The organism is Erysipelatoclostridium sp. DFI.2.3, from assembly GCF_019132535.1.
GTDB classification, from domain to species: Bacteria; Bacillota_I; Bacilli_A; order Erysipelotrichales; family Erysipelotrichaceae; genus Clostridium_AQ; species Clostridium_AQ innocuum.
The window spans coordinates 1-56,456 of the sequence record NZ_JAHOOJ010000023.1 but is presented as its reverse complement, the minus strand read 5'-3'; the positions used below and the strand labels follow the sequence as shown (position 1 = coordinate 56,456).

Here is a 56,456-nt window from a genome sequence, read left to right as displayed (position 1 = left end):
TGATTGCAGAGTAAAGCATGAGGAGCAGGTGCTTAGAAAGCACTTTAAGGATGTCAGTCGCGTGCAGGAGTACCATTATGCATATCCGAAAAAGGGTGTCATCGGCTTAACGCATCGTCCCGTAGTTGTCGGCTTTGGTCCTGCCGGTATGTTTGCGGCGCTGCTGCTGGCACAGATGGGCTACTATCCGCTTGTTATTGAACGCGGACAGTGTGTGGAGGATCGAGTCAGGAGTGTAGAGGATTTCTGGCAAAACGGTAAGCTGGACCCGCAGAGCAATGTGCAGTTTGGTGAGGGGGGAGCCGGTACGTTTTCCGATGGAAAGCTGACTACCCGCTCCAAGGATCTGCGTGTACATAAGGTTCTGGAGGAGCTTGTCCGCTTTGGTGCGCCACAGGATATACTGTATACGGCACATCCGCATATCGGAACAGATCTGCTGCGTGACATTGTGAAGCGCCTGCGCGAGGAAATCATAGCGCTGGGTGGAGAGGTGCGCTTTTCAAGCTGCCTGCAGGATTTGATAATTGAACAGGGGGAGCTGCGCGGGATTGTTGTCAACGATGAGGAAATACCGGTGGATCAGTTAATTTTATCCATTGGACACAGCGCTCGGGATACCTACCGGCTGCTGCATGCGCGCGGTGTGACCATGCAACCCAAGGCGTTTGCAATCGGTGCCAGAATTGAGCATCCACAGACGCTGATCAACGAAGCGCAGTATAAGACGCTTTGCGGACATCCGCGGCTTTCTGCGGCAGAATACAGATTAACACATACCGCATCCAACGGCCGTGGCGTCTATACCTTCTGCATGTGTCCGGGGGGAAGCGTCGTTCCATCCACTTCCATGGAAGGCGGTGTGGTCGTCAATGGAATGAGTGAACATGCCCGTGACCGGGAAAATGCCAACAGTGCGCTGCTTGTACAGATACGTCCGGAGGATTATGGGGAGCATGCACTGGATGGAATCGCCTATCAGGAGGCATTGGAAAAGAAAGCGTTTGTACTTGGCGGTGGAGCATATCGTGCACCTGCACAGCGGGTTGAAGATTTTCTGAAGCATCGTGCAAGCACAGCGATGGGCAGTGTTCAGCCAAGCTATGCACTGGGTGTAACTCCCTGTGATCTGCATGAGGTGCTTCCTGCTTATGTGACAAGCGCAATGGAAGAGGCAATCACTGCTATGGATCATAAACTGAAGGGCTTTGCGATGGGAGATGCTGTTTTGACCGGAGTGGAGACAAGAAGCAGCTCCCCCGTTCGCCTGGAACGAGGGAAAGAGGATTTGCAGAGTCTATCCGTTTCCGGACTGTATCCCTGCGGAGAAGGAGCGGGATATGCCGGTGGAATCGTTTCAGCGGCAATTGACGGTATCCGATGTGCAGAGCAGATTATTGCAATGTTTCATTATACAAATGAAGCTGCTTGTGATTGAATTTGTAGACATAAGTATGAAGGAAGTATTCTCATGATAGAGATTCATGATATAAGTAAAAAACGCAGTCTGCTCTCAGACTGCGTTTTTACGTGTTATTACAGATTATTTCTCTGTGTATAATTCCACCTGTTTGCCGCGATGGGCAAGCCTGATTCGTATCACATGATGCAAGCCATGATCATATTGCTTAGCAAGGATCTGTTCATATCCCTGCATGGCCAGTTTCTTAAGATTTACAGAATCATCCTTTGTATACTTCAATTCAAAAAGAAAGGATGGTTTGTCCTGCTTTCTGCTTTCTAAACAGATATCAAATCTGCCCTGCCCCTTTTCACGATTGCTGATGATCTTATAGCTGTTTTCTAAAGGCATAAGCATACCTAAAAGTAACGTACGCACTGCGGGCCAATGGGCCTGATAGGAGTTTTTATTCACAAGGTCATAATAGCTGGCAGTATCCTCCAATATGGCTTGATAGCGTAAGGCGAACTTCTCCAGATTTCCTTGTAACAGATCCTCCAGCAGCATAGTTACACTGCTTTCGTCTGTATGAAAATAATAGGCTGTCAGTGATTGGAATTCTCTTTTTATTTCCTTGTTTGGTATTCTTAACACATATCTGCCTTCTAACGCATCCAGCGTAGTTTTTGTTGTCAGGTAACCGGCGTTCAGGCACTGCCTGCCTGAGGCGCAAACAATCCCCAAAGGCTGCTGGTATTTTTGATTTCGTAGAACGAAGCTTCATAATTAACCAAAGCTGTGACTGTCCCACGTTCGATCAGCTCTTCATATCCTTCTTTGAAGGTTTTATCACACTCACGCATAGCAGCTTTTATCATTTTATTTGAACTGGTATTCACCCAGAAAGGAATTAACTGCTTTCTATCCAGGTAATTTATAACTGACCATGGATTAGGCTCTGCCCACTAGCAGTGTAGATGTCGATGCCTCCCATATTGTACCCGTCACGCCATGGGCGGGCAGGCGCCTATTCGTCTATGAACAGCATTACCCGTTTTCCGTAATATTGATGGCATTTTGTCATCAGAAAGCTGATAGCATTTACAACTGCCTGTAAAGAGCCATCCTGTAAATGGGACATACCATCCATAACTAAATCAAATCCGGGCTTTTCAAACCGATCGATATGTTCAAGTACCTGCTCATTTTTTTTATATTCCTTTAACAGTTGGAGCTTCATCTGCATGACGATATTATCCTTATCACCCTTTGCATCTGCGAAGGATAGAAAAATAGTCGGATATGAATTGATATCCCTTGTATATTCTGTTTGCATAATGGCAGTGTCTTTGAAAATGTTCCGTGAATCCTTTGTGACATCAAAAAATTCTGCCAGCACGCCATGGGAGGGCAGGCGCCTACTCATATTGATTGTTTTTCCCGCTACTAGCGTGCCTCTTGTCGGATACCAAAGGTATGGCAATATTTCGGTGAAAGCGCCTTGGCCGTGTGATTAAGGTGACTTCGCTGCCCCGATCCATAAATCATCAGACTCTTATCCACGACATAATAGTTCTCTTCCTTCAGCTTGCGGTAATCCTTCAACCCAATGGGGATTTTCTTCATGCTCATCACCTGCCATATGTTTTATTATTTCATGGTTATTTACAGAATACAGTATGCGGAGCGGATATTTTTCATCAGCTACAGGATGTAGTTTTAGATGCTTTCCTATATTGCATGTGTGTTTCCTTACAAATGTATGGGACTGGATTTGTCAAAGAAACAGCTGCTATAAGTATTGTTATCCAATACCTGTATACGGCATAAATCACGGCTGCATATCATATCGTTAGTGTAGAGGTGATGCATGTGAGCAGACGCTGCAAGAATATTATATATGGAATTATGGGATTGATTGGGGTCATGGTGGCGGCCCTGCTGATAAAGCTGCTGTTTTTCAGCGGACTGTTTACGCCGCTATTGGCATTAAACGGTGCAAAGACGATGGAGATGGAAGTGAATACCAGCTTTCAGGATCCGGGGGCCCGGGCAAGGTTTCGTTTCTCCGATTACAGTGATGAGGTAAAGGTAGAGGGGAATCTGAATACGAAGAAGCTGGGGACCTATACGCTGACCTATACCTTTGATAAATATCAGAAAACAGTGGAGCGCAAGGTCAATGTCATTGATACGACACCGCCGAAGATCAATTTGAAGGGCGGCTCGTCTATCCGAGTGTTTGAAAATGGAAGCTTTCAGGAGCCGGGCTATCAGGCGAGTGATAATTATGACGGGGATGTAAGCAAAAGCGTGGAACGAAAAGGCAGTGTAAATATGAAAAAACAGGGTACGTATACGCTGACCTATACGGCAAAGGATGCCAGCGGCAATACCACAAGTGTAAAGCGCAGTGTTCAGGTATGTGCTGATCCAACGAATACAAAGCTGTATTATGATCATGACAGCTATGACAACACCATGGAGGAATGGTGGTTTAATAAAAGCAAGGATCATCAGCGGACAACAGGTGCCAAGGATGAAAAGCTGTTAAAGAAATACGATTCCTATTATCAGGGACCGAAAGAAAAAGTAATTTATCTGACCTTTGATGAGGGTGGCAATGATATCACCTATATCAAGCAGATTGCGGAGGTCCTGAAAAAGAATGATGTGCAGGCAACCTATTTTTTGACCAGAAATTATATCAAAACAGAAGCAGATTTCATCCGGCAGCTTGTTCAGGATGGCAATGTAATCGGAAATCACAGCTGGCATCATTACGATATGACAACACTGGCGAATGCCTCCAGCATCGATAAATTTGTTGCAGAGATTACGGAGACAGAAAAAACGTATATGGAGGTTACCGGGCAGCCGATGAAAAAGGTTTTCCGTTTTCCGAAGGGCGGCAGCAGTGAGCGTGCGATGAAGCTGGTAAAGGACCTTGGCTACAGCAATTATTTCTGGAGTCATGCCTATTACGATTATGCGAGTGATGTTTCGGGCAGTGAGGCATTGAAGACGATGATGGAGCATTACCATGAGGGGGCGATTTATCTGCTGCATCCGAGCAATAAGGGGAATTATGAAGCGATGGATACCTTTATCAAAAATATGAAGGATCTTGGCTATGACTTTAAAACCGTGGATACCATACCATCGGATGCTCAGGAGAAATGATACGACTCTATCCATAAACATGATGCTGAGGTAAAAATATACTGGTATTTTTACCGATCTTATTCTATAATGATGCACAGGGTGATATGCATGAAAAAGAAACACTGCTATGCCATCCTGTGCATTATCTGGATGCTTGTAATTTTCTGGTTCTCCGCACAGGTTGCGGATGATTCTCAGGAAATGAGCGATTTCTTTGTGCACCTTCTGGATGCTGTATTCTCTCTGGATATCATGAGGAATGAAATCATTCGGGATATGACAAGCTTTCTGGTACGCAAGGCGGCACATATGAGTGAATATGCGGTACTGGCCATTTTATTTGGTCTTACGATACGGGAATACAAAAAGGAGCCATGGCTGCTTCTGGCACTGGCGGCTACGGCTGCCTATGCGGCAACGGATGAATTTCATCAGCTGTTTGTCCCTGGCAGAAGCGGACAGCTCAAGGATGTTTTGATTGATACGGCAGGTGGTGCCCTCGGGCTGGTTCTGCTTGCTCTTATTCTATATCTGAAGCGCAGACGGAAAATGAAAGAAACTGAAAAACTTTCATGAAATATTCAGGGGCCATTGACAAATGTCGGGATTTAAGCTAAAGTATATAAGACAGAAAAATCGTATAGAGGCAGCGATGCGTCAGAGTAAAAGCTGGAGTCGGCAGACCGGGATAGCTTTGAAAGGTAATCATCGCCGAAGAGGCTGCATTGGCGGATGCACTTCTGGGGTCATGGGAAATACTCATGGCACTCCTTCGTTAAGAAGAGGAGCTATTAACAACTCTGCTTTATGTGTGAGAGTCGTGTAATAGCACGGCTTTTTTGTTATTCCATGGTATTTCACCGATGGTGTATACACAGGCGGTATATGTGAAAAGAAAAAAAGAAAGAGGGACTATTTATGAAGAAAAAATTAGTAACGGCAGCTTTTGCCATGACACTGCTTTTGACTGGATGCGGCAGCAGTGATGACGACAAGAATGTTTCAAAGAATACAGGAAAGGAAACCTTTACGGTTGGTATGGAGTGCAATTATGCGCCGTTTAACTGGCAGACGAAGGAACAGACGAAAACGAGTGTTTCCATTGGCGGTGCCGGCTTCTGTGACGGTTATGATGTACGTGTTGCACGTCAGATTGCAAAGGATCTCGATCGTGAGATCGTCATCAAAAAGGTATCCTGGGACGGCCTGCAGCCGGCTTTGGAATCCGGTGAAATCGATGCGATTATTGCCGGTATGACAAAGGATGAAACACGTGAAAACGGAATTGACTTCACATCCCCGTACTATGAATCCGAAATGGTTATGATTGTACGCAAGGGGGACAAGGCTGCGAAATTCAATGATATCCAGCAGTTCAAGGGTAAGACCATCATCGGACAGAAGAGCACGAACTATGATACGATTATCGATCAGATCAAGGGTGTAAAGCATGCGACACCAAAGGCAACGTATCCGGAAATGATCCTCTCCCTGCAGAACAAGGAAGTGGATGGCATTACAGCAGAGCTTCCGGTTGCCGAGGGGGCCGTGGAAGCGAATAAGGATTTAACAATCGTTCACTTTGCGAAGGGCAAGGGCTTTGATATTGACACGTCCGTATCTGTCGGTCTGAAAGAGGGAAGCCGTGATTCCGAGCTGTTCAATGCTGTACAGAAATCACTGGATGGAATTTCCAAGGAAACAAGAGATCAGTGGATGAAGGAAGCAAGAGAGAGTCAGCCGAAAACAGAATAACAAAACAGAATAGGAGATTACCATGATGATAGTAGCATCCGCAAAACCGGATGGGATGTTTGCCCAGGCCTGGTGGATTTTTCAGGACAACATTCCGCTGTTCTGGTATGGGATTAAGATAACACTGCTTCTGGCGGTGTGCGGTACACTGATCGGATTACTGATCGGTTTGCTGCTGGGAGGTATCCGTGCTGTGCGTATAGAAGAGCGCGATGCACCGGTATCCCGCATAATTAAAAAGATACTGCACGGCTTTGTCGGTCTGTATGTATGGATTTTTCGTGGAACACCGATGATGGTACAGGCGCTGATCATCTATCACGGTCTTCGTCCGGTACTGAACTGGTCACCGGTAACTGCCGGTATTACGATTATTTCCATCAATACAGGGGCATATATGGCAGAAATCATCCGTGCCGGTATCCAGTCGATTGACAAGGGACAGAATGAGGCAGCCCGCAGTCTGGGGATGACCTCCACACAGACGATGATGAGCATTATCTTACCTCAGGCGATACGCAATTCCTTCCCTTCGATTGGAAATGAATTTATTGTCAATATCAAGGACAGCTCCATGCTGAATGTCATCGGTGTGATTGAACTGTATTTCCAGTCCAGCTCCGTTGCAGGAAGTCTGATGCTGTATGTACCGACCTTTATCGTAGCGGCTATTCTGTATCTACTGCTGACGACACTGGCAACCCAGCTTCTCTCCTTTGTTGAGGGGCGCATGAATATGCCGAGATCATCCGGGCCGTCTTCTCAGAGCGTACCGGTAGAAAGGGTGTGAAGTATATGAATAGCATCATAGAAATCAAGCATCTGAAAAAGCATTTTGGTTCGCTGGAGGTTTTGAATGACATTGATTTTCATTGTGACAAGGGTGAGGTTATTACCATTATCGGCTCCAGTGGAAGCGGCAAGTCCACGCTGCTTCGCTGCATCAATCTGCTGGAAACTCCGGATGCCGGAGAAATCCTGTATCATGACAAGGATATTCTGAAGGGTGAAATCAATATCAATGAACATCGAACGCATGTTGGTATGGTGTTTCAGTCCTTCAATCTGTTTAATAATAAAAGTGTGCTGGAAAACTGTATGCTCGGACAGATCAAGGTATTGAAGCGAAGCAAGGCGGATGCGAAGGAAAAGGCGATGCTGTTCCTGAAAAAGGTTGGTATGGAGTCCTTTGCGAATGCGAGTGCCATGCAGCTGTCCGGCGGACAGAAGCAGCGTGTAGCCATCGCCCGTGCCCTGTGCATGGAGCCGGAGGTTCTGCTGTTTGATGAGCCGACGAGTGCACTGGACCCTGAAATGGTTGGCGATGTTCTGGATGTGATGAAGGATCTGGCCAGAGAAGGTCTGACGATGATCGTCGTGACCCATGAGATGCAGTTTGCTCATGATATCAGCTCCCGTGTCGTATTTATGGACAAGGGTGTGATTGCAGAGGAGGGTACTCCACAGCAGCTGTTTGAGCATCCAAGGCAGGAGCGTACCAAAGAATTCTTAAAGCGTTACCGTATCAGCAGTCAGTCCTAGCGGCTGGCTTTTTTTATCTTATGATAAAGGACACTCTTTATCATATGTCTGCGGTTTTCAAAATCCTGTGCACCTAATGAAAAAGAATCGTCTGCTCTTTTCAAGTATGTATATTTTATTTTCTTATGTTTCGTAGGTTTTATGCTACACTGTAGATACAAAAAAGGAGAGGCTGGTATATGAGTAACTATATAAATACTACAACCCATTCACATGGTATCCATCCGCAAAGGCTCCGGCCTTTCAGTAGATCAACCGCTTGCTAGAAGCGTTTTTTCTTATGCTTTCATTCATTCTTTACGATGATTAAATAGCTTACAGCTGAACACCGCTTGTCGGCGGTAAGGACTGCCTTGTTTTTGTTGCATCCGTTCCTGCGTATGAAACGAAGCAGCAGGTACCTCTATATACTATTATAGATTTTGTTTATAAAAAATCTCGCAGTAGAGGATAAAAGGAACAATTACAAAGGACGTATGGTATACTGATGGAGAAGGAGATAGATCAGGAGGTTATGGATATGTGTAACTTTCGCGATTTCATTGAACAAAGAGGTATTGAACAGGGCTTATTACTAAAAGCTGAAGGCAAGGTAGAAGGGAACGTGGAAGCAACATTTCTACATGTAAAAAACTGGTACAGAGAATCAATGTCAGTGCAATGGACGCTATGAATATACTGGACGCTGAAGATGATATTCACCTGCGATTCTGCAATCCCTACATCTATCCTGAAAAGCTATAACAAGCATAATCAAAGGGGCTGTGCTGTCACAGCTCTTTTCTGTATGTAATTCATAACAGACAGAAGTTCACCACCTCTGCGATGATAAGCAGATGATGGGACGAATTGTAAATCAATCATTCGTGAGGACTTGTTTTTTACGATAAGCGATAGTATACTGAACTGCATACAGAATCATGAAAATATAGCTTTGAACGCTGAAGTATAAGATGATAAGTCATGGAGAAGGGAGAAAAAATGAACTATCAAAAATTGTATGAATGCCTGTTTTGTGCTGTACGAACTGCCGGCATTGTTGCGAACATGATGCAGGCAACCATTGTCAATGAGGGCAAACAGGTGGAAGTGGTGGAGGATGAGGATGAACGCCATCTGCGTATGCGGGAAGCCAAAACCAGAGCCGATGAAATTGTTCAGGAAATTCTGTTGCAGTCTCTGTTACCGGAATATCAGGCTGTACTGAGTCTGGATGTGGAGGAGGATACGGTAAGCCGCACCTGCTTTTTGAAACAGGACTATGATTATACGCTTGTACTGGATCCGATCGATGGAACTCTGGACTATTTGCACCAGAAGGATACCTGGTCAATCTGCAGCGCCATTCTTCATGAGCATGATGTCCGTCTGGCTATTGTCTATTTTCCAAAGCGTGATATCATGTACACGTATGTGGAAGGGGTTGGCTGCCGGGTATATCATCGGCTGAAGCAGTGTACGGCGGCTGATGGCGAAGTGCTGTCTGTACAATGCGACAATACACCCTCTGTCGTATACAAAAACAGCCGTCTGTCACAGGATATCATACAGCAGCTTTGGGAGCGCGGATTTCAGGTCGTCGATGACAGTGAACAGGAGCTGGGCTGTCCCGATGCCATTCTTGCCTGTATGAGAGGGGAAGGACTTGCTTATTTCTCCGATACCCGCAATATTCGCGATATTCTGCTCGGGGCAATCCTATCCAAGCTGGAAAATGGACACGCCTATGACTATGCTGGCAATGCAGCACGCTGGGCTTCCCATGGACGACAAAAGGAAATCGTCTTCAGTATTTTTGAAAAAAATCAAATATTTTAATAAAATTTAGGAATTCGGTACTTTTCATTCGTATATAAGAATATATAGGAGGTAAACGGATGAAGGAGACTGAATTTTTTTATGAGCCCTGTGTCGATGAAGCACAGACAATTCGCAATATGAAGCGCCAGCTTTTGTTTTTGAAGCAGTATACGGCCTCGCTGCGTCTGCACAGCGTGCTGTATGGAGAGGATTGTGTACAGCTGCAGGTGGAGGATGAACTAAGTGATTATCTGAACTATACCCGCAGCATTGTCCAGACATCGAGAAACGGCGGATATGTACATAGGGATCCCGTGCTGGACGCGATGGAGCGTCAGCGAAGAGCAAGGGAAAAGGTGATGGAGCAGGACCAGCGGGCCTATGTTCTCTTACAGGGAATTCTACAGCTGGAGGAGCAGGAAAAGGAGCTGCTGCTGGATGTATACGTGCGAGGCCTGAAACGGGAGCTGGTATTGCGCCATCAGGGAGACATTGTGGAAAGCACGCTGAATCGAAGGCTTCGCCGTGCCTGTCTGCACCTTGCTGCTCTGCTGCATCTGCAGGTTTTAAAGGAATGCTCTTAGTTACAAACTTGTAATACTTGCATTATGAGTTTCAACGTCTACAGGTTTATGGTATAATAATTTAAGGTGGTTATGAAAACCATGTGAACAGGAAGCGGAGGAATGGATTTGGATAAGAAAATCGTAATCAATATGCTGTCCAGTGCCGACAAGGTGGAAGGACAGGGTGTGGGGAGTGCCTATCTGGAGCAGGTGAATCTGGTAAAGGAAGGCGCGAGTGATCTGTTTACCGTTGAAATCAACAGCGGGAAGAAAGCTGATATCATACACTCTCACACCATTGATCCGCAGAATTATCTGAAGATGAAGAATAATAAAAATGCCAATGTATGCTATGTGCATTTTCTACCGGATACGCTGAATGGAAGTATACAGCTTCCGAAGGCACTGTTTTCGGTGTTTAAAAAATATGTGATCAGTTTCTATAAAACAGCGGATTATCTGATTGTTGTAAATCCGATTTTTATGAAGGAGCTGGAGAAATACGGAATTGCCAGGGAAAAGATGATCTATATTCCGAATTATGTATCCAAGGAGCAGTTTCATGTGAAGCCGGTGGAGCAGCGCAATGCCATCCGTGAGCAGTATGGGATCAAAGCGGATGAATTTGTTGTCATCGGTGTCGGACAGGTACAGACACGAAAAGGCGTGCTGGACTTTGTCGATGTCGCCAAAAAGCTGCCGGATGTGCGCTTTGTCTGGTGCGGAGGCTTTTCGTTTGGAAAAATTACAGACGGCTATGAGGAGCTGAAGAAGGTTGTGGAGAATCCGCCGGCAAACGTACAGTTTCCAGGCATTATCCCGAGAAGTGATATGAATGATATTTACAATATGGCGGATGTGCTGTTTATGCCATCCTATAATGAGCTGTTTCCAATGGCGATACTGGAGGCGGTCAATTTGCACAGACCGATGGTTCTGCGCTCTTTGGAGCTGTATGAGGATATCTTATTTAAGAAATATCAGATGGCCGATGATAATGACAGCTTTGCCGAATTGATTCGAAGGCTGCATGAGGATCCGGCCTATTATGCGCGCTGTGCAGCTGACAGTGCCTATATCAGCGAATATTATTCCAAGGAGAATGTGCTCAGCATCTGGAAGGAATTTTATACGCGTGTATATGAGGAGCTGCAGGAACGCAAACGGGGGTAGAGAAGCGCAGCGTTCGCGCTTTGGCAGGAAGGCAGTTGAGGGTTCATGAAAAGTTCATTACGGAGTTATATCTTAAATTTTGTAGTCATCATCGGACTGACCGCTGTTTCTCTGTGGTTTGCACTGAAGGATAACTATCACGAAATCATGCATCTCATCAGCAGTATCTCCTGGTACTGGCTGCTCATCATTTTCCTTTGGGGAATGATCTATGTCATGATTTTAGGGCAGATCATCATGATTTTTGCCCGGCGTTACAAAAAGGACTACACGTACCGGCAGGGGCTGAGCAATGCGCTTGTCGGAACGTTTTTCAGCGGGATTACACCAAGTGCCACGGGCGGACAGTTCGGTCAGGCGTACGTATTTAAAAAGCAGGGAATCAAATACAGTGACGGAGCGAGTATTCTGTGGGCGGATTTTATCGTTTATCAGACGACGATGATGGTCTATGTCACGATTCTGTTTCTTTTGCGCTATACGCATTACATGACGATTATTGGGCCGGCGTTTCTGGGGATTCTGATCGGCTATATCGTAAATGTATGTGTCATCAGTATCCTGTGGACGATGGCGCTGTTTCCACGTGTCTATGTAAAGCTGAGCGGGCATGCCGTGACGCTGCTGGCGAAGCTGCATATCGTGAAAAACAAGGAAAAGACACTTGCCGCCTGGACCATTCAGGTTGAAGGCTTTACCAAAGAAATCAAGGAAATGAAGCACGAAAAGAAAATCATATGCAAAACCGTGCTGTGGAATGTGATTCGTATGACGGTTCAGTTTTCCCTGCCGTTTTTCATCGCCTATGCGCTGAACCTGAATCTGGGGCTGGATAAGTTCGTGGATTGTCTGGCGCTGGCCAGCTTCGTGCTGATGACAAATGCATTTATTCCGATACCTGGGGCAAGTGGCGGTACCGAGCTGGTATTCGTACAGCTGTTCAAATATCTGGTCGGCGGACTCAAGGCCAGCGGTATTATGATCCTGTGGAGATTTTCCACGTATCACATTGTAATTCTGGTAGGGGCATTTGTGTTTCTGCATTTGAAACGAACCTACGATGATGAAAAATATGGAAGACGGAAGAAACCGAAAGACATCAGGGAGGTGGATTCATGAGAATCGGGCTTTTTACCGATACGTATACACCGGATATCAACGGTGTGGTTTCCAGTATTGTAACCCTGCAAAGGGAGCTGGAGAAAAACGGACATGACGTTTATGTCATCACCAATCACAAGGCAATGACGATGAAAAAGGAAGGCAATGTACTGCGGCTTCCCGGACTCGAGCTGAAATGGCTGTACGGCTATAAGCTGTCTACACCCTATCATTTCAGTGCCCGTGATGAAATCAGGAAAATGCAGCTGGATGTGATTCATGTGCATACGGAGTTCGGTGTGGGCATGTTTGGCCGTATCGTTGCAAAATATCTGAATATCCCAGTTGTGACAACCTATCATACAATGTATGAGGATTATACGCATTATGTAAACCGTTTTGAAATCGACGAGGTGGATAAGGTGACGAAGAAGGTGGTCTCCACCTTTTCCCGTTCAATATCCGACAGTGCGCAGGCAGTGATTTCACCAAGTGAAAAAACGAAGGAAACGCTGTTGAAGTACGGGGTGAAGACACCGATCTATGTCATACCGACCGGACTGAATTTTGAGAAATTTCATCCGGATAATATCGATCCTGCCCGGGTGCAGGAAATCCGCAGACAATACGGTATTCAGGAGGATGAACGCCTGATCGTGTTTGTCGGCCGGATTGCACAGGAAAAAAGCATTGAGATTCCCATCGAGGGCTTTCGCTATGTAAGTGATACGAAAATCAAGCTGATGATTGTCGGGGGAGGACCGCAGCTGGAGGAGCTGCAGAAGCTGGTGCAGCGCCATCATCTGGAGCGGCAGGTGATTTTTACAGATAAAAAGCTACCGGAGGAAATACCGGCCTATTATGCGTGTGCGGACTGCTTTGTATCTGCATCCCTGACGGAAACGCAGGGGATGACCTATATTGAAGCACTGGCGTGCGGATTACCGGTCTTCGCCCGCTATGATGATGTGTTAAAGGATCTCGTCATCGAGGAGGACAGCGGCTTTCTGTTTGAAACACCGCAGGAATTTGCAGAGAAGCTGACGGACTTCATGCACCGGAGTGCTAAGGAGCGAAAGGCCTTTTCCCGGCGTGCGCTGAGCAAAATCGTCAAATACGATTCCAGAGTGTTTTATTCCAAGGTGCTCAGTGTATATTATCAGGCAATCAATGACTTTGAGGATGCCTACGAGGTTATCAAAATCAAAACGCTGGATGATTATGTGCGCATCTATGTGCAGAACGACAAGGAGGATCAGCCGCAGAAGCTTCTGATAGATCTGGATGATTACTTCACCTATAAAATCCGTCTGCACACAATGCTTGACCGCTACACCGTTGCGCATTTTCAGCGGAAGGAAATTGTGCTGGAGGCCTATCGCGGAGCGATCCGCAAGCTTCGCATGCGCGACTATACCCGCAAGGAAATGGGCACCTGGCTGCATCGGCAGCCGGGCTTATCCGTTGAGGATGTGGAGGGCTTGTTAAGTGAGCTGGAGGAAAAGGGTTATATCAATGATAACCTGTATATGCAGCAGAAAATCGAAAAGATGCAGTTTTCTCTGAGCGGCAAGGGGAATATACGGCGGACCCTGATCAATAAAGGAATATCTGCGGAGGATGTCGATGAGGCATTGTCCGGTCTGGATGATGAGGAGGAGCGTCTGCGTGCCTTGAAAATGGCAGAAAAGCTGATGGCAACCATTAAGGATAAATCCAGAAAAATGAAAAAGCAGACCATCGTACAAAAGCTGGTATCGCTTGGCTTTGACAGTGATATCGCCAGAAGTACCTCGGAGCGCTTGAATTTTGAAGAAGAGGATGACAGTGAAGCGCTGAACAAGACGATTGCCAAGGCAATCCGTACATACAGCCGCAAGCTGAGCGGGCAGCCGCTGAAAAACAAGGTTCTGGTATACTGCATGCAGAAGGGCTTTCTGCATGAGGATATCATGAACCATCTAAATGAAATGGAGTGGCGTGATGAGCAATAAAATTAAAGATTTATACGACGGATACAAGGGAGAGCTGACAGCGCTGATTATCAGTATGAACCGCGGTGTAACAGCAAAGGGAGCACCGTACCTGTCCTTTGTGTTTCAGGATAAAAGCGGCAGCATTGATGCGAAATACTGGAATGTAAGCGAGGAGCTGCTGCATAAATTTCAACCCGGTATGCTGGTGGAAATGAGCGGGGATGTGCTGTGTCATCAAAAGCAGCTGCAGTTTCGTGTGCAGCAGATGAAGGAGCTGGAGGAAGCTGCGGATATTTCCGATTATGTAAAGGAAGGACCGTATTCCCAGCAGGCATTGCATGAAACCATCCAGCTTTATATCGATGAAATTGAAAATACGGTCATGAAGCAGCTGGTATGCGGAATATTGAAGGATCATGAAAAGGATTTCTTTGAATATCCTGCGGCGACACGAAATCACCATGATTTCTATGCCGGACTCGCAACGCATGTACTGGGGATGCTGCAGCTGGCAGAGCAGCTGTGTCATCTGTACCCGATGCTGGACAGAGATCTGCTGTACAGCGGTGTCATCCTGCACGATGTAGGAAAGACTGTGGAGCTGAGTGGTGCCATTGTCAGTGAATACACCACACAGGGAAAGCTGCTGGGACATATTTCCATTATGCAGGCTGAGGTACTGGCCAAAGCAGAGCAGCTGGGGCTGGAGGATTGTGAGGAAGCCATGCTGCTTCGCCATATGATTTTATCCCATCATGGGGTGTATGAATACGGTTCCCCTGTGCTGCCGATGATACCGGAGGCAGAAATGCTGCATATGATCGATAACATTGATGCACGCATGAATACGCTGCACAAGGCATTGGAGCCGGTACAGGCCGGAGAGTTCACACAACGAGTATTTGCATTGGAAAATCGTTCGTTTTATAAAAGCAGATACAAAAATTCAGACGGTAAATAGACGCAAAAGCGCTTATTTACCGCTTTTTTTCGGCACTTTTCCAGTTTGTGGATAAATTTTTCATGTTTCTTGTGAAATAGTTAATCTTTTTATTTTTAGAAACTTTCGATATACTAACCATGCAAGCTGATAACGCTTTCACATAAGCGCCAGCAATCCCAACCATAGGAAAGGAGGAAACAGCCAAATGAGAGAAAAACGAATACTGGAAGAGCTCATGCATGCAGATCAGTATTGCAGCCTGGAGCATTTCTCCAGACAGCTGCAGGTATCGACCAGAACCATCAGCAATGATATCAAATATCTGATGCAGGATGGTGAGCGAAACGGCTTTCGCATCCATCTGAAGCGGCGCTTCGGCTACTATCTGGAAATCACGGCACCGCAGAAATTCAAACAGTATATGCAAAGCGATGAAGACAGTATGGCCATCAGCAGCAAGGAGCGTGTTGACACCATCATCGCTCTGCTGCTTCTGCAAAGTGACTATATTACGCAGGAAACAATCGCCGACACACTGGCAGTCAGCAAATCCATCATTAAGGTTGATATGGCCAAGGTAGAAAAGGCATTGTTTGAGCACAGCATTTCCCTGATTAAAAAAGCCCATTACGGCATCAGCTTATCGTGTGAGGGCATGATGCGCAAGCTGTATCTGCTGGAGCTGCAGGAAAAAGACAATCTTTATATGAAGAAGACCATGGATCATTATCTGTCCCAGCAGCACATACAGCATTTGGAAAAGCGGCTGATTGCCCTGCTGAAGCAGTACCGGCTGAACACCAATTATATCGAGCTGAAAAAAATCGACCTGTTCCTGAAGGTCAGCGTGCTTCTGGCGGAAAAGGGCATTGAATCCGCTGGAGGGGTGATAGACAGCAGTGTCCATAAGCAGATGGCAGTCGAGCTGGCAGATGTGATTCAGGAAATCTATCAGGTGACGCTGAGCAGCGGTGATATCTGTGATATCGGCAATTATCTGAAGCAAAAGACAAAGCCGAGTGATGTCTATCTGTATGATGAGGGTCTGATTCAGGATATCGAGATCTTTCTGCAGGATGCAGATGAACAGTATCATACCCAGTTCAATGCCGATGTGGAATTTAAAAAGAGCCTTCTGGCGCATGTATCCCTGCTGCTGGACCGGCTGCATCAAAGCATTTCCTTCTCCAATCCGCTTGTTCACGAAATCAGTGTGAAGTATCCGGTGATTTTCAATATCTGTATCCGCTTTGCCGGTATGCTGGAGGAAAAATATCATGTGAAGACCACACAGGATGAAATCGGATTCATCGCAACACACTTTGCCGCCCATATGGAAAAGGAGCTGCATCACAAGCTGAATCTGTATCACCGCATTGCCATCATCTGTTCCAGCGGTGGTGGAAGTGCCTTTCTGATCAAGCTGAAGCTGGAAACGATCTTTTCCTCCAGCAATATTGAAACCTTCTCCTTGCTGGAGCTGGATGAGGTTCGCTCCTATGAGCCGGATATCATCTTCACCATTAAAAAGCTGGATGAAGTCTTTGATGTTCCCATTGTTCTCATCAAGGAGCTGCTGGATGATGCGGATATTCAGAAAATCAAGAATATGCTGGAAACAGATGCATCCCTTGTCCTGCAGGAGCGCTCCTTCACCTCCCTGTTTCGCAAAAATGCATTCCACATCTTTCAGGAAGGAAGCTATGCGGACATGGTTTCCTGTATGGCTGCAAAGCTGGAACAGGAGGGATATTGTGATCCGGGCTATGCGGCTTCCGTGAAACAGCGTGAGGAAGTATTGTCCACCGTGTATAACAATGGTATTGCGATTCCGCATCCCCTGGAGATGTGCGGCAGAGGAAATATTTTGTCGGTGGGCATTGTGAAGCAGGAAGCATCGGTACATAAGCTGCCGGTTCAGGTCATCTTTCTGGTCGATCTGGAGAAGGGGGATTTAAAGCTGCATCAGAATATAACTAGAGTATTGTTTGAGGTTATGAGCGATACGGCACTGATTGAAAAGCTGCGGCGTGCAGAATCGTATGAGGATTTCATGAAATGCATATCGCATCTGAAATTTTAAAGGAGGGACTCTATGAATATACAATTTTTAGAAAAGCTGTCAAATGCGGACGGCATCGCATCCAATGAGCAGGAGGTACGGGATGTTCTGGTTGCGGAGCTGAAGGAGTATGCCGATGAAGTTTCCACGGATCATCTTGGCAGTATTATCTTCAAAAAGGGGAACAGGGGGCCGAAGATCATGCTGTGCGCTCATATCGATGAGGTTGGCTTCATCGTGCGCAGTATATCCGATATGGGGCAGGTCATGCTGATGAGTGTGGGCGGTGTAAAGCCGCTGGCACAGTTTATGCAGAAGGTACGTATTACGACAGAGGATGGTAAGAAGATTCACGGTATCATCCAGGCAACCTATGAGAGCAACGCCGCCACCAAAGTCTATGTGGATCTGGGGGCACAGACTGCACAGGAGGTCTATGATCTGGGCATTCAGGTCGGGGATATGGTGACATATACGACAGAATTTGAGCACTTCGCCTTAGCGGATGTTGTGGCAGGAAAGGCGTTTGATGACCGTCTGGGCTGCTTCATTATGGGGGAGGTATTAAAACGGCTGCAAGGCATTGATCATCCCAATACCGTTTACATGGTGGGCACCTCCAGTGAGGAGGTCGGAATACGCGGGGCAAAAACCGCTGTATACAGGGTGAATCCGGATGTGGTATTTCCAATCGATGTTGCCTGCTTTAACGATGAATTTGTTCGCAATCATACCAATCAGCGCCAGATTGGCAAGGGGATGATGCTGACAAACTTCGATCGCACACTTGCTCCCAATCGTGCCCTGATTCGTCGTATCAAGGACACGGCAAATACATTGCATAAGCCACTGCAGCTGGATATGTTCAATGGAGGAGGAACCGATGGCGGCGAGGCTCACAAGAGTAGGGATGGTAAACCGACCGCTGTCAGCTGCCTGCCTGTGCGTTATGGACACTGTGCCTATTCGATTGCACATCTGCAGGATATTGCGGACGCCATCGACATCTTTACAGAGCTGATTGTCAATTTTGACGAAGCAGCGTATCGTGCATCAATAAATTTTTTGAAAGGAGTCTAGCATGACAGAATTAGAACAGCAGATCATCGGTATCATTTCCGCTGCCGGTGACAGTAAGGGGAAGGCGTTTGAAGCCCTTCGCAAGGTAAAGGAAAGCGATTATGAGGGAGCTCGCGCACTGCTTGAGGAAAGCAGAAAAATCGATCTGGAGGCACACAAAATCCAGACCAAGCTGATCCAGTCGGAAATGGATCCGGAGGCTGAAAAGCCGGAGCTGTCACTGCTCATGGTTCATGCGCAGGATCATTATATGACCAGCCAGCTGGCAAGAGACGTCATTGAGGCACTGGTAGATGTATTTGAAGCAAAAGAAGGAGGAAACTAACATGAGAATTTTATTATGCTGTGCAGGTGGCTTTTCCACCAATATGCTGATGCAGAACATGAAAAAGGTCGTAAAGGAAAGCGCGAAGCTGAATGAAGAGGATTTTAAATTTACGGCGATTCCCGCAGACTCTCTGGAGGAGGAAATCGATAACTGGGACGTGGTTCTGGTCGGACCGCAGGTATCGCACAAGATTGACTTCATCGAGGCTGTATGCAAACCGAAAAACGTGCCGTTTGCAGTCATTGACAAGGATGTATACGGACAGATGGACGGAGCCACCGTATTGAAGCTCGCTCTGGTTACACGCAAGAAACACGAAATGGGAAAGTAATCCCTGATTTGGAATTATAAAAGACTATGCTTCATTTGCGGTCAGTCTTGTATTGTTCAATCAGGCTGTGAGATGAATGAGCAGGGGGTATACTTTCAGGAATGCCCGCTCACGTGTCCTGTAAAGACAGCATAAATAAATAGAAAGGAACCTAGTATGTTTAATAAATTTGAAGCCTTTATGAACAAATGGCTGATGCCAATTGCTCAAAAAGTAGATAAACAGCGTCATCTGAGTGCCATTAAGGCATCCATGGTGGCCATGACACCATTTACGATTCTGGGGAGCTTCTTCGCCATCATCCCCGCTTTACCAAACATGATTGGAGAAAATAACGCATTCAGTCAGTTCATTTTGAACAATGCGGAGCTGCTTGACCTGCCGGTTACCCTATCCATCGGTATGATGAGTGTATATGTAACGATGTGTATTGCATACAATCTGGGGAATCACTACAAGCTGTATATTCCGGGCTGTATCACTCTGTCCACCTTTGCTTTCCTGTTTGTGGCTGCTGAAAACGTAGAGGGCGGTATCAGCATCACCAACTTCGGTGCAAAGGGTCTGTTCTGTGCCATGCTGGTCGGTATGGCTGCTACGGAGCTGTATCGCTTCTGTAAGGAAAAGAATCTGACGGTCCGCATGCCGGAGGGGGTACCGGACTTCGTATCCAAATCCTTTGAGCTGATTCCTACAACCATCATCGTTGCCGGAACCTTCATCGCTGTACGCTTCTTCTCCCAGCAGATTTTCGGAGCACTGCCTCCGCAGATTCTGACACAGTTTCTGGCACCGCTGGTTGGTTCCATGGACAACCCGTGGGCAGTCTTGTTCCTGCACTTCATGATCTGTCTGATTTTCTTCTTCGGTATCCATTCATCTGTTTTCGGACCGATTACACGTCCGATCATGGCTACCTTCATTGCGGAAAACATCATCGCAAGACAGGCAGGAGAACCTCTGCCACACTTTTATACGGCAGGTACCTCCAGTGCGTTCTTTGGATTCACCGGTGCCGGTATCACCATCGGATGCGTTGTGGCATGCATGCTGTCCAAATCCAAACGCTATCGTAAAATCGGGCAGGTCGCATTGTTCCCGTCACTGTTCGGTATCAATGAACCGATTCTCTTCGGTGCTCCGATTATTCTGAATCCGATAATGTTTATCCCATTCGTCTTCGGTGGTGCCATCATCGGTACCATGCCAATGTTTTTGATGCACTACGGTCTGCTGGACAAGCCGTTCTTCGATCCGCCTTATGTCGGTGTCTTCCTGGAGGGATTCCTGACAAACGGTGACTGGAGAGTGATCCTGGCCTGCGGTGCACAGCTGATTCTGGCAATTCTGCTCTATCTGCCATTCTTTAAAATCATGGAGCGTCAGGAGCTGCGTGAGGAAGAAGCAAGAGCGAAGAAAGCAGAGGAGGCAAAAAACATCTTCTCGGATGATGAGGAGGCTTTACTGAACGATCTGGATCTTGATTTCTAGCAATAGCCAGCGGCATCCGTTTGCGGGTGCCGCTTTCCATACAGCTGCGCAAAAAGAGAAATGCAGGTGCAGAGGTATATCATAAAAAGGAGGAAGCAGTATGCAGAGAATCCAAAAAATTCGCTCCATTCTGGAGGAAAAACAAATCGACGCCATCTTGATCAAAAGCCGTTCCAACAAGCGCTATCTCGGTGCCTTAACCGGAAGCGGCGTCAAGGTGCTGGTGACAAGAGATGAGCTGTATCAGATTATGGACGGGCGTTACAGCAATGAAGCAAGAGAAACAACAAGCGGCTTTATCCCGGTGGTGCATGAACAGGGCAACAGCTATCTGGATGAGGTGGTCCGACTTCTGGGAAGCCATGCCCGCATTGGGATAGAAGCGGGACAGGTTCTCGTGAAGGAATATCTGAGCATGCAGGAATACGGGTTGAAAACCGTGCTTCTGGAGCATGAACTGGAGGAGGCACGCCGCTGTAAGGATGCCCAGGAAATCGCGCTGGTACGTAAGGCATGTGAAATCACGGATGCGATCTTTCAGGAAACGATTTCCACGATTCGCATCGGGATGAAGGAAACGGAGGTCAGTGCACTGCTGCAGTATCTGGCAATCAAAAACGGAGCCAGTGCCATGGCATTTGATACGATTGTCGCAAGCGGTGTCCGCGGCAGCATGCCGCATGGGCGTCCGAGTGAAAAAACCTTTGAAGCCCATGAATTCATCACGATCGACTTCGGTATCACCTATCAGGGCTACCAGTCCGATATGACCAGAACGGTGTGTATTCAGGAACCAAAGCCGGAGCTGAAGAAAATCTATGATATCGTGCTGGAAGCACAGTGTGCGGGTGTTGACTTTATCAAAGCCGGTATAAGAGGAAACGATGTGGACAGCTATGTGCGCGGCATCATTCAGGGGCATGGCTATGGTCCGTATTTCACGCATGGTCTGGGGCATGGCATCGGCATGGGAGATGGAGAGCTTCCACTGCTGAATGCCGGCAGTGACACCGTGCTGGAGGAAGGCATGATCATGTCCTGTGAGCCGGGTATCTATGTTCCGGGACTTGGCGGTGTGCGAATTGAGGATGATGTCCTTATCGAAAACGGCCGTGGTGTCCCATTGAATGCCACAACAAAGGAACTCATTATTTTGGAGGGTAACGGATATGAAGTATGATTTTGATCATGTAATCAATCGAAAGCTTGGAAAATGCAGAAAATGGGACAATACCATTTTGAAGGAAAAATTCGGTTTAAATGAGGATGCGATTCCTATGGATCTTGCCGATCTGGATTTTGAATGTGCACCGGCAATCAAGCAGGCGATGATAGAGCGTGCCGCTTTGGGAGATTATGGCTATACGTATACGTATGATGCATATTATGATGCGCTGATTGACTGGAACAAGCGCCGTTTTCATGTGGATATTAAAAAGGAATGGATCAAGCTGACCTTTGGAACCTGCGGCACTCTGCATTATATCGTACAGTGCTTCTGTAACGAGGGAGATGCTGTTATGATCAACACCCCTGCCTATGATCCCTTCGCTGAAGCGGTGGAGCGCGGCGGCTGTCGTTTGATCTGCAATTCCCTAAAGCTGGAAAATATGCGCTATTATCTTGATTTTGAAGAGATGGAGCATCAGATGGTCGAAGAGAATGTCAAGCTGTTTATCTTCTGTTCACCGCAAAATCCAAGCGGACGCGTCTGGACGAAGGAGGAGCTGCATCAGCTCAGTGCACTGTGTCTGAAGCATGATGTTCTGCTGGTCTGTGATGAAATACACCGTGATGTGATTTTTGATCGGGAAAGCTTTACCACGCTGTGGAATGCGCATGAGGATATTGCGGATGCATCGATTATGTGTGTATCCCCAAACAAGGGCTTTAATCTGGGTGGTTTAAAATCCTCCTACATCATCGTTAAGAATAAGCAGATTCGGGAACGCCTGCTGGCATATTTACAAAAGGTCTATGTGACCAGTCCGCATGTATATGCTGTTCCTGCCATCATTGCGGCTTATAATGATTCAGAGGAATGGCTGGATCAGCTGACTGCATATATCGGGGAGAATTTCACCATGGTCTATGACTGGTTTGCACAGCACATGCCGCAGGCTAAGGTCATGAAAAGCGATTCCAGCTTTCTGGCATGGATCGATATGCGTTCCGTGTTTGCGGATGAGGATGAAATGCGTGCCTTCTTTATCAGGGCAAATGTATCCATGGTTGTCGGCAGCTATTTTGTGCAGGACGGCTATGGCTGGGTGCGCCTGAATATCGGAACACAGAAGTCGATTCTGCAGGAGGCGCTGCGCCGTATCGCTGTAACATGGGAAGCATGGGAATAAAAGGAAATTACAACATAAAAAAGCTGCCGGAATAGGCAGCAGAAAGGGTCAGATACATCGTCTGATCTTTTTCATATCGATGATTTTGGCAGAAAAGAACTGCTGTATAATATAAGCATAAAACAGGGGCAGGAAAGGAATCAGCGGGAATAGAAAAAAGCAGTTGTGTTTGAAACGGTCTGTTTAATCACCGTATCCTTATAAGGGAAAACAAAGGATTTTATTGCTGATTTACTTTCTTTATCACGTATTGCCGAAAGCAATGCCGGTGCCTTATGAAGGCTGTATGCTTCGTACAAGGAATACAGACTGTGCGTTAGCCGTATCCTTGGATACCCTGGCGTTATGCCGCCGGCTTCGTACTGCAGGTAAGTCCCTGCTGTTCATAAACGACTACCGCGGTATGTACATCGAATACAGCGTCTTCTAAGGTCTGGATGAAATCCAGCTTTTTCAGCTGTGCGGTGTCAATGTCCGTCAGCTTTAGAACGAGCAGCTGCTTCATTTCTTTATCTGTCACGGATGCCTGATAGGTCAAGCCCCTGATATTTGCATAATCTTTCTGGTACTGTTTAACACAGGCCTGTGCCTGCTGCTTGTTATAGCCTAGTGTACGATGGTCTGTATGCAGCTGTATGCTCTGTGTTGAAATTCGTTGATTTTCTGAATCCATGGTTGTTTCAATAAAGGTATCCATCAGGGTTCCCCGGCATGTCGTTTTACTTATGCCTGCTTCTGCTTTTTTCGAACAGCCACTTAACAGAAGCAATAGACTTATCAACAGGATCTGTTTTCTCATAGCATCCACTCCTATTGGTATTATGGTACAGGGATCATTGCTTCATGCAGCAGCTTTACCCGCTTACGACTGTGTGCTTCCCTTTTTGTTTCCCCTGGTACAGGAGCTGATCGGCTTTATTGATTAACTCATCCAGAGAAAGCCGCTGATGACAGCAGATGCCGAATGTCATGGTGACTGGGATATTTTGTTCGCCGTATTGAAATTCTGTGTGATTCATCCAGTGACAGAAATCCTGCAGCTGCTGCAGTGCATCCTGCTCCCTGATATCATGAAAAAGGAAGACAAATTCCTCACCGCCCCAGCGGCAGATAAAGATTGCGGGATCCAGTCTGGTTCGCATATGCTCAGCGAGCTGCTTTAATATGGCATCCCCGCACAAATGACCATAGGTGTCATTGATCCGCTTGAAATCATCAATATCGCCAATTGCAAGACAGCAATTCTCAAGGCACAGCTGGGATGCTGTTTTTTTCAAATAAGTACGGTTGTACAGCCCTGTGAGGGAATCGTAATTAGCAATCTACAAAAGACTTTCATTCTGCTTTTTTAAAACCTCTTTTCCAATATCGGCACTGGCATTGGAAACATAGGCAACATAAAGGATTGTGAGAAATGAACCAAAGCTGTTGCAGAGAAATAGCAGCTGTAAGGAAGCAGCCGGCAGAGAAGAGAACATCGTTCCCTGTATTTGTTCATGCAATAGAAAAAAGGTGAGCATATGCAGGATGGAAAACAGATAGGGGATGTAGGGACTGCGGTAGGGACAGAAATACACAAGAGAAGCCATTGCGATCAGAAAGAGAAAGAAGGAAGCGTTCCAGCCAAACAGCACAGTGTGTAACACAACAAAGCAGATGGTTTCCAAATGAATCAGGGAAACGGCCAGCGCATATCGCTTTTTTTTCATGACCAGCAAAAGCATACCGATGTAAAACAGCACACTGCAGATATTATAGAGAAGAGGGACGCCATAATGCAGAATTCCCATAAGCAATGTATAGCCGAAATGCAGAAGGATTGCCAGACATATCAGATTGCGGTAAATATAATAGCTGTAATTATTTTCATTAAGTTTCATTGGCATACTGTAAACCTCCTGTCTTTTCATTCCTGCCGTGAAGCAAGCTTCTATACTGCATTACACCGCTTTGTGAATAGCCGAAAAAACAGTGCTGTGTATGGGATTCTGCTGCGGCAGACTCCCTTATGGAGCCTGTTTGCCTGATAGCCGTCGATTTAGGCAGTGCTGCATTGCGCGATACATCTGAGATAGCCAAAGGACACGCTGTCTGTTCGTATATCTTATGATTTTTGATATTGTAATTATATCACTTTATGATAGGGAAAAGCAGATATATTCTATAAGTTCGACTAAAAATGTTGCCTTTTCAGAATTATTCAGGCGGGATAAGAAAATAAAAGGACGGATCAATGTGCAGTTAGGTTGAAAATCCACCTTACTGATACAGTCTTTTCTATTTCTCATGGATTTGGATGAAGAAAAATAAAAAAAGCTCTCCAACAGAGAGCTCTTCAGCGTGTATCATGTCATGGACTGATTATTTTTTACAGGTTAATCCGCTTTTTTCGATGTTTTCTTTTGTCTTTTCCAGATCCATTACCATTTTTTTACCGCTCAGCTTCTGGTTGGTAAAGGTACCGTAGTCCTTCGGATCGATTTCTTTGATATCAAAAACAATGGATTCCGTAATTGAGAATTTGTCCTTATCCTCCGTCAGACTATAGCTCATGCCTTCAACACCCTTTGCCTTGCTTTCCAGAGAAGCACTTTTCAGTGTCGGCAGCATTGCTTCATAGGTTTTTTTATCCGGTGCAGTAATCACTGTTTTCTGATCCTGCTTGGTGATGTTGTCACCCTGATAGTCAAACTTGATTGTCTGTGAAATGGTGGAACCATTGGATTTCTGTTCTGCCGTACAGGTCATTGTTTTTGTTTCTTCTTTACCGCCGGAGCAGCCTGCCAGCATGGCAACCGCAAAAGCAGCACATAATAATTTCTTCATTGTATTTTCCCTTCCTTCAGATTATAATGGCAAAACTCAGAGCTTAGCCCTGAGTTTCAAAGATTATTTACAAGTAGCTCCGCCGTCTTTTGCTTCTTCCAGCGTCTTGGACAGACTTGCTTCTCCACCGAATCCCAGCTTCTTCAATGTAGCTGAATCTCCGTCTTTCATATCAACGTCAACGGTTGCGATGATATTCTTGTCCTTGAATTCAGCACTGACATTGACACCTTTTCCTTCTTCAACACCCAACTGGCTTAATACAGCAGTTTCCAGCTGTTTTTTCTGATCATCTGTCAGCTCTGTGTCTCCAAGACCGGCAGCGGAAAGATCCATGGTAACCTTTACTGAGGTTTTAGTGATTTTATCATCCTCAGCGGTGAAAGTGGCATCCATTTTCATACCGCTCTGTTCCATTGAACAGGTCTTTGTTTCTGTTTTTGCTCCGCCGGAGCATCCTGCTAATACCAGTACGGCAAATGCAGCGCAAAGTAATTTTTTCATATTGTCCTCCCTATCAAATGATTGATTGCACAGGATAAACGTATCCTGTATGTAGAAATTATATCATAAAATAAAGAAGAAAAGATTACAAATTTGAAATTTAGAAAAAATATGTGATTTTTGTCAGATATTCGGTATAAAATTGTATAATTTCTGAATTCAACTGCTCTGTATGCGTTTTTTCAGGTGATAATGGCGTGTGGATCGGATCAGCTGTTCCAGCTCTCTGCAGGCAGGCTCCCAAATCAGTTGATCCTCATTGGATATTTGGGGCAGCACATACTTCAAAAAATACTCCTCCCGCTGAAAGGGATCTCGTTCCTTCTGCTTGAACCGGCAGTATTGATGGTAAGCGGTCACATGCTTCGGAAAACGCTCGGGATAGCGCGGCTCCTGTAATATTTCAGGAGGGATCACACGCTCTAGCTTCTCGCAGAGAATACAGGCAAGCAGTGCTGCCGGCAGAAAATGGTAGTCGTCCTGCTTTGCCAGCTCACAGAAATAGTCGCATGCTTTTTCATATTGTCCTATTTCATAATACAGCATCCCGCATTGATACAGGCTTTGCAGATATTTATTGCGGTGCAGCTGTTCAGGATGCTCGTTAACAATGGCAAAGAGCTTTTCGACATATTCATGATTGGCCGCATCCTTTTGTACATCTGCATACAGAAGGACAATGGCATCGTATACATCCAGCAGACGGTTGTAATTACCCTGCTTCAAAAATGTCTGCTCCAGATACAGGGAATCCCGAAAGCAGTCCAGAAAGCGTTCCTCATAATAGGCCTGATAGCTGCGGTTCAATATATTGAGCAGCGAGGTGCTTTCCGCCATGTGCAGGCGGGTGAAGACAGCACCGTTTTTTCTGGCATCACGGTGTCTGTGTACGGTATATGTATAAAGCATATCCTTTAAAATCTCCTGTATGCTCACATCAAAGATAGGAAGCAGCTCCATATATTTATGAAACTGCTCCTCACTCATTTCGCTGCAGTGTTCATAATAGGAAGCCATCAGCATCAGCAGTTCTCGATACTCAACCGCAAAGATATCGGTTTTTTCCCGGAGCTGTGCAAAAAGGACGGCACACCGCTCTGCCAGTCCTGCAAGGTCATAGCGCGTCACCAGCTCCAGCAGCTCCTGAAAACAGGTGCTCCAGGGCTCCCACCAGCTGGAAGGAAGATTGAGCTCAGCATGAATCTGTACCAGCAGATAATGATAGATGGAATTGCTTTTGATGATTTTACAATTTTCTATTTTACTGTAGGTATCGGCAGAACAGATCGTTGCCCCGTTGTAAGTGATGAAGTCACGCTGGTTCAGATTTGCTTTTTTGCGATAATATTTTAATAGAAGCGACAGCTTCTTTTTCGTTTCATCATCGATTTCCACTCGTCCGTACATACGTTACCTCCCTGTGATAGTCTGTATATAATTATACCAGAGAACGGAAAGAATTTATATGATTCCAGCATGACAATAACAAAATTTTACATAATTTGCGGCTTTCATGAAGCCGGTCATCATGGTATAGTAATAATCGAGGTGTTTTATATGAAAATTGGGTTTATATCACTGGGCTGCAGTAAAAATCTGGTAGACAGTGAAAAAATGATGGGTATGATCAATAGCGGCGGCCATGAGCTCGTTCACAATGCGGATGAGGCAGAGGCAATCATTATCAATACGTGCGGATTTATCAATTCCGCAAAGGAAGAGGCCATTCAGACGATTTTTCAGATGGCGGAGTATAAAAAGCACAGGTGCAGAAAGCTGATTGTTGTCGGCTGTCTGGCACAGCGCTATAAGGAACAGTTGGAGCAGGATATCCCGGAAATTGATGCAGTGATCAGTATTCGCGAATATCCGCACCTGCATGAACTCTTACCAAAGCTGCTGGACGGGCATGATCTGGTAAGCTATGACAAATGTGAGCGGAAGGTATCCAGCAAGCCGTGGACGGCTTATCTGAAAATTGCCGAGGGCTGCAGCAATCACTGTACCTATTGTGCAATTCCGCTGATTCGCGGGGATAATGTGTCCTTTCCCATCGAGCAGCTGGTGGAAGAGGCGAAACAGCTGGCGCAGCGCGGTGTCAGGGAGCTGGTGGTGATTGCACAGGATACGACAAAATACGGCGTCGATCTGTATGGCAGAAGAGCACTGCTTGATCTCTTGCAGCAGCTGCATGAAATCGAAGGCTTCCACTGGATCCGTATTCTGTATATGTATCCGGATGAAATCGATGCCCGGCTGATTGAGGGAATGGCAAAGCTGCCCAAGGTGCTGCCATATTTCGATATTCCAATGCAGCACGCTTCCAATCGCATGCTGCAGCTGATGAATCGTAGAGGAAGCAGAGAAGAGGTTGCGGCTCTGGTGAAGAAGATTCGGGAAACCTTTTCCTATCCAACCCTGCGTACAACCTTTATTGTCGGATTCCCGACAGAGGAGGAAGCAGATTTCAGCGAGCTTATGCAGTTTGTAGAGGATATCCACTGGGACCGTATGGGAGCCTTTCCCTATTCCCCGGAGGAGGACACCCCTGCCTATTCCATGGATGGGGCCGTGGACGAGGATGTAAAGGAAGCGCGTCTGGCGCAGCTGATGAAGCGTCAGGAGGAAATATCACTGGAGAATCAGAGACGTATGGTAGGAGAGATCATTGAGGTTCTTGTTGAGGATCAGGAAGGTCTTACCGGCGTGTATCGCGGACGCGGGGCCAGCTCTGCACCGGATGAGGTGGACGGCATTGTGATGTTTAAAAGTGAGCGCTTTATCGAATTCGGCAGCTTTGTTAAGGTGCGGATCACTGTGGCACTGCCCCATGACTTCAAGGGTGTGGAAGTGTGCTGAAGGGCTTTGATCCCATCATCCCGGAAAAGCCAAGACTCATGATTCTGGGTTCTATGCCCAGTGTGACTTCTCTGGATAAGCAGGAATATTACGGATTTGCCCACAACCGCTTCTGGAAGATTCTGCATGCGGTATTTGAAATGCCGATTGATACCTATGCTCAGAAAAAGGAAATTCTGTTTCAGCAGCACATTCTGCTTTGGGATGTGATTGGAGAATGTGAGCGAGAGGGCAGTTTGGACAGTGCAATCCGCAAGGAAAGGGTAAATGATATCGCACACCTGACAGCGGTGTACCCAACCCTGCACAGGGTGATCTGCAACGGCAGAAAAGCCTATGAACTGTATCAGAAGCATTTTCCGGATATCGCTTTGCCCTGCAGCTATCTGCCGAGTACGAGCAATGCAAATCGCAGTATCCGTGAGGAGGTTCTGTTTGCGCAGTGGAAGCAGGCTCTGATGGAACATGAGGGTGATATGTGAGGAGACAGGCAAGCATCAAAGAGCTCGTGCATATGGAACGATCCTGTACATCAACCACGCATGCAGGTGAAGTATGCTGCAAAACAACGCAAATGATATCTCAGGTTTTTTCTCGATTGTGGGTTAATTTAACATAGGGAGACTTCCATACTATTGATAACTACAATAGTATGGAAGTCTCCCTTTTGCAAACAACCTAAAGTAAGAAAGTACCATATCTCACCGCTGCGTTGTTTCTTTGCATAATGCATTCCAAGAATGTAAAGGGCGTTTTTTATCCATGCAGTTTCCAGGTACGGTAAAATAAAGTGAAACGTCTGTTACAGAGAGGCTTTGACTGACAGTTAGCGTAAGCTGCAGGAAAAAAAGTACAGCAGACGCTTCAGGTGCTGTCTATGCATAAAAGCATCCTATCTATTTACTGATATATCCTAAAGAAATCATAAAGCCGTGATACCGTAAGGAAAACCAGAACATAAAAATCAAGAGCCCTGTTATGCTTTGTATAATGCACAACTCTTTGTATATGGATGATGATCAGGGCAAAGGGTTCTGCTTTCCCTTGGAAAAAGCGCATTGAAAAGGGAACGACGGCTTCCTGAGTGTCGTATTGGCATATCGAAAATACATTTACAAACCGTAAGCCTTGCTCTATAATGGTAAAAAACAAGGGAGGAATGTATATGGAACTGCGTATCTGCAGCTGCGATGCGGATATCCGTGCATTGGCAGCACTTGCCACAGAAATCTGGCATGAGTATTTTACAGCCATCATTTCAAAGGAACAGATTGATTATATGGTTGAGAAATTCCAGAGCTATCCGGCATTGAAAAAAGCAATCGAGGAGGAGAACTACACCTATTTTCTGGCTTATGAGGAGGGTGCTATGATCGGATTCTGCGGTGTGAAGCCGGAAAAGGATCGTCTGTTTCTGAGCAAGCTGTATCTGCATAAGAAGGCCAGAGGAAAGGGGCTGTCCAGTATCCTGCTGAAGCGGGCAATTTCCTTTGCGAGGGAGCAGGATAAAAAAGCCATTTATCTGACCTGCAACAAATTCAATCAGCACAGTCTGGATGTATACCGTGCGAAGGGCTTCAAGGATATCGATTCTGTGCAGACGGATATTGGGCAAGGCTTTATTATGGATGACTACATCCTGCAGCTGGAGCTTGACGACGGAAAATAGAAAACCACGCTCTTTACAGTGATGATGTTAAGAAAAGAAGGAGGAACGACATCTATAGCTGCCGATCAATGCCTTTTTTTCATTTTTTTCACATTTGATGTCCATCCTGCATAGCCCTTTGTGATGGTTATGTGATACAATATCTACATAGGTGATAATTTATGGAATGGGATATCTCGATAGAGTGTGTATCTGTCATCATGCTCAACATCATTATGGTATATTCATGGAAGGGGAATCTGCTTCCCTCGCGAAAAAACCAGGCCTTTCGCGCCTGTCTTTTGATAACCTATCTCTCCATTCTGACAAATATCCTGTCAACGCTGCTGCTGACACAGCTTTCCGCTTCAACGTATCTCATCAATCAGGTGCTGCTGCATCTGAATTATATGTCCACTCCGCTTATGGGGGTTGTATATTTTATTTATACATTGACTACTGTGTTTGAACAGGACGCGGATAAGCTCAAAAAGCATATTCTGTTTGCAGGGATACCGGCTCTGTTCTATCTGCTGTGTCTGCTGAGCAATCCGCTGACGCATCTGCTGTTTACGCTGGATCCGATAGCTGGCTATGTGCGGGGATCCTGGGTATCTCTGACCTACATCGTCTTTTATATCTATGTATTATTTTCTGTATTCTTTACGATTTCCAAGCGCCGCAATCTGGACACCGCTGTTTTTATCATTCTGAATTTCTTCCCGGTGCTTTCTGCAGCCGTCATCCTGTTTCAGCTTCTGTATCCAAATTATATCCTTACCGGAACTGCCGCAACAAGTGCGCTGCTGATTATATATCTGTATTTGCAGAACAAGCAGCTGTTTACAGATCCGCTGACCGGTATCTTAAACCGTCAGGAATTCAACCGTCTTTAGGAAATCCGCATGAAGGATACAGACCCATATTCCATGATGGTGCTGTCGCTGAAGGGCTTTCGCTTTATCAATGATCACTTTTCTCAGAAAGCCGGGGATGTTTTGTTGACGAGAATCTGTGCCTTCCTTGAAAAGGAGCTGCCGGCGGTACGTGTTTTTCGCTTCAGCGGTGATGAATTTGCGATTGTCTGTAAGGATGCAGAAACATGCAGGCAGTGCCATACGCAGCTGATTGCGCGTATGCGGCAGTCATGGTCTGTTGAGAATTTTGATTTTCGGATACAGTATGGCATAGGCATTCTGCATGTCGAGGCACATAACCGCGATAAGGATGAAATCATTAAGGGTCTGGAATATGCCGTCATGCTGGCCAAGCGTTCAGAAGAAAACAGAACCTGCGTCTGCACTGCAGATATGATCGAACGACTCCATCGGAATGAGCGGGTGCTTGAGCTTTTACGACAATGTATCCGGGAGGACAGCTTTATCGTGGTTTACCAGCCGATTTACGATGTAAAGGAACAGGCATATACAAAGGCGGAGGCACTGCTTCGTCTGCCGCCGCATGATTTGGGGCAGCTTGGTCCGGATGAGTTTATACCACTTGCTGAGGAAAACGGATTGATTACAGAAATCACATATCAGGTGCTGCGAAAGACCTGTTTATTTCTGCAGCAGCTGCAGCATACCGCTACAACCCTGAAAAGCATCAGTGTTAATTTCTCTGCCGTCATGTTTTTACAGCAGGATCTCGGAAATAACATTCTGAAGATTATAGAGGAATATAAAATACCCGTACATATGCTGCAGATTGAGATCACGGAGAGTATGCTGAGCAGGGATTACCATATGATCATTGCTTTTATTCAGCGTATGCGCAAGCAGGGAATTGAATTTCTTCTGGATGATTTTGGAACAGGGTATTCCAATATATCCAATGTACTCAGCCTGCCGATACAAACGATTAAAATTGATAAGAGCCTGCTATGGAAAGCGATGGTGTCTACTGAAGGTGCTGTCGTTCTGCGCAAAATGTGTGAGGCTTTTCATGAGGTGCATCAGCTTTTGCTGGTGGAGGGTGTTGAGAATGAGGAACAGGCTGCCTTTGTGAGAGACTGTGCCTGCCGCTATATTCAGGGATATTACTACGCAGCGCCACTTCCGCAGGAGCAGGTTTACAAGTTGCTGATACAGAAACAGAAGGAGATGTCCGGGTGACATCTTTTCTTTTGGCGAACGCCTGTACAGGTGCTTTTAAAATGCGTAGTATGAAAGAGAAAGGAGGTGTGTGTATGCGAAGACTTGGAATTGACGTATCCGAGCATAATGGCATACTGGATTGGGATGCGATAAAAAAGGGCGGGATAGAATTTGCCATCATCCGTTCCAGCTGGGGACATTTTGAAGAAGATAAGCAGTTTCGAAGGAATGTACGGGAATGTGAGCATGTCAAAATGCCCTATGGACTCTATCATTATTCCTATGTTGCCAATGATGCACAGATGAGGGAGGAGGCTTCCGGCTTCATCAGATTGTGTAAAACCTGCAAACCGAGCTATCCATGCTATATAGATATGGAGGATGCGGACGGTTGGAAACGGCGTAACGGAGTCAGTGATGCCATGAATGTGGAAACCTGCTATTATACCTGTCGGGAATTGGAAAAAGCCGGCTTTTATGCCGGTATCTATGCTAACCTGGACTGGCTTACAAACCATATCAATTCATCCCGCCTGGATCGCTTTGATAAATGGGTGGCACAATGGGCCAGTGTAAATACCTACCGCAAGCCGTACGGAATGTGGCAGTTTACCAGTGACGGCTCCATTCATGGCTATAATGGCAGAATGGATCTGGACTATGCATATAAGGATTATCCGGCCATTATGAAGGAAAAAGGATTGAACGGCTATGGCAAGGCACCCGATCAGCCGAAACCGGATCCAAAACCAAACCCGTCAAAGAATCCGAAGTATAAGGTTGGAACTCCGGTAACCTATACCGGCTTATGGACACAGGCAAATGGTGGAAATTGGTATCCCAGAAGACTTCTGGCTGTAAAAGAGGGTATCATCACACGTATTATAAAAGGAGCTGAGCATCCGTATTTGATCAATGATGGTACCGGATGGACAAATGATCATGCAATTGATGATGAACCGACACGACCAAGTGGATATTAGTTAGATGTATTAGGCAGGGGATGTTGATTGCAGCATCCCTTTTCCTGCGATACCTCCGGATGATAGCAGATTTTCAGTAATTCGTGTATTGATAAATGGCGGCGCTGCAAGGTATCGGTATATGGATGAATGACTGCCCTGAATGCTGGCTGTGGCAGAAAGTGAACCGCTTTGAAAGAGGCATCTGTCCATGCCTGTGTACGGCGCTGGTCGTAAGGGAATCCTGTTCAGATGGCAGCGTTTTTTTCTAGCTGTATGAATCTATACAAAGGGGCATGGATAGGATATCGTGATGGTATAACGTATACATAATAAAAAAAGTCACCGCAGGGTGACCATGCCGCAAAATACTGCCTAGGTATCTTTCTATATCAGGGCGGCAACGGTATCATTATAATCACACAGACATCACACACAGTGTCGTTGTCTGTCGAATAATGGAATAAGAGGCAGAGATTTCCATACCCTCATCAGAAAGGCAGGATATGCGGCAACACAGGAAGGGCGGCATGCAGATATTTTATGAAATTCGACATATATAGACTCTGCCAAAGCTGGACCGTATGTACACTATAGATTTTGGGAGGGATGTAAACATGAATGGGATAGTGAATCTGAATACAAGAGTATCCGAATTGCTGAATCGTATGGGAGTTCCCGATTACACTGCAGGCTACAGCTTTTTACATACGGCAATTATGAGCGTCTATGAACAACCGGACCTGCTTGGCAGTATCATAAAATGCTTATATGTGGTGGTTGCGAACAAGCATAAAACGACTGTGGCGCATGTGGAGGAAGAACTGGAGCATGTACTTCTGGCAACCCTATTATCCGGAGATCGTGTCATGCTGCAGAAGGTACTGCATACCCTGCATTACAGACAGCCGACATTGCGGGAATTCATAGAAATGTCATTAAAATATATTAGATCTGCGGAGCAGGTGGGATGATAAAAGTTCTTAATTGCAATGCTGTAAAGGAATTTACATGATAAAATGAGGAATTTTGATATATTTTTCTATGAATTTCGCTCTTTTCTAAAAAAAGAATGAAAAAAATGCATTTTTCTGCAATTTAGGTATTGCAATTATCCAAATCATTTGGTATTATAATTGAGCAAGTTACAAATGACTCCTTAGCTCAGCTGGCAGAGCAACTGACTCTTAATCAGTGGGTCCAGGGTTCGATTCCCTGAGGGGTCACCATTGTAAATTTGAAAGGCTTTCTTCAATTTCGAGGAAAGCCTTTATTGTATATTTTTAATATTTTATGAAATCAGTTTTGTTGTTTTCCGGATTCAGCACATCCCTCTTACATTTTGGATGAAACAATGCTCAAAACGTTACGGGCTAGGATGCTCGAATGCTGAAAGCACGGATAACAGGATGCCCTGAATCAAGGAACCCTGCATATATCCGAGGTTATGGGAAGACTGAAAATCTAGCTTTCCTGTAACCATTTTCCTTCGCTTACACGCTATAGCTTTGAGCTTGGCTTTCATTTCCTGGATTGCGAAGCTCTCACAGCTACCGGCGTGTTATCCATTATGGCTGTATCTCAGTGCTACAGAAATCCTATCGTATGATAACCTACGCCATTCCTCGGGGGATAGGGAATCTTTTTACCTTTTGTTTATTCATAGTCGTATAATTTATGGTGTTCGATTAAATCGTGTTTGTCTTTGGCGGTCTGCCATTACAGCATTGCATAATTACACGCAAGGATGAAGTCGTGTCAGGAAATATCTGTACACCGTTAATTACTTCTTTATCGTAATCATCCTTCGTAACATGTACATCATACGCTGCGTAGGGACATACCTGCGGATTGCTTTGCATGGAATGTATGCTGTTTGGGGCAGGAAGAAAAATCGGTTCACTTAAACCATTTTCATCGGTATAACAGCACATAATAAATGTGGAAGTATCCTCTGTTCTTCCATACACTCGTACAGCTGCCGCATTGACGGGAGAACCATTTGCTTCCATAGCCTCAACTGTTAACGCACCTGTCATTTCACTCACCTCCGATATAAACTATGCAAAGGTTATACTGCTGTTTATGTAAATAGCTGATACACCTGTTCATGAAAATAATTTATTGGATGTGCAGATCATGTTATGCTTCAGGTGAAAGTCCCATGCAGGTGATCTGTGTTTGCCTGCCCTTATATAGTAAAGGTAAAGCTTTTTCAAGCGAGACTCTTTATAATACTGCAGGTTTCCGGATAGGCAGCAGTTGTGTAAGTGGTTCCTACAGATACAGATGAATCTAACGATACGATTATTTCCTTTAGGTGATAGAACAGAAAGGTAAACATAGAAAAAACAATTATGTGAAACTGACGGTATCCGATAAGGGAAGGTGGAAAGAAACTGAAATTTGTTATATAATGTTTACAATCTACAATGACAATAAAAGGAAGATGGTGTCTATGGTATTTCGAAGAAAAAAACATAAAAACACAGCAGAGGAATCGATTGATTTTCATGCACTAGTGCTGGAACAGCTGGAGCATATGTGTGAGGAAGGACAGATTCTTGATGATGCCTTTGTGCTGGAAGCACAGGATATCTATATATATGCAGACGTGATATCGGTTGAGCATAATGTGGCACAGATCGTTTTTCAGCTCCACCATGAATGGCTGGATGATGCCATTCTGGAATCTGTAGCAGCAAGCGGTTCAAATGCGCAGGAGGCGGTTACATTGGCATGTGAGGATTTTTACCGGCATACCCTGCAGCTGTATCTGCGGGCTCTGCAGGGAAAGGCGGAGGAAACTGTTTTCGGCTTTACCCAGCTTCGTCATTACTTTCAGGTGTACAGGAATGAGATACACGGCATCGGAAAGCGGGAAGGTCTGATAGAGCAGGACTTCTGGGAAATGCTGAAGCAGAAGCTGCAGCTGCGTCTTGGCAATAAGAAGGCATACTGGATCAAGGTGTTTGCATCCAAAACCCGTAGCAAAGTATTGTGCGAGGTACGAATCAACGGCAGGGAAGACAGTGAGCTGAGTGAGCTGCTTCTGCCCTATGCACAAAACTGGGACTGTATCGGAAGCTATCATACGGAAAAGCAGAACTTTCTGCTTATTCAGGAGGAACGCAGCTATGAACCCTCGGATTTCACAGGGGACAACATCCGTCAGTATACGCGTAAGGCTATCAAATGGTATGAGAAATGCGGAAGCAAGGAGGAGCACAGAAAGCTGCGTGAACAGCTGATTCGTTTATGCAAGGATGATTCCCTGGCATATGAAATCTTTTCCTTCGTTCCGGAAATCTATTGTAAATATGCATATCCGAAGGTTGAATACGGAGCACGTCTGTTTCTGATTCAGAAGGATCAGAAAACGCGGGAGCTGTATCAGAGTCAGCTGCAATCCTTCTCCTATATCGAAGAAACGGTTATGGAGCATTTGAAAAGGGATCATGTAAATCGCAGCATTGTCGAAAACGTGATCAGCTTCAGTGCAAATGCCCGGGCTATCCAAAAAGCGATGGACAACGGGGATGCTCTGGATGAGCTCATGATACCGGGAATCGGCTATTATGCCAGAAATGATTATATCATGCGTTAATATCCTTGACACAGGTCTTTAACTGTGATATGATAACCAAGCAGAAAAGTTAGTGGAAAGTTAGAAGCACCCCTTCTCACCTGATGTCCGAAGGCATAGGTAAAAGCTACAACATATCGAAAAGACGAAATTGTTGATGAGATATTTGAGCGGGTGCATATGAGTACCCGCTTTTCTTATGGCAACATTGGAGGTGTCTATTATAAACAAGAAAGTTATTCCTAACAACGTAAACGACGATCTGGTAAATGAAAAAATCCGCTTCAAGGAAGTCATGGTGATTGATGCCAATGGAGACAAGCTTGGAATCAAGATGCGTCGTGAGGCTCTGGAAATTGCATACAGACAGGAATTGGATCTGCTGTGTGTGGCTCCGAAAGGGCAACCGCCGGTATGTAAGGTGCTGGATTACGGCCGTTATCGTTTTGAACAGCAGAAAAAAGCGAAGGAAGCCAAAAAGAAACAGCATGTTACAGAAATCAAGCCGATTCGTCTGTCCCCGGTTATCGACAAGCATGACTTTGATACAAAAATGCGTCATGCACGCAAATGGATTGAGGACGGCATGAAGGTCAAGGTGGACATGCGCTTCAGAGGAAGACTGATTACGAGACTGGAAGTTGGAAAAAAGATTATGAATAGCTTCACAGAGGAAATCTCAGATATCGCGATTATCGAAAAGAGACCAATTCTGGAAGGTAACACGATGTCATGCGTTTTGGCACCGAAGAAAAAATAGATATAAATTATAGGAGGTACTACTTATGCCAAAGATGAAATCACATAGAGGATTAGCGAAACGAGTTAAACAGACTGGATCTGGAAAGCTGAAAAGAAGTCATGCATATACTTCTCACCGTTTCCATGGTAAAACACAGAAACAGAAACGTCATTTAAGAAAATCCGGTACGGTACACAGTACAGACTACAAGCGTATCAAAGAGATGTTAGTGAAATAATATAGGAGGAATATGAGATGGCAAGAGTAAAAGGTGGATATACAACACGTCAGAGAAGAAAAAAAGTATTAAAGTTAGCGAAAGGATACTATGGTGCAAAGCACATTCTGTATAAGACTGCTCATGAGCAGGTTATGCACTCTTTCAAATATGCATATAATGACCGTAAGGATCTGAAGCGCAACATGCGTAAGCTGTGGATCGCACGTATCAATGCAGCTGCCAGAATGAATGAGATTTCTTATTCCAAGCTGATGCACGGCCTGAAGCTGGCTAACGTTACGATCAATCGTAAAATGCTGAGTGAGATCGCTATTCACGATCCTAAGGGCTTTACAAAAATCGTAGAAACTGCTAAGTCAGCATTAGAAAAAGCTTAATTGAGGAAGCTTTATGGATGACACACGTCATACTTTGAATGAACTTCTGGTAGATCTGTTCAACTACATTCTCTTGATTGAGGAGAAAAATCTCCGCGATCAGGGAGTAAAGCTGTCCATGACCGAGGTACATATTCTGGAAGCAATCGAAAAGAGTGAATCCAATATGATGTCCGCGATTGCCAAGCGTTTGATGGTAACACAGGGGACACTGACCGTTTCAACTTCCAAGCTTGTGAAAAAAGGATATGTAGAGCGTGTTAAGGATGAGCGGGACAAGAGAATCGTGCGTCTGAAGCTTACCGAAAAGGCAGTGAGTATCCTGGACATTCATAATCGCTTCCATGAGGAAATGATTGAGCGTCTGTTGAATGAGCTTGAGCTTGATAAAGAGGTGGAGCTGATTCAGTCACTGCGTAATCTAATGGAATTTTTTAAAGGAAAATACTAAAGCCTGTTCTTGTTAGCAGGCTTTTTCTGTATGCAGGCAGGGGAATGGTGCTATAATAGGGACAAAAGGTACAGGAAAGAACGGATGCTGTAGGCGCGGGAAAGCAGCGGCATTATGTGGTATCAAAGCGAAAGCATGAAAAGCTATGAAGGTTAAAGGTGAAGATAACGGTATGCGATGAGAGGAGGATGCAGATGAAACGTGCACTTGTGCTAGGTGGAGGAGGCAGTAAGGGTGCCTATGAGCTGGGGGTCTGGAGGGCTCTGGATGAGCTGGGAATTTCCTTTGATATTGTAACGGGAACCAGTATCGGTGCGATGATTGGTGCCATGTATGTGCAGAAGCAGTTTGAGCGATGCTTAGAGCTGTGGGAGCAGCTGTCTGTCGATGACATAATTGCCAATGGTGTGAATCTGGATATGGATATCGAGCTGTTGATGTCACAAAAGGGAAAGTATAAGACACTGTTGAAAAGCTATGTGAAAAACAGGGGAGCGGATATCACCCCCTTTGTGAACAAGCTGCAGCATTACTTTGATGCGGAGCGCTTTTTCTCTTCGGATATCGAGTATGCCTGCATGTGTGTGAATGTCACGAAAAAGCAGCCACAGCCGGTCTATCGCCGAGATATGAGCAGGGATACGGCGCTGGATTACATCATTGCCTCTGCCTCCTGCTTTCCTGCATTTCCCATGAAGGAAATCGAGGGGGAGCATTTCGTCGACGGCGGCTATTATGACAACGTTCCCATTGAGCTGGCACGCAGCATGGGAGCTCAGCAAATCGTGGCGGTTGATTTGAAGTCTGTGGGAAAAAGGAAAATACACCGGCCGCAGAAGGATGTGATTTACATTGAGCCGCAGGTATCCCTTGGCAGCTTTCTGCTGTTTGATCAGGTGCGGATTCACCACAATATGGAGCGTGGATATCAGGACACCCTAAAGAAATTCGATTGCTGTCTGGGAAGTATTTATACCTTTTCTCTACAGGACAAGGCGCACATCATCGCGTTTGAGGAACGAATCCACATGCAGCTGGAACAGATAGATGATCTGGTGGACCGCCGCTATATGAGCAGGCTCGTAAAAAAGGCATTCCACCATCAAATGATTGCCAGCTTTTCTCATTTTCAGGAGTATGACTGGCCGTTCTTACGTATGCTGGAAATGACTGCCCTGGCATTTCAAATAGATGATATCGGCATCTGGAGCTTTCCGAAATTTGCAGAGCAGGTGCTTGCCTGTGCACAGAAGCATGTGAGTATCGCAGAACGGGCTGACCGTGACTCCTTGCATCTGCTGGATGCCGCAGCGTCTTTAAAGGAGCAGAGCACAAAGGAAATCATATGCTCCATCTATTATTATATGCGGACTGCGGGAGCTGCAAGCCGCAAGGAGCTGGAGGCGGTCGCACTTCTTATGAATGATTCCTTTGTTATGGCGTATCTTCTGTTCGCGCTGGAACAGCTGGTCGATAAGGGGAAGGGATACAGACTTTCTTGATATGGGCAGTTTGCGTTTTCCGTACAGCCTATGATGCAACTCATAGTCCGATTGTATATTTCAAGCTACTGCGGATATACGCTGCTAACGCAGCCATGCAAGGCGATTTGCTTCTTTTTCACAAAAGCTGCCTCTCATTTGTGAAAAAACGCCTGCAGGCTTTCCTTACGCAACCGCATATATAAGGAACCCGTTATACACCCATATGGAAACTGCCTGCCCTTTCCTGAAAGCTGTGCAAACAGGAAGAAGGTCAGGGAGAAAGCAAAAAGAGACAGGTGTGGATATGAATGATATCCAGCGCCTGTCTTTTTAACCTGCAATTGCTTCTTTTATCCTTAATATTGTAATTCCACTTCCGTTTTTAGAATAATGTTTCCTGATGCGTTGCGTACAGGTATTCGTCAATCGTGTTTATGATGCGATCCCTGATCAGTGCCTCCGGATCATTTTCCAAATGTCCCTCGCGAACCTTTGTATACTGAATCGGCATGAACTGGGACAGTACGCTCAAAGGAATACCGCTCTTACGCAGATTGGCAATCAGCTTATCCTTGGCTGCGGCAACATTAGGATTTGGCATATAATAGCGGCTGCGGTCAGAGAAGCTGTATTTACGCTTGAACCACAGGGCATTGTCATCTCCGTGATAGTGCTTTTTCCAGTTCTTCGGCTCCTCCATCATCGCTTCTTCCAGAACATCGATAAAGTTGCTGAGCGCTTCTTCTTTTCCATGATATACGGCCGTTTCGATGTTTGCGAGTGCGAACAGTGCTTCCCGCATGGCATAGGTCAGCCCCGGGCCAACCTTCAGGATACCGACACCATCCTCGATCAGCTCGCGCAGCTTGAATTTTGTCTGATAATCTGTGGAGTGCCCTTCAAAAATAAGGTTTGGATACTCCTTGATGGATGCCATCAGATCCCTGGCCTTGCTGCGGTCATACTCGGTACATCCGTCATCCTTTTCCTCGACACCCGGTTGTACAACAACACCCATAACATCCTTCCAGGTTTCCTTAAGCCCTTCAGCCGCAAAGGCCTCTTCAAAGGTTTTGACAGTAGCCTTGAAATCTTCAACACGGGTAACCTGCATACCGGCACCCTCTTCCTGTGCGCCTCCTGGAATCGGTACCTCACTTCCCACGATGTATACCGGGCGTACGGCATTTGGATTCTGCTTCAGCAGCTCCTGATAGGTTTCCTCACAGATGCGTGCCAGATGCGCACCGCGTTTTGCGATAACCGCGTCACTCAGACGAATGTTTGGATCATCATCCGCAACCTTCATGCTTGTATCTATATGAATTTTTGTAAATCCGGCAGCTACATAGCAGCGTACCAGCTCTTCTGCCTTTTCCATCGCTTCCTTTTCCGGTAAAGCGGCAAAGGTCAGAGGACCCAGATGATCTCCTCCCAGGAATATACGGCTTTCATCCACACCGATCGCCTTTGCTTTCTTTAATACGAATTCACGGAAGTCTTTGGGTGTCATTCCGGTGTAACCGCCGTTCTGGTCAACCTGATTGGCTGTTGCCTCAATCAGTACGCAGGAATCATCGCGTTTTACACATTCCAGTGCAGCCTCGATAACGTAGTCATTCGCACTGCAGCAGGAATAAATTCCAACCGGTTTTCCTTCCTTCTGTTTAACAACAATCTGTTTTAATGGATTAGCTTGTGGCATTTCAAAACCCTCCTTATATATTAAAATTATAGCACGAAACGAGGGAAAGTAAACGGAAGTGAAACGGAATGCTAGTTTGTATAAAAGTTTTGTACAAAAATACAAACAGAGATATTTTAAACGCGCAAAAACGACAGAAAAGAATACAGAAATCAGCTATGATAAATCAGGAAAAATGAAAATAGAAAAGTAAGTGGAAATTTAGAAATACTTTATCTGAAAAGGTGTTCTTTTGTGATTCCGGTGTGATATACTATAGTGAGATGAGCGAACAAATCGTATACAAGAAAGGTCGGTGGGGATGATGCTTGACGAACAGGAACAATTTCTCCTCCATCAGATTCGCATTCTGTTGAAGCAGCTGGATGAACGGCAGACAAAACAGAAAGATGAAGAAAAACCGGAGAATAAGGATGACAGATACCGTACACTGTTACAGCTGTCCTGCAAAAATATATGGGAGTTTGATCCATTGACACAGATGGTAAGTATAACCTGTCAGGACGGACGCGTAATCATCAATTCCTTTCGCATGCTTATGCAGGGAGTTAATGCGCAGGACCATAAGCGAATCAAGGAAGCTGTGCATCGCATCATGCTGGGAGAAAGTGAAAAGGAGTATTTTTCCTATCAGCGCGAATGCAGGAGCGGTGAAATCCGGTTTTATGAGGTTGGAGCTCATGCATACTGGGTCAACGGCAATCTGCATATCATCGGTGTTACGAGGTCTGTACGGGCGATGGAGGAGCGAATCGAGCGTGTTCTGCATGAGCAGGAGAAATTCGATTTACTGCTGAGCATGGCCAATATGTATATATGGGAATACGATGTCGGAAAAAGAGAGTTTTCCGCGAATCAGTCTTTGTGCGACAAGCTGGGACTTCCCATGCGTTCGTATACGGTGGAGCAGCTGAATGAGCTGCTGCAGATACACCAGATGCCGGTCCTGCTGGAACGTATCGAGCGAAAGGCGTTATCGGAGCATGCGGTCATTCATCTGAAGAATATTCAAACCAGTTTCGATTTGATTTTTGAGACGAATTTCAAGGGATTACCGGATAAAAACGGCAATATCAAGGTCGTACTCGGCACTATGAATGATATAACGGAAAAGGAGCTTTTGAAAACAAGCGCCAGCAGGGATCCGCTCATCGGCTGTTTTAACCGGCGAAGCGGCGATATGACGCTGGTCTCCACGTTTCAGAAATTTCAGAACGGGGAGGATTTTTATACCATCATATTTTTCGATGTGGATGATTTTAAGAAGGTCAATGACCGCTATGGACATGATATGGGAGACTATGTTCTGCGCCATGTCTGTGAACAGATCGAGAAGGAAATTCGAAGCAGTGACATGCTGTTTCGCTGGGGCGGTGATGAATTTCTGCTCATCTGCAGCGGAATCAGCAAGGAAAATATCTATGCCTATATCGAGCGTCTGCGCCGTCTGATTGAAAGCTCAGATTTTATTTTCGACGGCAACCGTGTGCAGGTGACCCTGTCTATCGGTGCAGCGTATTATTATAAGAGTGATCATGATTATCAGGATGCATTAAAAAGAGCCGACCGCAGTGTCTATAAGGCAAAGCTGGCCGGGCGCAATAAGGTATGTGTTTTAAAGTGAGTCAGGCCTAATCTAATCCAGTAGCTGGCGAAGATCCTGCGGAAGCGGGCATTCCACGCGCAGCATATCGTTGGAAAGGGGGTGAGGGATGCTTACACGACAGGCGTGCAGTGCGAGGCGGGGACATCTGCTGTCGCGGATTCCATATAGCGGATCACTGAGCAGGGGGTGCTGTATTGCGGCCAGATGGACACGGATCTGATGCGTTCGCCCGGTATACAGCCGGCAGCGAATCCATGTGAAATCCGTGAAGTTCTGCTTTACAAACACATCGGTTCTGGCACTCTTGCCATGCTCGGATATGCGCATCTTTCGCGCATCGTGTCGATCTCTGGCGATTCCCCGGGTGATGGTGCAGTGCTTCTGTGCAATGTATCCCCTGGCAAATGCCTCATACTCCCGATAGATCTGCTTGTTTTTCAGCATGGCATCAAGCAGTGGCTGCAGAAAGGGAACTTTGCAGAATATCATGGCTCCGCTGGTTTCGTAATCCAGGCGGTGAAGCGGGCGAACACAGGTATTGTGTCCCTCCAGAAGATAATGTGCCTTGACCAGATTACAGACGGTGTGTGCATGTTCGATACCGTCACTGTGTACCAGAAGATTCGCAGGCTTATTCACGATGCAAAAGAGTTCATCCTCAAACAGTATCTCCAAATCCTCGTACCAGGGCTCTATCGTATCTTCCTCCATCGCAAGAAAGATGCGTACGGTATCCTGCTCCTGCAGCATATGATTGCCGTGGATGATGCGGTTATTTATGGAAACACGGTTTGTTTGATAATATTCATAGCGTTTCTTTTTTGCGGTATGGAAATATGCGAAAACAGCATCGGTATCCGAAAAGGAAATGCCGCGTAGTTGCAGTATATTGTTTTTCAATTCGATTTTCATAAAATCACCTCATAATTTTTCGGTCAAATGAATAGAATTTCCTATATGGGTCATGCTATACTGGCATTGAGCCAGGAGGAACTGGTTGTAAAGGATGATCCATAGCAGCAAACGCTACTATGAAGATAACATAAAACAAGGAGGAAATAAACATGAAATTATTAAAATGCTCAGTATGCGGCAACATCGTTGAAATGATCGAGGACAAAGGAGTTCCGGTAATGTGCTGCGGAAAGCCAATGGATGAATTAAAGGCAAATACGACAGACGGCGCACTGGAAAAACATGTTCCGGTTGCTGAAATCGCAGATGGAAATCTGCATGTAAAGGTTGGTTCCATGGAGCATCCGATGCTTGCAGAGCACTATATCACAATGATTCTGGTTGAGGCCGGAGACAACATTATGCGTAAAAACCTGAAGCCCGGTGAAAAACCGGAGGGTGTCTTCCCGCTTGGTGATTACAAGGGGAAAGTGCATGTATATGAATACTGCAACCTGCACGGTTTATGGAAGACTGACATCGAGGCATAACCTATACAGAATAAGGAGCACCGGATCGTGCTTCTTTTTTTATCACTTTGTATAAATAAGGAAAGCATTACATAAGCACCTGGAGGGTTTCCGTGGAGGATGAATCCATAGTTGAAGAATGAGTGCTCTTGTGCGTGAGAATTCAGGCAGCTGCCAGTTCAGGGTACGGCCTACCGGTATATGCAAGCGATGCAGCGAGGACAACCGAGACATTTTGCATCGTTGATCACAATATGGCTGCCCTTTCTTTGTGCGTACAATTTCTTATGAAAAACGAAGAATTCATGAAAACTATGGTATACTATTGAAAAACAGGAGGTCGATCACATGTTTGTAGAGGAGCGGCAGAGTGCCATTATGGAGGAGCTGCATGCCAATGGAAAGGTAAAGGTCAAGGAGCTGAGTGAGCGGTTTTCCGTTAGTGAGGACTTGATTCGTAAAGACCTCAGCGCATTGGAAGCAAAGGGACTGCTGAAAAAGGCATACGGAGGTGCTGTGCTGATTCGTGAGAATATTCATCGCAAGATTGCGGCGCAGCGCAAGGATGTGAATCAGGAGGAGAAGCGCGGTATCGCAAAAGCCGCTGTGGATCTGATTCAGGAAGGAGATGTGGTCTTTCTGGACATCTCCACCGTCAATATACGGGTGGCCAGGGAGCTGGTGGAACGGGAGAAGCAGGCAACGATCGTTACCAATATGCTGGAGGTTGTATCCATACTGGCAGACAGCAGTCTTCCTGTGATTTTCATCGGTGGAGAATTCGATTATGGCAGGGACGGCTTTGTGGGGAGTCTGGCAATGGAGCAAATAATGAAATTCCGATTCGACATATCCTTTCTGGGTGTTGTCGGTATTGATGTACACGATAACAGCGTATATACCTATATGGCCAATGACGGGGCGACAAAGCGTGCGATCCTGTCCAGCAGTAAGCAGGCGTTTATGGTATGTGAATCGGATAAATTCATGCAGATCGGCAATTACCGCTATGCTGGAGCGGATGAATTCACCGGGATCATAACGGATCATAAGCTGGACAGGGAAAATGAAAAGCTGATGAAAAACATGCAGCTATGTATACAGCTGGCAGAATAGGTCGGGAAATGGTATCCCGGCTTTTTTTTTATTTTTTTCTATTGTTTGATAAAAAGTAATAAGAAATAATAATAAAAGTGTTGACAACCGGTAAAAGCATATTATAATGAAGATGTAAACGGAGGTATCTGCCATGGAACTGAAAAAAACTGCTCGAATCGATCTTCTAAAGGAACGTATGCTGTCCCAGCCGCGTTATGTGAGTATGGAACAGGCGATGATCATTACCAGAGCCTACCAGAGGCATGAAGAGGAGCCGGTCATTTTAAAACGTGCATATGCACTCCATGATGCTCTGTGCGAGCTGGAAATCGGAATCGAGCCACAGGAGCTGATTGTAGGAAACCGGACAAAGGGGGTACGCTATGGGGTGGTATTTCCAGAAAGCGGTATTTCCTGGGTGGATCAGGAGCTGGAGACGCTGCCGACACGTCCGCAGGATAAGTTTCTTGTACGTCCTGAGGATGTGCAGACATTTCGCGAGGTCATCAAACCGTACTGGAAGGGGAAATCATTGGAGGATGTGCTGAAAAAGCGTTATGGAAAAGAAATCAGTGCCCTGTCAACGGTTGTAAAAATCAATCAGAAGGATCATGCACAGGGACATATCTGCCCCAATGTCCGTGAATGGCTGGAAAAGGGACCGGCCGGCTTGAAAGAGGAGGCACAGCAGCACCTGCTGGACTGTAAGGAGGAGCAAAGACCCTTCTATGAAAGCATTCTTCTTGTGATGGATGGTGTATGCCGCTTTCTGATGCGGTATCATGATGAATTGCAAAAGGAAGCAAAGCAGCATCCGGACTGGAAGCAGGATATGATAGAGACGGCAGAAATCTGTAAGGCGCTGTCCAAACGGCCGGCTGAAACGTTTCATGAGGCGGTACAGTCCATGTGGATTCTGTTTGTCGTCCTGCATATGGAAAGCAATGCCTCCAGCTTCTCTCCCGGACGTCTGGATGAAATACTGTATCCGTATTATCGCAAGGACAGGGAGCTTGGACGTCTGGATGCGCAAAGAGCGCTGGATATCATTGAATGCCTGTGGCTGAAATTCAATCAGATCGTCTATCTGCGTAATAAAAACAGCGCAAAGTACTTTGCCGGCTTTCCAATCGGCTTCAATATCGCTGTCGGCGGACAGGATGTCCATGGTGAGGATGTATGCAATGAGCTGAGCTTTCTGTTTTTGCTGGCACAGGAGCACATCGGCCTGCCGCAGCCCAATCTGTCTGTGCGCCTGCACAGGGGAACAGGGGATGCTCTTTTAAAGAAGGCTGTTCGCGTCGTGGCAAAGGGAAGCGGTATGCCGCAGTTTTTCAATGATGAAGCAATTATAGCTGAACTGGAGAAGCTGGGGATTTCCCATCAGGATGCAATGGATTATGCCATTGTCGGCTGTGTTGAGCTGACGACGCAGGGGAATAATCTGGGCTGGAGCGATGCTGCAATGTTCAATCTGAACAAGGTGCTGGAGCTGACGCTGCATCATGGCAGATGTCTGCTTACCAATCAGCAGCTGGGGCCGGATCTGGGCGGTCTGGATACGTATGAAAGCTATGAGGCGCTGGAAATTGCATTTGATGCCATGATCGATCATTTTCTGCAGCGCATGATTCCGGCCTGTGAAGAGGTGGAAAAGGCGCATATTGACATCCTTCCCTCACCGTTTTTATCCAGCGTTATCGATGACTGCATGGAACAGGGGATGGATGTGACACGTGGAGGTGCTCATTATAATCTGAGCGGTATACAGATGATCCAGGTTGCCAATCTGGCCGATTCTCTGGCGGCGATCAAGGCTCTGGTCTATGATAGGAAAAGCGTAACAGGAGAAGCTCTGCAGTATGCACTGGAGCATAATTTTGCACAGGATGAAATGCTGCGGCAGCGTCTTTTGAACAAGGTGGACAAGTATGGCAACGATGTGGAATGGGTGGATATGCTGGGGGCGAAGTGGGCATCGGCATTCCGCGATAAGCTGCGCTCCTTTACCAATTACCGCAAGGGACCGTATCATACCGGTATGTATACCGTGAGTGCCCATGTGCCGATGGGAGAGCATGTCGGTGCGAGTGCGGATGGCAGACTGGCCGGTACACCGCTTGCGGATGGCGGTATGTCTGCAGTATATGGAAGAGATTTGCATGGGCCTACTGCCGTTTTGAAATCGGTATCCCGTCTGTCCTGTGACTGCACGACCAACGGCGGTCTTCTGAATATGAAATTTCTGCCGGAATTTTTTCGGAATGAGCAGGGCATTGATAAGTTTGCCGGTTTCTTACGAACCTTCGTCGATTTGAGAATACCGCATATCCAGTTTAATGTCGTGCGTAAAGAGGATCTGCTGGCTGCTCAGAAGCATCCTGAGCAGTATGCATCCTTAACCGTGCGCGTTGCCGGCTATACGGCATATTTTGTGGAGCTGGCACAGGAGCTGCAAAATGAAATCATTGCCAGAACGAGCTATGAAGGCATCTAGCGGCTATGTGTTTGACATCAAGCGCTTCGCTACGCATGATGGAGAGGGAATCCGGACAACGATTTTTCTCAAGGGCTGCCCGCTGCGCTGCGCATGGTGCCAGAATCCGGAGGGACTGCATCCGGTTTTGCAGCTTCTCTATATGGAAACGAAATGTATGCATTGTGGAAGCTGTGCGGCAGCAGCCATCCATGGCGGTGTTTCTATGCAGGATGGGCGAATAAAGCTTGTGCGGGATGCTGTTGAGGACTGGGAAGGTCTGATTGATATCTGCCCGACAGGGGCGCTGCGCTATGATGCGTCCTGCTATGATGTTTCGGATATCCTGCGGGAAGTAAAAAAAGACCGTGCGTTTTTCCGCTATGGCGGAGGGGTTACCCTATCCGGAGGTGAGCCGCTGCTGCAGGCGGACTTCGCACTGGAAATTCTAAAGGCATGTAAGGCAGAGGGGATACATACAACGATAGAAACATCCCTGTATGCACCGCAGGATACGCTGCGGCAGCTGCTGCCCTATCTGGATCATATTTATGCGGATTTGAAAATATTTGACAGTGCGGTGCATAAAGCCTATACTGGAGTGGAGAATGCACAGATTCTGGATAATATCCGCTATCTGCTGTGCACTGAGGAGCTTCGTGATCGTGTGATCATCCGCACACCGCTGATTCCGGAAATGACGGCACGCAGTGAAAATATTACGGCCATAGCACAGTTTCTGCAGCAATGCTATAAAGGTGTGCGTTATGAACTGCTGAATTATAATCCGCTGGCAAAGGCGAAGTATGATTATCTGGATATGGAATATTGTTTTGACGAGAATCCGAAGCTATATACAAAGGAAGCAATGGAGTCATTCTATCGGATTGCAAGGGATCAGGGTATCCGCAATTTGATTATAGAATAAAAAAATCAGGGAGGACATAGAGATGAAAATTTTAATTGACAACGCAGACATTCAGGAAATCAAAAAGGCTTACGAGTATTTTCCGATTACGGGAGTTACATGCAATCCGACAATCCTGAAAAAAACAGGAAGAAATCCATACGATGTATTGAAGGAAATTCGTGAATTTATCGGTGCGGACGGCGATCTGCATGTACAGGTCGTAAGTGCGAAAGCTGAGGATATGGTTGTGGAAGCCCATAAAATTCAGGAGGTGCTGGGAAAGAACACCTATATCAAGATTCCGGTAGTCAGGGAAGGTCTGAAGGCGATGAAGCTGCTGCATGCAGAGGGTGCAAACATCACCGGAACGGCAATCTATAACCAGATGCAGGGCTATCTTGCCGGTATGGCAGGGGCTGCCTATGTGGCACCGTATGTAAACCGTATTGATAATCTGGGCTATAATGGCGTACAGGTTGCCAAGGATATCCACGATATGCTGAAGCATGCCGGTTTAAAGACCGAGGTGATTGCGGCCAGCTTCAAAAATTCACAGCAGGTACTGGAGCTTGCCAAGTATGGTCTTGGTGCAAGTACGATTGCTCCGGATGTGATCGAAGGTCTGATTAAGGTCGATGCCGCCGTTCTGGCAGTGGATGCGTTCACCAGAGATTTCGAGGAGCTGTGTGGTGAGGGCAACACCATGCTGAACATCTAAAAGGCGCCCATCTGAAGGGTGCTGCACAACTGATTAGCATAGATAATAAAAAAACACGCACTCAAACAGAGAGTAAGCGTGTTTTTTTTGCCATACCTCAAAAGCACGGATAAATATGAATAGGATGCAGATCGATTGCTTACATTGCTCCATGGCATCCGGTGAATAGCGCATTACAGTCATGTATGCCATTACAAATTCCAGAAAATTTTTGACATAGCCATAAAAATGCGTAAGCACAATATACATTTTTAGAAACTCTGTTTCAGCTTAAGTCTGATTGAGTAAATGTTCGATAAACGTGATATTATAGAAAGCTGTGACGTCAGGATTCTAGCCAAATTGTCACAGCATCTCATATTTATTTATAATAATGCACCAGTGCCTGTGTACCGTTGTTTTCCTCTCCTATGCCTGCCAGTGCTTCGTACATATTGCAGACAGCCTCCAGCATATCCAGATGGACGTCCTGCTGCTCCATCTCCTGCTGAACAATGTGCATATCCTTAATAAAATGCTTGATATAAAAGCCGGGAGCGAAGTCGTTTGCGAGAACACGCGGTGCGGTATTGTCGATCTGCCAGCTGCCTGCAGCTCCTTTGGCGATAGCGGTAAGCATCTTCTGCTCATCCAGTCCGACCGCTCTTGCATATACCAGTGCTTCACTCATCGCTGCCACAGCGCCTGCCACGGCAATCTGATTGCAGGCCTTTGTATGCTGACCACTCCCTGCTTCTCCCATATACTGAATTCCCGTCCCCAATAGGGAGAATAGCGGACGCATTTGTTCGAACACTTCTTCATCCCCGCCAGTCATAATAGACAGGGATGCGGCTTTTGCCCCGCTGTCACCACCGGATACCGGAGCGTCCAGCATGGCATATCCCTTTGCCTTTGCTGCTGTGTACAGCTTTTTTGCCAGCGCGGGCGAAGAGGTTGTAAAATCAATCAGTACGGCATGCGCTTTGGCATGTGCAAAGATACCGTCATCCCCCTCATAGATTTCTTCCACATCCTTTGGGTAACCGACCATGGTACAGACAACATCCGCATCACTTACACAATCCCGAATGGTACGCTCCACCCGGATTCCCTGCTCGAGCAGGGGAGCGGCCTTCTCATAGGTGCGGTTATAGGCACTCACCGTATGACCGCCCTTTTTCAGGTTCAGCAGCATGCTGGTCCCCATCACGCCGCAGCCAATCCATGCAATCTTCATATGATCACCTTCCTTTTGTATTATTATACAGGAAGATTATAGAAACTGCATGCAAAGGATCAGCAGAAGGACAGAAATCATCCCCTGCAGAATCCGGTAAAGCAGAAAGACGGGATAACGCAGAGGAACCTGCTCCACCATACTCATGATCTGCATATGTACACAGAAGCCTGCAAACCCAAGCAGAAAGCTGGTAAGGAGTAATCTCTGCATAGTGGAAAACGGTGTGACGTTGATCAAAACGATGCCGCTGGAAAACTCCGCAAGACTGCGTATGATAAGCGCAGGAAATTCCGGAAGAAAGGAAAACAGCACAGCGGTAACACTCATAAAAAGCATCAGATATCCCCCGATCATATAGAGGGAAATTCCACTTTCCGTAACTGCGCTGCTAAGATTCCGCATAAAGGATTGTGAGGAAGCAACAGCTGCAGGAAAGGTATGAACCGTGTGTCTGCGGGTGAACAGCAGCAACAGCAGACCGCTGAGCAGCTGCAAAGCAAACAGCAGCATGCCGATGTGCAGAGATTTGAAAAAGACGATACCGCAGGAGATAATGACAAAGCCCGGTGTAGGAAAACAGCAGCAATACAGCAGGCGTGCTGCATCCTGCCGGGAAAGGACACCATCCCGTACGGCTTCATCCACAAAGACAGAGCCGGTGGGAAAGCCAAGGAACATCGTGCATAAAACCAGATTCCATGCCCCCTGATCCATCCCCAGCAAAGCAGGCAGACCTAGAGAGGGAAGATGGTCAAACGCATGCTCCTTATAGAGGAGACGAACCAGAACCATAGATAAAAACATGGAGGGAACCAGCTTTTCAAACCAGATGGAAAGTGCGTTTTGTGCACTTTGCAGCGTCAGGGTTCCAAAGCCAAGTGTCAATAAGAGAAGACCAAACAGCAGAAAGCCCGTGAATTTTTTCATGTTATCACCGATATACTATATGATGAAACGAAAACTTTCATGTAAATCTTTCCCATTTTGGTGAAATGTGTTAAACTAGATATTCATAAAAGAAGTGGGTGATATAATGATAAATTATCTTGCGAAAAAAATGATACACAACTATAACGAGCTGGAAGATCCTGCTGTGCGAAAGGCATATGGAAACCTTACAAGCACGGTGGGGATTGCAAACAATGTGATTTTGTTTCTGTTTAAATTTCTGGCCGGTACCCTGGCACGCAGTGTGTCCATAACGGCAGATGCTGTCAACAACCTTTCCGATGCCGGAAGCTCTGTGATTTCCCTGCTCAGCTTTAAGCTGTCAAGCAAGCCGGCAGATGAAAAGCATCCCTTTGGCCATGCGCGCTACGAATGTATTGCATCAATGATCGTTGCTGTAGCCATCCTGCTGCTTGGCTTTGAGCTGATCCGCACCAGCTTTCATAAGATTCTTCAACCGGAGGCAGTGTCCTTCAGCTGGTTGAGTGTGATTATTCTGCTGTTTTCCATTTCCGTAAAGCTGTGGATGTACAGCTATAATAAGAAATACGGGAGGCTTTTGAAGTCCAGTATAATGGAGGCGACTGCTGCAGATTCCATCAGTGATGTTATGGCGACGGGAGCTGTTCTTGTTTCCACAGTGCTCTCTCCTATTATTCATTTTAATCTGGACGGCTATATGGGGGTTGTTGTTGCCATCTTTATTTTGATGGCAGGTGGAGGCATCATTAAATCGGCGCTGGATGAGCTGCTGGGACAGGCTCCGGATGAGGATCTGGTGAAACAGATTCAGGATAAGATTAACAGCTATGATGGAGTGCTGGGTATGCATGATCTCATGATCCACGATTATGGTGCGCACCGTACCTTTGCATCTGTGCATGTGGAGGTGGATTATAAGGAAGATGTACTGAAATCTCATGATATGATCGATAATATCGAACGCGATTTTCAGGAGAATATGGGACTGGAGATGGTTATCCACATGGATCCCATCAATATTGACGATCCGCTGACCAACGAGCTGCGAACATTGACAGAAGCAATCGTAAAGGAAATTGATGAAGACCTGAGCATGCACGACTTCCGTATCGTTCCGGGAGAAACCCATACGAATATGATTTTCGATGTTGTCGTGCCCTTCCATATTAAAATGAGTAATCAGCAGATTCTGGATGCCCTTGCACAGCGGATCCGGGAGCGTAAGGGCGATCATTACTATCTGGTTGTTACCTTTGATCGTGCCTATACGACCCACCATTCACAGGAATCTGCCTGAAATCTGCAACAAGAAAGCCTTTTCTATTCTGATACAGATACAGCAGGGAAGCAGGACAGCTTATAGGCGCATTCAATAGAATATAGAAAACATCCACCGAACACCGGTGGATTTTGATGTATTCCTGTTGAGCCAGTCAATAAAGGAATTTGTCTATGCCTGCATACCCATAGCAGGAAATCCCTGATAGGAAAGTGTCGGTAATCTGCACAGAAAACCCCGTCGGATATGTTTTTGCAGGTTTTTTATAATCCGATGTTATTTTTCTGTACAGGCGGTTATCCACAAGCGCATATGGTCACCATGGAAAAGGGTTACCGATAAAGCTTTCCCTGACGGAAAGCACTTCCTTCCATATCTGTTTTCCTACGCAGCTGCAGCATTCAGTCATACCGGCATGGTGTGAGAATCGCCCGCCACCATTCTTATTGCAGAAAGCAGCCGTCTTTTCATCAGGAGTCAAGGGTTAGCGCAGACATTCTTTGTTTCCTACAGAGGAAGGGAATCGATATCGGGCAGCTGAATGGCATCACATTGACGGATGCCGATGCGTTTGGCACAATGGATGATGATATGGAAAAGCTGCATGTAGACCTGCTGTATACAGCGGCAATAGCCGTCGGCATCCCGTTTCACCAGAAAGCCAACCGCTTCCTCACAGCGCTTGTAATATAGATCGACCAGTTGTTCATCCAGCTGCAGCAGTGTGAAATAAAAGCCCCATGACAAAATGCTGCGAAACTCCTGCAGAATCTGTTTCAGATTGGCCTTGGGAAGGATCACCAGCAGGGCATCAAGGAAACCGACGCCATCATAATGCCTTTTTTTATCCGCTCCTCCATAACAGGGGCAAGCACGAGCAGCTGGTCGAAATATTCCAGGCAGCAGCGGCCGATCGTGATGGTGATAAACTGTACAGCCCCGATGAATTTTACGGCGTCACGTATCATTGTACTGTCCTCCAGATGTGCCTGTGCAACCCCCTTATTCAGCTGAATGCGGGTCCCCAGACCGTTATAGGTCTTTGCGAGCCCGATATCATTCAGCTGTTTCAAAACCTTGCGAATCGTTGCGTAGGATACCTGATAGGTTCTGGACAGCTGCTCTATGGGCGGCAGCAGCTGCTGATCGGCATAGGTTTTGCAGGCGATGCTGCGAATAATATCCCGGAAGACAAGTGTGTAAACGTAATCATGAGAATGCTTTGGCTGCCAGAAAAAGGGGGCGGCTTCCGGTATACAGTGGTTGCCGCAAAGCTGTATCTGCGCTGCGTGCTCACGGATACGCTGTATGGTGTAGCAGATCGTGTGATCATAAAAATCATATACAAAGCGGCGGTTTCTATCTGTATAGGCGGCAAGCAGCTGCTCATAATCGTGCTTCAGAGTGCCATGATAGGAGGAAAACAGATCTGTATGATACAACAGGGGATATTCAATATAGGAAAAGGTCGTCAGATACAAATCGAGAATCATATCATTATGATAACGCTGCAGCAGATACACATTAAAATCCCGGATCAGCAGTCGGCGTTTTTCCAGATTTTTATTATCCTCCAGCGTCGACAGCATTTTATATAAATGGCGGATATCCTTTTCCTGCAGTAAATCGCACAACCCGCTGCAGAGGGGAGGCGCAGGCACAGACGCATGCTTTCCAAAACGTCAATCATCTGCCGGTGTGTATGCAGAATATAGAAATCCGTCTGCTCATCGTGCGCCTGTGAGGGCTGCCAGATCACCTGTGCACGCTTGCGCGCCTCTAAAGAAATATAGCCGGCATCCCGCATATCGCGCAGGACGTCCTGTACGGTACGTATTCCTACCTGATATGTGCTGCACAGCTGTTTAGCGGATGGAAGACGGCTCCCATAGGGAAGCCGCCTCGTTATGATCAAGGATGTAAGCGAACCGTAGAGACTGCTGTAGAATGTTTGTCCTTTCAAAATGGATCCTCCAGGGAAATGTTAATCCTAGTATAGCATGGAAATTTATACAGAAGCAATCCGTTCTTTCCATAAAATCTAAAATAAGCTGAAGTGAAAAGTTAAATTCCACTTTCAAAAGGCGAATAAAAAATGTGGAACTTTCTTCTACAGAAGTCTATACAGAGCATAAATATAGCGTTAGAAAGGGTTTCAAATAGGTAGAAGTAAGTAAAAATGTGAAGAAAGTGGTCATTGTGCGAATGATAGATAAAATGAATAAGCGCACTGAAAATAGGCT

At 46.0% G+C, this 56,456-nt stretch carries 58 protein-coding genes, 1 tRNA gene, 1 pseudogene and 1 riboswitch (1 of these 61 running past the window's edge); of the genes and pseudogenes, 42 read left to right on the top strand and 18 right to left on the bottom strand.

The window, feature by feature from the left end:
- Positions 1 to 1,438, top strand: partial view of an NAD(P)/FAD-dependent oxidoreductase gene (locus tag KSZ58_RS18470; RefSeq protein WP_008817639.1) — the 3' portion only. Its footprint begins 170 nt before the window's first position; the window shows 1,438 of its 1,608 coding nt (coding positions 171–1,608); the start codon falls outside the window, past its left edge; the stop codon is at positions 1,436 to 1,438.
- 105 nt (positions 1,439 to 1,543) lie between these two features.
- On the opposite strand, the gene KSZ58_RS18465 is transcribed toward KSZ58_RS18470, so the two are convergent.
- The 4 genes from KSZ58_RS18465 to KSZ58_RS18450 form a co-directional block, all read right to left on the bottom strand.
- Positions 1,544 to 2,056: a PD-(D/E)XK nuclease domain-containing protein gene (locus tag KSZ58_RS18465; protein WP_008817638.1), complete on the bottom strand. Its 513-nt coding sequence runs from the start codon at positions 2,054 to 2,056 to the stop codon at positions 1,544 to 1,546.
- 53 nt (positions 2,057 to 2,109) lie between these two features.
- Positions 2,110 to 2,265 carry a hypothetical protein gene (locus KSZ58_RS22925; protein ID WP_227761449.1) on the bottom strand — a complete coding sequence of 52 codons (156 nt, stop codon included), beginning with the start codon at positions 2,263 to 2,265 and terminating at the stop codon, positions 2,110 to 2,112.
- Between the two features lie 164 nt (positions 2,266 to 2,429).
- Positions 2,430 to 2,828, bottom strand: a complete 399-nt coding sequence (locus KSZ58_RS18455; RefSeq protein WP_008817637.1) for an AAA family ATPase — start codon at positions 2,826 to 2,828, stop codon at positions 2,430 to 2,432.
- A 20-nt stretch (positions 2,829 to 2,848) separates the two neighbouring features.
- On the bottom strand, positions 2,849 to 3,028 hold the full coding sequence (locus KSZ58_RS18450) for a hypothetical protein (RefSeq protein WP_008817636.1): 180 nt from the start codon (positions 3,026 to 3,028) through the stop codon (positions 2,849 to 2,851).
- Positions 3,029 to 3,274: 246 nt separating this feature from the next.
- Between KSZ58_RS18450 and KSZ58_RS18445 the strand changes: the two genes are divergently transcribed.
- The 19 genes and pseudogenes from KSZ58_RS18445 (at position 3,275) to KSZ58_RS18355 (ending at position 23,069) form a co-directional block, all read left to right on the top strand.
- Positions 3,275 to 4,585: an immunoglobulin-like domain-containing protein gene (locus KSZ58_RS18445; RefSeq protein WP_002610099.1), complete on the top strand. Its 1,311-nt coding sequence runs from the start codon at positions 3,275 to 3,277 to the stop codon at positions 4,583 to 4,585.
- 90 nt (positions 4,586 to 4,675) lie between these two features.
- Positions 4,676 to 5,143, top strand: a complete 468-nt coding sequence (locus KSZ58_RS18440) for a VanZ family protein (protein WP_008817635.1) — start codon at positions 4,676 to 4,678, stop codon at positions 5,141 to 5,143.
- Between the two features lie 57 nt (positions 5,144 to 5,200).
- Positions 5,201 to 5,366: riboswitch (Lysine riboswitch) on the top strand.
- Positions 5,367 to 5,485: 119 nt separating this feature from the next.
- Positions 5,486 to 6,322, top strand: a complete 837-nt coding sequence (locus tag KSZ58_RS18435; RefSeq protein WP_002610103.1) for a transporter substrate-binding domain-containing protein — start codon at positions 5,486 to 5,488, stop codon at positions 6,320 to 6,322.
- 22 nt (positions 6,323 to 6,344) lie between these two features.
- Positions 6,345 to 7,112 (top strand): amino acid ABC transporter permease, encoded by a 768-nt coding sequence (locus tag KSZ58_RS18430; RefSeq protein ID WP_008817633.1) that lies wholly within the window; start codon positions 6,345 to 6,347, stop codon positions 7,110 to 7,112.
- Positions 7,113 to 7,117: 5 nt separating this feature from the next.
- Positions 7,118 to 7,864 carry an amino acid ABC transporter ATP-binding protein gene (locus KSZ58_RS18425; RefSeq protein WP_002610107.1) on the top strand — a complete coding sequence of 249 codons (747 nt, stop codon included), beginning with the start codon at positions 7,118 to 7,120 and terminating at the stop codon, positions 7,862 to 7,864.
- A gap of 419 nt (positions 7,865 to 8,283) precedes the next feature.
- Positions 8,284 to 8,598: pseudogene (locus KSZ58_RS18420) on the top strand (hypothetical protein); the annotation flags it as partial.
- 247 nt (positions 8,599 to 8,845) lie between these two features.
- A complete protein-coding gene (locus KSZ58_RS18415) occupies positions 8,846 to 9,682 on the top strand; it encodes an inositol monophosphatase family protein (protein ID WP_009271057.1) in 837 nt (278 codons plus the stop codon).
- A 59-nt stretch (positions 9,683 to 9,741) separates the two neighbouring features.
- Positions 9,742 to 10,248 (top strand): hypothetical protein, encoded by a 507-nt coding sequence (locus KSZ58_RS18410; protein WP_002610112.1) that lies wholly within the window; start codon positions 9,742 to 9,744, stop codon positions 10,246 to 10,248.
- Positions 10,249 to 10,350: 102 nt separating this feature from the next.
- A complete protein-coding gene (locus KSZ58_RS18405) occupies positions 10,351 to 11,403 on the top strand; it encodes a glycosyltransferase family 4 protein (RefSeq protein WP_009271055.1) in 1,053 nt (350 codons plus the stop codon).
- Positions 11,404 to 11,448: 45 nt separating this feature from the next.
- A complete protein-coding gene (locus KSZ58_RS18400; RefSeq protein WP_008817630.1) occupies positions 11,449 to 12,522 on the top strand; it encodes a lysylphosphatidylglycerol synthase transmembrane domain-containing protein in 1,074 nt (357 codons plus the stop codon).
- Positions 12,519 to 14,498, top strand: a complete 1,980-nt coding sequence (locus KSZ58_RS18395; protein ID WP_009271054.1) for a glycosyltransferase — start codon at positions 12,519 to 12,521, stop codon at positions 14,496 to 14,498. Before KSZ58_RS18400 ends, KSZ58_RS18395 begins: the two co-directional genes overlap by 4 nt.
- A complete protein-coding gene (locus KSZ58_RS18390; RefSeq protein ID WP_008817628.1) occupies positions 14,488 to 15,441 on the top strand; it encodes a 3'-5' exoribonuclease YhaM family protein in 954 nt (317 codons plus the stop codon). The genes KSZ58_RS18395 and KSZ58_RS18390 overlap by 11 nt, the downstream gene beginning before the upstream one ends.
- Before the next feature lie 187 nt (positions 15,442 to 15,628).
- Positions 15,629 to 17,506 (top strand): transcription antiterminator, encoded by a 1,878-nt coding sequence (locus KSZ58_RS18385; RefSeq protein ID WP_008817627.1) that lies wholly within the window; start codon positions 15,629 to 15,631, stop codon positions 17,504 to 17,506.
- A gap of 12 nt (positions 17,507 to 17,518) precedes the next feature.
- On the top strand, positions 17,519 to 18,565 hold the full coding sequence (gene ypdE, locus KSZ58_RS18380; RefSeq protein WP_008817626.1) for an aminopeptidase: 1,047 nt from the start codon (positions 17,519 to 17,521) through the stop codon (positions 18,563 to 18,565).
- 1 nt (position 18,566) lies between these two features.
- Positions 18,567 to 18,890: a PTS lactose/cellobiose transporter subunit IIA gene (locus tag KSZ58_RS18375; RefSeq protein ID WP_002610126.1), complete on the top strand. Its 324-nt coding sequence runs from the start codon at positions 18,567 to 18,569 to the stop codon at positions 18,888 to 18,890.
- 1 nt (position 18,891) lies between these two features.
- A complete protein-coding gene (locus tag KSZ58_RS18370; protein WP_002610128.1) occupies positions 18,892 to 19,224 on the top strand; it encodes a PTS sugar transporter subunit IIB in 333 nt (110 codons plus the stop codon).
- 156 nt (positions 19,225 to 19,380) lie between these two features.
- Positions 19,381 to 20,715 (top strand): PTS sugar transporter subunit IIC, encoded by a 1,335-nt coding sequence (locus KSZ58_RS18365; protein WP_008817625.1) that lies wholly within the window; start codon positions 19,381 to 19,383, stop codon positions 20,713 to 20,715.
- A 100-nt stretch (positions 20,716 to 20,815) separates the two neighbouring features.
- Positions 20,816 to 21,895, top strand: coding sequence for a Xaa-Pro peptidase family protein (locus tag KSZ58_RS18360; protein ID WP_008817624.1), 1,080 nt, complete (start codon positions 20,816 to 20,818; stop codon positions 21,893 to 21,895).
- Positions 21,885 to 23,069, top strand: a complete 1,185-nt coding sequence (locus KSZ58_RS18355) for a MalY/PatB family protein (RefSeq protein WP_009271053.1) — start codon at positions 21,885 to 21,887, stop codon at positions 23,067 to 23,069. Before KSZ58_RS18360 ends, KSZ58_RS18355 begins: the two co-directional genes overlap by 11 nt.
- A 343-nt stretch (positions 23,070 to 23,412) precedes the next feature.
- Here the strand turns inward: KSZ58_RS18355 and KSZ58_RS18350 are convergent, their stop codons facing one another.
- The 6 genes from KSZ58_RS18350 to KSZ58_RS18325 all read right to left on the bottom strand — a co-directional run bounded on the left by KSZ58_RS18350 (position 23,413) and on the right by KSZ58_RS18325 (position 27,806).
- Positions 23,413 to 23,868 (bottom strand): DUF1307 domain-containing protein, encoded by a 456-nt coding sequence (locus KSZ58_RS18350; protein WP_009271052.1) that lies wholly within the window; start codon positions 23,866 to 23,868, stop codon positions 23,413 to 23,415.
- 55 nt (positions 23,869 to 23,923) lie between these two features.
- The gene (locus tag KSZ58_RS18345) at positions 23,924 to 24,391 is read right to left on the bottom strand and encodes a GGDEF domain-containing protein (RefSeq protein ID WP_074748679.1); all 468 of its coding nucleotides are present in this window, start codon (positions 24,389 to 24,391) and stop codon (positions 23,924 to 23,926) included.
- The gene (locus KSZ58_RS18340; RefSeq protein WP_008817620.1) at positions 24,392 to 24,955 is read right to left on the bottom strand and encodes a hypothetical protein; all 564 of its coding nucleotides are present in this window, start codon (positions 24,953 to 24,955) and stop codon (positions 24,392 to 24,394) included.
- A 475-nt stretch (positions 24,956 to 25,430) separates the two neighbouring features.
- Positions 25,431 to 25,895: a lipoprotein gene (locus KSZ58_RS18335; RefSeq protein ID WP_008817619.1), complete on the bottom strand. Its 465-nt coding sequence runs from the start codon at positions 25,893 to 25,895 to the stop codon at positions 25,431 to 25,433.
- A gap of 63 nt (positions 25,896 to 25,958) precedes the next feature.
- Positions 25,959 to 26,399, bottom strand: a complete 441-nt coding sequence (locus KSZ58_RS18330) for a DUF1307 domain-containing protein (RefSeq protein ID WP_008817618.1) — start codon at positions 26,397 to 26,399, stop codon at positions 25,959 to 25,961.
- Positions 26,400 to 26,558: 159 nt separating this feature from the next.
- Positions 26,559 to 27,806 carry a hypothetical protein gene (locus KSZ58_RS18325; RefSeq protein WP_009271051.1) on the bottom strand — a complete coding sequence of 416 codons (1,248 nt, stop codon included), beginning with the start codon at positions 27,804 to 27,806 and terminating at the stop codon, positions 26,559 to 26,561.
- Positions 27,807 to 27,956: 150 nt separating this feature from the next.
- On the opposite strand from KSZ58_RS18325, the gene rimO reads away from it, so the two are divergent.
- The 9 genes from rimO (at position 27,957) to KSZ58_RS18285 (ending at position 35,193) form a co-directional block, all read left to right on the top strand.
- The gene (gene rimO, locus KSZ58_RS18320; protein ID WP_009271050.1) at positions 27,957 to 29,258 is read left to right on the top strand and encodes a 30S ribosomal protein S12 methylthiotransferase RimO; all 1,302 of its coding nucleotides are present in this window, start codon (positions 27,957 to 27,959) and stop codon (positions 29,256 to 29,258) included.
- Positions 29,252 to 29,740, top strand: coding sequence for a DNA-deoxyinosine glycosylase (locus tag KSZ58_RS18315; protein WP_009271049.1), 489 nt, complete (start codon positions 29,252 to 29,254; stop codon positions 29,738 to 29,740). Before rimO ends, KSZ58_RS18315 begins: the two co-directional genes overlap by 7 nt.
- Before the next feature lie 683 nt (positions 29,741 to 30,423).
- Positions 30,424 to 30,927 carry a GNAT family N-acetyltransferase gene (locus KSZ58_RS18310; protein ID WP_002610149.1) on the top strand — a complete coding sequence of 168 codons (504 nt, stop codon included), beginning with the start codon at positions 30,424 to 30,426 and terminating at the stop codon, positions 30,925 to 30,927.
- 161 nt (positions 30,928 to 31,088) lie between these two features.
- Positions 31,089 to 31,802: a hypothetical protein gene (locus KSZ58_RS22920; RefSeq protein ID WP_009588373.1), complete on the top strand. Its 714-nt coding sequence runs from the start codon at positions 31,089 to 31,091 to the stop codon at positions 31,800 to 31,802.
- Between the two features lie 9 nt (positions 31,803 to 31,811).
- Positions 31,812 to 33,020, top strand: a complete 1,209-nt coding sequence (locus KSZ58_RS22915; RefSeq protein ID WP_009588363.1) for a GGDEF domain-containing phosphodiesterase — start codon at positions 31,812 to 31,814, stop codon at positions 33,018 to 33,020.
- Positions 33,021 to 33,094: 74 nt separating this feature from the next.
- Positions 33,095 to 33,985, top strand: coding sequence for a glycoside hydrolase family 25 protein (locus KSZ58_RS18300; RefSeq protein ID WP_009271047.1), 891 nt, complete (start codon positions 33,095 to 33,097; stop codon positions 33,983 to 33,985).
- 95 nt (positions 33,986 to 34,080) lie between these two features.
- On the top strand, positions 34,081 to 34,236 hold the full coding sequence (locus KSZ58_RS18295; RefSeq protein ID WP_217752838.1) for a hypothetical protein: 156 nt from the start codon (positions 34,081 to 34,083) through the stop codon (positions 34,234 to 34,236).
- 345 nt (positions 34,237 to 34,581) lie between these two features.
- Positions 34,582 to 34,938, top strand: a complete 357-nt coding sequence (locus tag KSZ58_RS18290) for a sporulation initiation factor Spo0A C-terminal domain-containing protein (protein WP_008817611.1) — start codon at positions 34,582 to 34,584, stop codon at positions 34,936 to 34,938.
- 179 nt (positions 34,939 to 35,117) lie between these two features.
- Positions 35,118 to 35,193 (top strand) — tRNA-Lys (locus KSZ58_RS18285).
- Between the two features lie 459 nt (positions 35,194 to 35,652).
- Here the strand turns inward: KSZ58_RS18285 and KSZ58_RS18280 are convergent.
- On the bottom strand, positions 35,653 to 36,003 hold the full coding sequence (locus KSZ58_RS18280; RefSeq protein ID WP_008817610.1) for a hypothetical protein: 351 nt from the start codon (positions 36,001 to 36,003) through the stop codon (positions 35,653 to 35,655).
- A gap of 419 nt (positions 36,004 to 36,422) precedes the next feature.
- On the opposite strand from KSZ58_RS18280, the gene KSZ58_RS18275 reads away from it, so the two are divergent.
- The 6 genes from KSZ58_RS18275 to KSZ58_RS18250 all read left to right on the top strand — a co-directional run bounded on the left by KSZ58_RS18275 (position 36,423) and on the right by KSZ58_RS18250 (position 40,863).
- A complete protein-coding gene (locus KSZ58_RS18275; protein ID WP_009271046.1) occupies positions 36,423 to 37,571 on the top strand; it encodes a DUF6348 family protein in 1,149 nt (382 codons plus the stop codon).
- A gap of 178 nt (positions 37,572 to 37,749) precedes the next feature.
- Entirely contained in the window at positions 37,750 to 38,310 is a 561-nt protein-coding gene (gene infC / locus KSZ58_RS18270) for a translation initiation factor IF-3 (protein ID WP_002610161.1), read from the top strand.
- A 25-nt stretch (positions 38,311 to 38,335) separates the two neighbouring features.
- Positions 38,336 to 38,530: a 50S ribosomal protein L35 gene (gene rpmI, locus KSZ58_RS18265; RefSeq protein ID WP_002610163.1), complete on the top strand. Its 195-nt coding sequence runs from the start codon at positions 38,336 to 38,338 to the stop codon at positions 38,528 to 38,530.
- 17 nt (positions 38,531 to 38,547) lie between these two features.
- Positions 38,548 to 38,910, top strand: a complete 363-nt coding sequence (gene rplT, locus KSZ58_RS18260; RefSeq protein ID WP_002610165.1) for a 50S ribosomal protein L20 — start codon at positions 38,548 to 38,550, stop codon at positions 38,908 to 38,910.
- Between the two features lie 13 nt (positions 38,911 to 38,923).
- Positions 38,924 to 39,361, top strand: coding sequence for a MarR family winged helix-turn-helix transcriptional regulator (locus KSZ58_RS18255; protein WP_002610167.1), 438 nt, complete (start codon positions 38,924 to 38,926; stop codon positions 39,359 to 39,361).
- A gap of 194 nt (positions 39,362 to 39,555) precedes the next feature.
- A complete protein-coding gene (locus KSZ58_RS18250) occupies positions 39,556 to 40,863 on the top strand; it encodes a patatin-like phospholipase family protein (RefSeq protein WP_009271045.1) in 1,308 nt (435 codons plus the stop codon).
- A gap of 364 nt (positions 40,864 to 41,227) precedes the next feature.
- Here KSZ58_RS18250 and KSZ58_RS18245 read toward each other — a convergent pair whose 3' ends face one another.
- On the bottom strand, positions 41,228 to 42,550 hold the full coding sequence (locus KSZ58_RS18245; protein ID WP_008817607.1) for a class II D-tagatose-bisphosphate aldolase, non-catalytic subunit: 1,323 nt from the start codon (positions 42,548 to 42,550) through the stop codon (positions 41,228 to 41,230).
- A 301-nt stretch (positions 42,551 to 42,851) separates the two neighbouring features.
- On the opposite strand from KSZ58_RS18245, the gene KSZ58_RS18240 reads away from it, so the two are divergent.
- Positions 42,852 to 44,174 carry a GGDEF domain-containing protein gene (locus KSZ58_RS18240; RefSeq protein WP_233104423.1) on the top strand — a complete coding sequence of 441 codons (1,323 nt, stop codon included), beginning with the start codon at positions 42,852 to 42,854 and terminating at the stop codon, positions 44,172 to 44,174.
- Between the two features lie 12 nt (positions 44,175 to 44,186).
- On the opposite strand, the gene KSZ58_RS18235 is transcribed toward KSZ58_RS18240, so the two are convergent.
- Entirely contained in the window at positions 44,187 to 45,068 is an 882-nt protein-coding gene (locus KSZ58_RS18235; protein WP_022300440.1) for an RluA family pseudouridine synthase, read from the bottom strand.
- Between the two features lie 152 nt (positions 45,069 to 45,220).
- On the opposite strand from KSZ58_RS18235, the gene KSZ58_RS18230 reads away from it, so the two are divergent.
- From KSZ58_RS18230 to KSZ58_RS18210, 5 genes are all read left to right on the top strand, one after another.
- Positions 45,221 to 45,601 (top strand): desulfoferrodoxin family protein, encoded by a 381-nt coding sequence (locus KSZ58_RS18230; protein WP_002610177.1) that lies wholly within the window; start codon positions 45,221 to 45,223, stop codon positions 45,599 to 45,601.
- Between the two features lie 327 nt (positions 45,602 to 45,928).
- Positions 45,929 to 46,696, top strand: a complete 768-nt coding sequence (locus KSZ58_RS18225) for a DeoR/GlpR family DNA-binding transcription regulator (RefSeq protein ID WP_008817604.1) — start codon at positions 45,929 to 45,931, stop codon at positions 46,694 to 46,696.
- Between the two features lie 133 nt (positions 46,697 to 46,829).
- Complete coding sequence (locus KSZ58_RS18220; protein WP_009271043.1) at positions 46,830 to 49,175, top strand: formate C-acetyltransferase/glycerol dehydratase family glycyl radical enzyme; 2,346 nt, start codon at positions 46,830 to 46,832, stop codon at positions 49,173 to 49,175.
- Positions 49,138 to 50,082, top strand: a complete 945-nt coding sequence (locus KSZ58_RS18215) for a glycyl-radical enzyme activating protein (protein WP_009271042.1) — start codon at positions 49,138 to 49,140, stop codon at positions 50,080 to 50,082. Before KSZ58_RS18220 ends, KSZ58_RS18215 begins: the two co-directional genes overlap by 38 nt.
- Positions 50,083 to 50,104: 22 nt before the next feature.
- Positions 50,105 to 50,782 (top strand): transaldolase family protein, encoded by a 678-nt coding sequence (locus KSZ58_RS18210; RefSeq protein ID WP_009271041.1) that lies wholly within the window; start codon positions 50,105 to 50,107, stop codon positions 50,780 to 50,782.
- 361 nt (positions 50,783 to 51,143) lie between these two features.
- Here the strand turns inward: KSZ58_RS18210 and KSZ58_RS18205 are convergent, their stop codons facing one another.
- Together KSZ58_RS18205 and KSZ58_RS18200 are read right to left on the bottom strand one after the other, a co-directional pair.
- Complete coding sequence (locus KSZ58_RS18205; protein WP_009271039.1) at positions 51,144 to 52,001, bottom strand: NAD(P)-dependent oxidoreductase; 858 nt, start codon at positions 51,999 to 52,001, stop codon at positions 51,144 to 51,146.
- Between the two features lie 36 nt (positions 52,002 to 52,037).
- The gene (locus KSZ58_RS18200; protein ID WP_142419901.1) at positions 52,038 to 52,931 is read right to left on the bottom strand and encodes a hypothetical protein; all 894 of its coding nucleotides are present in this window, start codon (positions 52,929 to 52,931) and stop codon (positions 52,038 to 52,040) included.
- Between the two features lie 106 nt (positions 52,932 to 53,037).
- Between KSZ58_RS18200 and KSZ58_RS18195 the strand changes: the two genes are divergently transcribed.
- Positions 53,038 to 54,231 (top strand): cation diffusion facilitator family transporter, encoded by a 1,194-nt coding sequence (locus KSZ58_RS18195; protein ID WP_009271037.1) that lies wholly within the window; start codon positions 53,038 to 53,040, stop codon positions 54,229 to 54,231.
- Positions 54,232 to 54,720: 489 nt separating this feature from the next.
- On the opposite strand, the gene KSZ58_RS22910 is transcribed toward KSZ58_RS18195, so the two are convergent.
- From KSZ58_RS22910 to KSZ58_RS22900, 3 genes are read right to left on the bottom strand one after another with little or no spacing between them, the layout of a single operon-like run.
- Entirely contained in the window at positions 54,721 to 55,014 is a 294-nt protein-coding gene (locus tag KSZ58_RS22910) for a hypothetical protein (protein ID WP_008817598.1), read from the bottom strand.
- Positions 55,011 to 55,802 (bottom strand): GntR family transcriptional regulator, encoded by a 792-nt coding sequence (locus KSZ58_RS22905; protein ID WP_233104475.1) that lies wholly within the window; start codon positions 55,800 to 55,802, stop codon positions 55,011 to 55,013. The genes KSZ58_RS22910 and KSZ58_RS22905 overlap by 4 nt, the downstream gene beginning before the upstream one ends.
- Positions 55,751 to 56,176, bottom strand: coding sequence for a GntR family transcriptional regulator (locus KSZ58_RS22900; RefSeq protein ID WP_233104421.1), 426 nt, complete (start codon positions 56,174 to 56,176; stop codon positions 55,751 to 55,753). The genes KSZ58_RS22905 and KSZ58_RS22900 overlap by 52 nt, the downstream gene beginning before the upstream one ends.
- Between the last annotated feature and the right edge of the window lie 280 nt (positions 56,177 to 56,456).

What these genes read in the sequence shown, in the direction of transcription:
- KSZ58_RS18355 (WP_009271053.1), top strand. Translation starts at nt 21,885, where the DNA reads ATGAAGTATGATTTTGATCATGTAATCAATCGAAAGCTTGGAAAATGC.
- rplT (WP_002610165.1), top strand. Translation starts at nt 38,548, where the DNA reads ATGGCAAGAGTAAAAGGTGGATATACAACACGTCAGAGAAGAAAAAAA.
- infC (WP_002610161.1), top strand. Translation starts at nt 37,750, where the DNA reads ATGGCAACATTGGAGGTGTCTATTATAAACAAGAAAGTTATTCCTAAC.
- KSZ58_RS18235 (WP_022300440.1), bottom strand. Translation starts at nt 45,068, where the DNA reads ATGAAAATCGAATTGAAAAACAATATACTGCAACTACGCGGCATTTCC.
- KSZ58_RS18400 (WP_008817630.1), top strand. Translation starts at nt 11,449, where the DNA reads ATGAAAAGTTCATTACGGAGTTATATCTTAAATTTTGTAGTCATCATC.
- KSZ58_RS18385 (WP_008817627.1), top strand. Translation starts at nt 15,629, where the DNA reads ATGAGAGAAAAACGAATACTGGAAGAGCTCATGCATGCAGATCAGTAT.
- KSZ58_RS18220 (WP_009271043.1), top strand. Translation starts at nt 46,830, where the DNA reads ATGGAACTGAAAAAAACTGCTCGAATCGATCTTCTAAAGGAACGTATG.
- KSZ58_RS18435 (WP_002610103.1), top strand. Translation starts at nt 5,486, where the DNA reads ATGAAGAAAAAATTAGTAACGGCAGCTTTTGCCATGACACTGCTTTTG.
- KSZ58_RS18395 (WP_009271054.1), top strand. Translation starts at nt 12,519, where the DNA reads ATGAGAATCGGGCTTTTTACCGATACGTATACACCGGATATCAACGGT.
- KSZ58_RS18275 (WP_009271046.1), top strand. Translation starts at nt 36,423, where the DNA reads ATGGTATTTCGAAGAAAAAAACATAAAAACACAGCAGAGGAATCGATT.
- KSZ58_RS18255 (WP_002610167.1), top strand. Translation starts at nt 38,924, where the DNA reads ATGGATGACACACGTCATACTTTGAATGAACTTCTGGTAGATCTGTTC.
- KSZ58_RS18250 (WP_009271045.1), top strand. Translation starts at nt 39,556, where the DNA reads ATGAAACGTGCACTTGTGCTAGGTGGAGGAGGCAGTAAGGGTGCCTAT.
- KSZ58_RS18340 (WP_008817620.1), bottom strand. Translation starts at nt 24,955, where the DNA reads ATGCCAATGAAACTTAATGAAAATAATTACAGCTATTATATTTACCGC.
- KSZ58_RS18370 (WP_002610128.1), top strand. Translation starts at nt 18,892, where the DNA reads ATGAGAATTTTATTATGCTGTGCAGGTGGCTTTTCCACCAATATGCTG.
- KSZ58_RS18195 (WP_009271037.1), top strand. Translation starts at nt 53,038, where the DNA reads ATGATAAATTATCTTGCGAAAAAAATGATACACAACTATAACGAGCTG.
- KSZ58_RS18350 (WP_009271052.1), bottom strand. Translation starts at nt 23,868, where the DNA reads ATGAGAAAACAGATCCTGTTGATAAGTCTATTGCTTCTGTTAAGTGGC.
- KSZ58_RS18430 (WP_008817633.1), top strand. Translation starts at nt 6,345, where the DNA reads ATGATGATAGTAGCATCCGCAAAACCGGATGGGATGTTTGCCCAGGCC.
- KSZ58_RS18375 (WP_002610126.1), top strand. Translation starts at nt 18,567, where the DNA reads ATGACAGAATTAGAACAGCAGATCATCGGTATCATTTCCGCTGCCGGT.
- rpmI (WP_002610163.1), top strand. Translation starts at nt 38,336, where the DNA reads ATGCCAAAGATGAAATCACATAGAGGATTAGCGAAACGAGTTAAACAG.
- KSZ58_RS18215 (WP_009271042.1), top strand. Translation starts at nt 49,138, where the DNA reads ATGAAATCATTGCCAGAACGAGCTATGAAGGCATCTAGCGGCTATGTG.
- KSZ58_RS18415 (WP_009271057.1), top strand. Translation starts at nt 8,846, where the DNA reads ATGAACTATCAAAAATTGTATGAATGCCTGTTTTGTGCTGTACGAACT.
- KSZ58_RS18225 (WP_008817604.1), top strand. Translation starts at nt 45,929, where the DNA reads ATGTTTGTAGAGGAGCGGCAGAGTGCCATTATGGAGGAGCTGCATGCC.
- KSZ58_RS18205 (WP_009271039.1), bottom strand. Translation starts at nt 52,001, where the DNA reads ATGAAGATTGCATGGATTGGCTGCGGCGTGATGGGGACCAGCATGCTG.
- KSZ58_RS22905 (WP_233104475.1), bottom strand. Translation starts at nt 55,802, where the DNA reads ATGCTGTCGACGCTGGAGGATAATAAAAATCTGGAAAAACGCCGACTG.
- KSZ58_RS18210 (WP_009271041.1), top strand. Translation starts at nt 50,105, where the DNA reads ATGAAAATTTTAATTGACAACGCAGACATTCAGGAAATCAAAAAGGCT.
- KSZ58_RS18290 (WP_008817611.1), top strand. Translation starts at nt 34,582, where the DNA reads ATGAATGGGATAGTGAATCTGAATACAAGAGTATCCGAATTGCTGAAT.
- KSZ58_RS18240 (WP_233104423.1), top strand. Translation starts at nt 42,852, where the DNA reads ATGATGCTTGACGAACAGGAACAATTTCTCCTCCATCAGATTCGCATT.
- KSZ58_RS18310 (WP_002610149.1), top strand. Translation starts at nt 30,424, where the DNA reads ATGGAACTGCGTATCTGCAGCTGCGATGCGGATATCCGTGCATTGGCA.
- KSZ58_RS18360 (WP_008817624.1), top strand. Translation starts at nt 20,816, where the DNA reads ATGCAGAGAATCCAAAAAATTCGCTCCATTCTGGAGGAAAAACAAATC.
- KSZ58_RS18335 (WP_008817619.1), bottom strand. Translation starts at nt 25,895, where the DNA reads ATGAAGAAATTATTATGTGCTGCTTTTGCGGTTGCCATGCTGGCAGGC.
- KSZ58_RS18455 (WP_008817637.1), bottom strand. Translation starts at nt 2,828, where the DNA reads ATGAGTAGGCGCCTGCCCTCCCATGGCGTGCTGGCAGAATTTTTTGAT.
- KSZ58_RS18410 (WP_002610112.1), top strand. Translation starts at nt 9,742, where the DNA reads ATGAAGGAGACTGAATTTTTTTATGAGCCCTGTGTCGATGAAGCACAG.
- ypdE (WP_008817626.1), top strand. Translation starts at nt 17,519, where the DNA reads ATGAATATACAATTTTTAGAAAAGCTGTCAAATGCGGACGGCATCGCA.
- KSZ58_RS22925 (WP_227761449.1), bottom strand. Translation starts at nt 2,265, where the DNA reads ATGCGTGAGTGTGATAAAACCTTCAAAGAAGGATATGAAGAGCTGATC.
- KSZ58_RS18230 (WP_002610177.1), top strand. Translation starts at nt 45,221, where the DNA reads ATGAAATTATTAAAATGCTCAGTATGCGGCAACATCGTTGAAATGATC.
- KSZ58_RS18245 (WP_008817607.1), bottom strand. Translation starts at nt 42,550, where the DNA reads ATGCCACAAGCTAATCCATTAAAACAGATTGTTGTTAAACAGAAGGAA.
- KSZ58_RS18200 (WP_142419901.1), bottom strand. Translation starts at nt 52,931, where the DNA reads ATGAAAAAATTCACGGGCTTTCTGCTGTTTGGTCTTCTCTTATTGACA.
- rimO (WP_009271050.1), top strand. Translation starts at nt 27,957, where the DNA reads ATGAAAATTGGGTTTATATCACTGGGCTGCAGTAAAAATCTGGTAGAC.
- KSZ58_RS18300 (WP_009271047.1), top strand. Translation starts at nt 33,095, where the DNA reads ATGCGAAGACTTGGAATTGACGTATCCGAGCATAATGGCATACTGGAT.
- KSZ58_RS18450 (WP_008817636.1), bottom strand. Translation starts at nt 3,028, where the DNA reads ATGAAGAAAATCCCCATTGGGTTGAAGGATTACCGCAAGCTGAAGGAA.
- KSZ58_RS18440 (WP_008817635.1), top strand. Translation starts at nt 4,676, where the DNA reads ATGAAAAAGAAACACTGCTATGCCATCCTGTGCATTATCTGGATGCTT.
- KSZ58_RS18390 (WP_008817628.1), top strand. Translation starts at nt 14,488, where the DNA reads ATGAGCAATAAAATTAAAGATTTATACGACGGATACAAGGGAGAGCTG.
- KSZ58_RS18295 (WP_217752838.1), top strand. Translation starts at nt 34,081, where the DNA reads ATGGCGGCGCTGCAAGGTATCGGTATATGGATGAATGACTGCCCTGAA.
- KSZ58_RS18425 (WP_002610107.1), top strand. Translation starts at nt 7,118, where the DNA reads ATGAATAGCATCATAGAAATCAAGCATCTGAAAAAGCATTTTGGTTCG.
- KSZ58_RS18280 (WP_008817610.1), bottom strand. Translation starts at nt 36,003, where the DNA reads ATGACAGGTGCGTTAACAGTTGAGGCTATGGAAGCAAATGGTTCTCCC.
- KSZ58_RS18330 (WP_008817618.1), bottom strand. Translation starts at nt 26,399, where the DNA reads ATGAAAAAATTACTTTGCGCTGCATTTGCCGTACTGGTATTAGCAGGA.
- KSZ58_RS22915 (WP_009588363.1), top strand. Translation starts at nt 31,812, where the DNA reads ATGAAGGATACAGACCCATATTCCATGATGGTGCTGTCGCTGAAGGGC.
- KSZ58_RS18365 (WP_008817625.1), top strand. Translation starts at nt 19,381, where the DNA reads ATGTTTAATAAATTTGAAGCCTTTATGAACAAATGGCTGATGCCAATT.
- KSZ58_RS18325 (WP_009271051.1), bottom strand. Translation starts at nt 27,806, where the DNA reads ATGTACGGACGAGTGGAAATCGATGATGAAACGAAAAAGAAGCTGTCG.
- KSZ58_RS18405 (WP_009271055.1), top strand. Translation starts at nt 10,351, where the DNA reads ATGGATTTGGATAAGAAAATCGTAATCAATATGCTGTCCAGTGCCGAC.
- KSZ58_RS22920 (WP_009588373.1), top strand. Translation starts at nt 31,089, where the DNA reads ATGGAATGGGATATCTCGATAGAGTGTGTATCTGTCATCATGCTCAAC.